Origin of the sequence: Streptomyces sp. MH60 (assembly GCF_002939385.1) — a bacterium.
Taxonomy (GTDB): Bacteria; Actinomycetota; Actinomycetes; order Streptomycetales; family Streptomycetaceae; genus Streptomyces.
The window spans coordinates 57672-107123 of the sequence record NZ_MULI01000019.1; the positions used below are offsets into that span (position 1 = coordinate 57672).

The following is a 49452-nucleotide window of genomic DNA, read 5'->3' on the forward strand; positions in this document are numbered from 1 at the left end:
TGAAGATCTTTTGGCCGCGCAGGACGGGGAGCAACCCGTCGCGGACGCGGGCGTAGGCGTCGGGATCGGTTGCCGACTGCCTGACCCATGTGGTGAGACGGTTGATGGCGTCCGGCGCCGTGGCGATGTCTCCCAACAGGTCCTGCAGTGCCCGCTTCACGTCTACTTCGGAAGGGACTTCATCGGACAGCAGCCATGGGGTGGTGCCCGGTACGGACATCAGGGCCAGGAAGGCCGCGGTGCCGGCCCCGCGGGACCGACCTGACTGCTGCCATGTGCGTACTTCGGTGATGAGCCGCGCCATCCCGGCGGGGTGCTGAGCCTGCTCGGCGAAGGCTTTGAGGGCCTCAGACCAGGCTGATTCCTGCCCGCTGTTGGCGGCTCGCCGTAGGCGGACCATGGCCATCCTGGCCTGAGAAGAGGTGACATCTGGGGTGCTCAAGACCTGTCGGCAGGTGGCCACCACGGTGGTCGCGCGTTCCTTGACCGATGCCCAGCCATACAGAATGCTCCACACCTGGCGGCCGACGTGCTCGTCCTGGACGGCCTGGACTAGGAGTGCGCTGAGGAGTTCCTTCTTCACCGGGTAGGTCGGGGATCCGAGTTGGACGAGATGGCCGATGTTCCCGTGCCGCAGGGTCAGAGCGGCGATGGCATCCACGACGTGCTCATTCGCCTCGCTGCCGCCCCCGGACGTGAGCCACTTCAGCAAGGGCTCGCGCATGACCTCGTAGTTGTCCCAGACATAGGTCAGGACGGCCCTACCGTAGCCGGGTTGGTCGAAGACGACTTCGTCGTGGCTGCCAACTCCGGCGCCGGCATCGACGACACGGCGGCGCAACCCACGGCCGGCGAATGCTGCACTTGCCGTCGAGGCGAAGCCGCTCCCGCCGACGGCGTCGACGCTGATGATTTGCTGCAGGTCCCGGGCGGCCTTGGACACTTCGGGCATCGGAGCGGATTGGCGCACGGCGAGGGCCAGGAGAAGGCAGCGGTCCTCCAGTGGCAGCGACGTGTCCTTGCCTCCATGCACGGAGACCGTCTCCCCGAACAGGATGTCGAGTTTGTCCCGCCAGTCGGACAGGGCGGACGTGATCCGTTCGGCCAGTCCGGCATCGAGCGCGGACCACGATGACGGGACGTCCATGGGGAGCGACGTGTCAGTCAGCCGTTCGTGCTCCCGCCACGCCAACATGATCGAGTCCGCCGTGCGGGCCGCTTCCACGGCGTCGAGACGGTTTAGCGAAGCCTTGGTCTTGTCGACGGAGTGAAGGTATGCAACCAGGCCGGGGGCCTTGCGAGCCCTCAGCCGGGCCTCCACGACACTCTGGGCCGGAGGCGGCTCGTTGAGGTGGACGACGTGAATGCCCGACTGGACCGGGACGTAGTGGTCAGTCCAGAGGTCCTTGGCCACATTCAGGACGAGGTAGGAGCCCAGCTTTTCCAGAACTCCGGCATGCTCTTCCAGCATGGTGAGGAAATCGGCCGCGATCCGGTCGTGCTCAGGGTCCTTGAGGTCGACCTGGTAGGCGTGGCGCTCCTCGGCGGGAAGCCAGCCCACTTTGGGTGTCTTCCAGTCCGCGTCCAATTTCACGATGTCGGTCTCCTCGCCCGTGTGCTCGGCGAGGAGGTGCAGGGCCAGGGTGGTCGATCCGTACGACCGCGGGGCGACGATGATCAGTACGTGCTTCCGCGGGTGTAACCCCGCCGGATCCAGAGCCTGCTGCCACGTCTCTGCCCATTGGCCCTCGCGGGCGATCGGCTCCTGCTTGATCCGGTGACGAGAAAGCGTCGAGCCTTCGAGGATGCCCGGTTTGCGGGTCTCGTTGATGATCTTGTCGGCATGGTTGACGAAAAACTCCGGACGGTTCACCGTGATCGGTGCCGGCCCAGTGTCCGGTACGGGGGGCACGACGAACGCTGCCGGGGCGGCCCGGCCGGCGCTAACGGTCCCCGTGCCTTCAGGGGCGCTACTGCTTGGGTCCGGTGGACGCGGAGCCATGCCATCCGCTCCCGTCGACGGAGACTCGAGCTCGTCGGAAGAGTGGCGTGGAAAAGGGGAACGGTCATCGGACATGCGCTCTCTGGTTCCTTTCGATGCGGCTCGGCGCGAGGGCACGGGCACGGTCAGATTCGGCGCCGGTCGATGTGCATCGTTCCGACCGTGTTGATCACGGTGGTGTCGGTCATTTCGCCGGTGAACTGGAAGACGGCGCCAGCCGGGCTGTTCGAGCCGGCTGGCGACGGCGGCGCAACTGTTCCGCCCCCGCCTCCGAGGGACCCCGGGCTGATGAGCGGTGCGAGGGCTTGCGGTGTCATCTGGGGTACGAACAGCCAGCACGGCTCCTCGAATGTCTTGCCGTGCACCCGCGCCGTGGCGCGGAGGAAGTGTTCCTCGTCGAGGTCCGGCGTGCGTCCCGCGCGGACGGTCCGCCGGAACGCCGCCTCTGAGACGACGGCGGCCAGAAAGCCGCCTTGGTGTTCCCGGGCCACGGTGAGGCCCGCGCGCACGACCTGGCTGTCGAGCAGTCGGCACACCTCGTTGATGGCATCGCCACGATGGTCGGGCAGGGCGAGCGGGCCGACGTGCACAGCGGCACGCAGTCGGATCGCTGGTGCGTTGGCGAGCCGTTCACGGTCGTACCGGACGAGCGCTATGTGCAGGTGTTCCAGCAGCGGGTCGACCAGCCGTGCGATGTCCTTGGCCGGCATGACGAAGATGGCTCCATCTCCGGTGTCCTTGAATGCACCGGGCCGGTCTCGTGGATCCTGCAGTCCAACGTGGGCCAGCACATTGGTGAGGACGTCATCCAGATCCGAACGGACGGGCGCCATCTTCGCTTCCGGAATCTGGCTGTAGCCCTGCATATCCACGGCCAGGAGTGCCTGCTCCGGTGGCACGTCGACGGACGAAGGTGAGGCAAGGGGCACGCTGTCACCGACCTTTCGGTCACGACGGAGGAATCGAGTGCCCCATGCTGATCGGCCCGGGCACGCTCTGGTGCCCACTACTGGGCACCGCCCGGGTGCGCCCGGTCACAGCGTGCTGCGGGCGTGGGCCGTGATCGATGTGATGTCGTAGATCAGCAGTCCGCCGCCCGGATCCGTCTCCAGCCAGCCCTCTTCCCGCCACGGCTTGATCGCCGTACCGACGGCGTTGCGGGACGCACCGATCATCTGGGAGAGCTCTTCCTGAGTCAGTCGGACACTGACCGCTGGCTGATTCGTCGCAGCTGCATCCACGAGCCGGCGAAGGGCACCGGCCAGGCGTACGGGAACACACGCGGTGGCGAGTTCGAGCCTGACGGCTTCGGACTCCCTGACCCGCGCGATCGCATGGCGTAGCAACGGGTTGAGTAGGTCGTTGCTCTCGACAAATGAAAGGAAATCGGGGGCCGGAATGAGGTGCACGTGGCAGGATTCCGCGGCGATCACAGAAGCCGAACGGGGCTGCGCATCCAGGACGGCCAGCTCGCCGAGCAGCTCACCAGGGCCGCGTATCGCGAGCAAGGCCCGTTCCCCGTTCGGCCCCGTCAACGTCACGAGGGTCGACCCCGAAGCCAGCAAGACCACATGGGTACCGGGATCCCCCTGCCGCAGGAGGACGCTGCGGGCCGGGCGCACCCGCATGGGGGCGAGGGCACGCAACTGCGACCACAGACTCTCGCCGATCACTGCCATGTGCGACTGATACATATCCCCCCCAAACGTAGGGACCAACCCATAGAGGGTGAGATTTTCAGGAGGCGAGGAAGGTGAGCAACAGGACCAATCCGGCCACACTGATTGCGGCCACGGTGAGATCGACAGCCACCTTGACCGCCCGGAACTTTCGGCGCGCGAGGGTGGTCAGGGCGGCCTCACGTTCCGGTAACTCGGTGCAGTTCACCGGACGTGGCGGTAGGGCTGCCGACGAGTGCCTGCTTCCGCTGCCTCCGCCGACGAACTCCTCACGCCAAACGAGCCCGTCGTCCTTCGGGAAGATGGGGCGCAGGGCCATCAGTGCCGATACCAGGGCTGCCCCGATCAGTGCGCCCACCAGCGCCACAGCCACGCTGAGCATGCGCGACGAGTTCACCGGTGAGGACAGCGCCATCCCTGCCGTGATCGCAAGTAGGGCACCGGTTACTCCACTCAGTGCTGTTGCTTTCGTATCCGCGCGCTGCACCTCGACGAACATCCTGTTGTCATCACTCGCAGGTGCGCCGGTTGTTGTCGAGACGTGCAACGGGACGTTCTGCGACTCGGGTTCTTCCACTGCCTTCTCCTTGTCGTTGCCTTGCGGCTTGGAGTAGCAGTCTGGGCAGGCGGCCGGAACGCAGCTGCCCACCAGGTGGTAGCGATCGCGATCGATCGGTCACAGTCGGGAGCCTGGTTTGGTTTGACCACGAGGCTGCCCGGATCGAGTGCTCCATAGGCGACGGTGGGGCAGCCAGTGGCGGGTCCACTCGACCGCCTAATGCTTTGAGGCCGGATGAAGCCCCAGGCTGCCGGGTTCGTTGAACGACCCAGGTCGATGCAGAGGATGGCTCCGTGCTCAACGAAGTGCTTACCTGGCGCATCGTCAGGTAAGTCAGCATCTGGTCAGCATGAGTCCTCGCATACTCCGAGGCAGGTGCTCGAGCGAGTCCTTGGACGGCGATGGCACAACAGCCGGATTCTACGCGGAAGTGCAGGTGGGGAACCTTCTTGCCCAAGAGGGATCGATGTTCCTGAGCATCTTCGAGTGTGAGGAGTGTCGGTGTACAGTGAACAACGCCCCTGACCTGCAGAAAGCTGGCGGGGAGCTGTCTTCTAGGAGTCCAAAGTGCTGCGAACTTTGATCAAGTCCAAGATCCACCGCGCCACCGTCACCCAGGCCGACCTGCACTACGTCGGTTCGGTGACCATCGACGTCGATCTGCTGGACGCCGCCGATCTGCTGCCCGGTGAGCTCGTGCACATCGTGGACATCACCAACGGGGCCCGGCTCGAGACCTACGTCATCGAGGGCGAGCGGGGGTCCGGGGTGATCGGGATCAACGGGGCCGCGGCGCACCTCGTGCACCCCGGTGACCTGGTGATCCTCATCAGCTACGCCCAGGTCACCGACGCCGAGGCGCGGTCGCTGCGGCCCCGGGTCGTGCACGTGGACGGCGACAACCGTATCGTCGCCCTGGGTGCCGACGCGTCCGAGCCGGTACCGGGCTCGGACCAGGAACGCAGCCCGCAGGCCGTGTCGGCCTGACCTACCGATCCCGCGGGGACGAGGAGCGTGGCCGTGAGTGACATCGAGATCCGTGACGACCGGGACGCCGGACGGCTGGAGGCGGTCGCGGCCGGAGAGGTCGTCGGGCGTATCGAGTACTTCGTCCTCGACGCTCCCGAGCGGGCCGTCGTCCCCGTCCACACGATCGTCGAACCGGCCCACGAGGGCCAGGGCATCGCCGGTTCCCTGGCGCGTGAGCTGTACGGGCTCGCGCGCCGGGAGGGCGTCCCGGTCGCCCCGCTGTGCCCGTACGTCGTGAAGTGGGCGGAGCGTCACCCGGACGAGGCACCCGCCGCCGATCCGGAGCTGCTGCGCGCCGCGAAGGAGTGGCTCGTGGCGCATCCCGAGCGGTTCTGACCGTGCTGGCGCTCCTGCACACCTCGCCCGTGCACGTGCCGGTCTTCGACGCGCTGCGTGACGCGGCGCACCCCGGGCTGGAACTGCGGCACCACGTCGACGCCGGACTGCTGGAGCGGGCGCGGCGGGACGGGCCCGAGGCGGTCGCCGCGTCCGTCGCGGCGGCCCTGACGCGGGCCGTGGCGGACGGGGCGCGCGCCGTGCTGTGCACCTGCTCGACCATCGGGGGTGTCGCCGAGGCGGCGGCCGCCGGGGTCGGCGTACCGGTGCTGCGCGTGGACCGGCCCATGGCCGCCGCGGCGGTGGCCGTGGGTCCGCGGGTCCTCGTCCTCGCCGCCCTCGAGAGCACGCTCGCTCCGACGGCGGCCCTGATCGAGGAGGAGGCGCGGCGCGCGGACCGTCCCGTGGAGGTGCGGACCCGGCTGGTGGAGGGTGCCTGGTCGCGGTTCGAGGCCGGTGACGGCGAGGGTTACCTGCGCCGGGTCGCCGAGGCGGCCGACTCCGTGTCCGGCGCCGACGTGATCGTCCTGGCCCAGGCGTCCATGGCACCGGCCAGGGAGTCGACCAGCGTCCGTGTCCCCGTGCTGGCCAGCCCGGCGCCGGGACTGGCGGCCGGGGCGGCGGCCGCACGGCTGGGCCACTCGGGGCCGGCGGTTCATACGGCTGGGTGAGTGGGGAGGCGGCGGTCGGGTAGGCGGGGGACAAGTCCAGAGCCGACGTCGACCGATTGGCCGGAGGACAGCGCCATGACGAACCCGTTTCCGGATCCCGTCCCGCCCGGGCCCACCCCGGGACCCACCCCCGGACCGGACCCGGAGCCACCGCATCCGCACCCGGACCCGGTCTCACCACCGGCCCCGGGCCCGGGTCCGGAGCCGACCCCTCCGCCTCCGCCCCCGGGCCCCGGCCCGGAACCCACACCTCAGCCGCCGGGCCCCGGCCCGCAGCCGACGCCCCAGCCTCCGGAGCCTCCCGCTCCGCCCGGGCCCGCGCCGTCGCCGATCCCGCCGGGACCCGAGCCCGTGCCCAACCCCGAGCCGGGGCCACCGCTCACCTGAGCGAACGGACGACACGGGGCGCGGGCGGCCCTGGGACACGCGCTACGCGGTGACCTCCGACCGGTCCCCGCCCCACAGCGTGTGGAACGCGCCGTCCCGGTCCGTCCTGCGGTAGGTGTGCGCCCCGAAGAAGTCCCGCTGCCCCTGGGTCAGCGCGGCGGGCAGCCGCTCGGCGCGCAGGGCGTCGTAGTAGGCGAGGGCGGCGGCGAACCCCGGCGTCGGCACGCCCTGCCGGGTCGCCGCCACCAGGACCTCGCGCCAGTCGTCCTGCGCGGCGGCGATCTCCCGCGCGAAGGTCTCGTCCGACAGCAGACTCGGCAGGTCGGGCCGGGCGTCGTAGGCCGCCCGGATCCGGTCCAGGAAGGCCGCCCGGATGATGCAGCCGCCGCGCCAGATCGCGGAGACCGCGCCGAGGTCGATGTCCCAGCCGTACTCCTCGCTGCCCGCCGCGATCTCGTGGAAGCCCTGTGTGTACGACACGATCTTCGACGCGTACAGCGCCTGCTCGACACGGTCGGCGAAGGCGGCCGCCTCCGACTCGCCGAGCGGCGACGCCTTCGGGCCCGCCAGGCCGCGCGACGCCTCGCGCAGAGCCGCGTGCCCGGAGAGGGAGCGGGCGAAGACCGCCTCCGCGATGCCGGACACCGGCACCCCCAGGTCCAGAGCGATCTGCACGGTCCAGCGGCCCGTCCCCTTCTGTTCCGCCTGGTCGACCACGACGTCCACGAACGGCTTGCCCGTCGCCGCGTCCACGTGCGACAGCACCTCCGCCGTGATCTCGATCAGGTACGAGTCCAGGCGGCCGGTGTTCCAGGTGCGGAAGATCTCCGCGATCTGCGCGGGGGAGTACCCGGCGACGTCCCGCAGCAGCTGGTACGCCTCGCCGATCAGCTGCATGTCGGCGTACTCGATGCCGTTGTGCACCATCTTCACGAAGTGCCCGGCGCCGTCGGGACCGACGTGCGTCACGCAGGGCGCCCCGTCCGCGGCCTTCGCCGAGATCTTCTCCAGCATCGGGCCCAGTGACGCGTACGACTCCTTCGAGCCGCCCGGCATGATGCTCGGCCCGTGCAGCGCGCCCTCCTCACCGCCGGAGATGCCGGTGCCCACGAAGTGGATGCCCTGCTCGCGCAGTTCGCGCTCCCGGCGACGGGTGTCGGCGAAGTGCGCGTTGCCGCCGTCGATGATCATGTCCCCGGGTTCGAGGAGCGGGGCGAACTCCCGGATCACCGCGTCGGTCGGGTCACCGGCCTTCACCATGATCACCAGGCGCCGCGGCCGCTCAAGGGCGGCCACGAACTCCTTGGCGGTCTCGGTCGCGACGAAGTCGCCCTCACTGCCGAACTCCTCGACCAGCGCGTGCGTGCGCGACGCGGTCCGGTTGTGCACGGCGACCGTATAGCCGTTGCGCGCGAAGTTGCGGGCGAGGTTACGGCCCATGACCGCGAGACCCGTGACGCCGATCTGCGCTGTAGTGCTCATTGCGTTGGCTCCTAATGACCTTGGTGTCTAGTGGTGCCCGTGTCCGCCAGTATCGCGAATTCGGCCGCTCGGCCATGCTGACGTGCCGGTACGCCGGCCGCACTTCGTGCTTCCAGGGCTCCAGTACGGCGGGGAGGGGCCCAGTGCCTCAGCGGGCGGACGCCTCAACCGGCCAACGGCCGCCCGGTCCCGGCCACTCGGGCTGACCAACCGGCCGGTTGCCGTCTTGTCATGGCCTGTTCGTGGCGCTTACTTTTGCCCCTCCTGACGCAATGTCGAGGGGGACCTCCATGGCCGTACGCGGCCGGCACCGCCGGTATCAGCCGAACAGGATCAACCGCGCCTCGCTGACCGTCACCGCCGGGGGTGCCGGACTGGCCCTCCCCCTCGTCGGTACCGGCACGGCCCACGCGGCCGACGTGGAGACCTGGGACCAGGTCGCCGCCTGCGAGTCCACCGCCGACTGGGACATCAACACCGGCAACGGCTACTACGGCGGGTTGCAGTTCACCCAGTCCACCTGGGAGGCCTTCGGCGGCACGCGGTACGCCCCGCGCGCCGACCTGGCCACCAAGGCAGAGCAGATCGCCGTCGCCGAGAAGGTGCTCGACGCCCAGGGCCCCGGCGCCTGGCCGGTGTGCTCCGAGCGGGCCGGACTGACCCGGGGCGGCGACACGCCCGACATCCGGCCGGCCGGGGGAGCGGTGCCCGCGAAGCAGGCGGGTTCGACGAAGGACGTCCAGCCGCAGACCACCCCGCAGTCCCGGGCGGGCAAGGCCCGGATGTACACGGTGGTCACCGGCGACACCCTCTCCGGCATCGCCGACACCCACGAGGTCCGGGGCGGCTGGCAGCGCCTGTACGAGGCCAACCGCGGCGCCATCGGCTCCGACCCCGACCTGATCCTGCCCGGCCAGCGCCTGTCCCTGCGCGGCGAGGGGGCCACCGCGGCGCCCTCCGGCGCCGAGACGAGAAAACAGGACAAGCAGCAGAAGACCCAGAAACAGCAGAAGACGCAGCAGCCGACGCGGCAGAAGACGGAGCCGAAGTCCGAGCCGAAGGAACAGAAGCGGCAGGAACAGAAGCGGCAGGAACAGCGGAAGGCGCCGCAGAAGTCCTCCTCCGACAGCGGCAAGGCCAAGGCCGGCAAGGCCACCACCCACCGCGCCGTCGTGGCCCCCGTCGACGCCGCCACCGGCACGCCCTACCACCAGGCGGGTTCCTCCTGGTCCAAGGGCTACCACACCGGCGTCGACTTCCCCGTCCCCACCGGAACCTCCGTCAAGTCGGTCGCGGCGGGCCGGGTGGTCAGCGCGGGGTGGGGCGGTTCGTACGGCTACCAGGTGGTGGTCCGGCACGCCGACGGCCGCTACTCCCAGTACGCGCACCTCTCGGCGATCTCCGTGAAGAACGGTCAGTCGGTGGGCGTCGGCCAGCGGCTGGGACGTTCCGGCTCCACGGGCAACGTCACGGGCCCGCATCTGCACTTCGAGGTGCGGACGGGGCCCGGTTTCGGTTCGGACGTCGACCCGCTGGCGTACCTGCGGGCCGGCGGCGTCAGGATCTGATCCGGACCCGTCGGCGGCCGAGCACAGGCGGCGGGACGAACGGACCGCCGTAGAAGGGGCCGTAGGAGAGCGTGTCGTCGCTCTCCACCGGTGCCCGGGTTCCGTACGCCTCCTCGGCGGGGGCGGTGTCGGGGACCGGCGGCGCCGGCGGGGACGGCACGACGACCTTGTCGGAGAGCCGAGCCACCGGAGCGACGGGAACCGCCGCGGCCACCGGCTCACGGACCGGGGGCTCCGGGACCGGCACGGCCACCGGCACCGCTACGGCCACCGGCACCGGTCCGGGCGCCGCCCCGGCCTCCGGAAGCGCCACGGTGTCCTCGGCCGGGGTCAGGGCCGCCTCACCCGTGTCGGCGCCCTCCCGCGCGATCCGCTCCGTCGTCAGCATGATCAGCCCACCGGCCGCCACCACGCCGCAGCCCAGGGCCAGCACGGTGCCGGCCGTGCCGTGCCGGAACGTCTCGCCGAACATCGTGATCCCGACGACGGCGGCCACCACCGGGTTCACGACCGTCAGCGTGGCCAGCGGGGCCGCGAGACCGGCGCCCCGGTAGGACGCCTGGGACAGCACCATGCCGGCCGTGGCGAGTACGCCGATCACGGCCAGGGACGGCAGGTCGCCGGCGGTCACCCCGCCGGTCCAGTCGACCGCGACCGTCTTGGTGAAGACCGAGGACATCCCGAAGGCTATGCCGGAGGCGGTCGCCAGCAGGATGCTGCGGACCGCCGGGTGCCGGTGCGCGGCCCGGCCCGCGATCATCAGCGCCACGACCGCGCCACCGGTGACCAGGGCCGCCCCGACCCGCTGCGCCGTGTCCAGCGACTGCGCGTCGGAGGCGCCGACCAGGGACAGCAGACCGGCGAGACCCACCGTGGCCATCAGCGCGCCCCGCCAGGCCGTCGCACCGGCCCTGCGACCCACGAAGAGCGCCGCCATGGGCAGCGCGAACACGATGGTGAGCGCTCCCAGCGGCTGCACCAGACTCAGCGGACCGAGCGCGAGGGCGACCACGTGCAGCAGACCGCCCAGGCCGTTGAGCGACACCGCCGCCCACCAGGCGGGCCGGCGCAAGGGGGCGTACTGGGCATCCGGGGACGACGCCGCGACCTGCTCCTGCACGATCGCTCCGCCCGCGTACGCCACGGCGGAGACGAGCGACAGCAGCACGGACAACGCGAGGGCGCTCATCGGCTGCTCCTCTGCGTGAGGCGGGGGCGCTGGGCCCACCGCGGCGATCGGTCGTCATCCATGGACAACACGATGCCGTCTCAGGGTCTTCCCGTCGTCGTCCCTGAGCATTCTTTGGGTCCTACTACCGATGGAGTACGACGGCGCCGCCGTCCTCCCCAGGGTGGGCGATCTCCGGCCCGGACCCCTGGCCCAGCCCCCTAAGGGCCCTGATATTACTGCTCTCCGTGGACCTCGACCCCGCCCTCTCCGCCCTCCGCCCGCTCGGCGGGTTCTCCGTCCTGCACGCCGCGCGTCCGGTGCCGTCGCGGCGGACCGCCACCGTCGCGCCCCTCACGGACGCCTACGCACCGGGACATGTGAACACCGACCCGCTGGCCCGCCGGGTCGGCAAGGTCGCCGTCGCGCTCGGCACCCCCGAGACGCGGGTCGCCGCCTCCGTGGCCCAGCAGGGGCTCGCGGCCCGCCTGTGGTCGGTGGCCCTGGCCTGCGCCGTCCTGTACGGACACGTCCCGGACCTCGATCCGCGCCTGCTGCACTGGGACCCCGAGGCCACCGCCCCCGACGACCTGTGGCTCACCGAGGTGCACTCCCTGCCGGGGGACGCCGCCACCGTCGCGGACGTCGTCCTCACCACCCACCTCACGCCCCTCACCGAGACCGTGCACGCCCGCTACGGCGTCGCGAGGGGACTGCTGCGCGGGAACGCGGCCTCCGCCCTGACCGGCGCCGGACGCGAACTGGACCGCTGGGCCCGCCGCCACCACCGTACGGACGCCGCCGCCCGCGCCCGGTCGCTCACCGCCGGCCTGCTGGCCCACCCCCTGCTCGCCGGCACCGGGACGCTGACCGGTACCTCCTTCCGGCGCCGCAGCTGCTGCCTGTACTACCGGGTGCCGGGCGGGGGCGTCTGCGGCGACTGCTGCTTCCCGAGTCCGCCGGGGCCCGCCCGTTCCCCGCGCCCGCCGGACAGCGCCCGCCCTCCGCGCTCTTCCCCAGGCGCCCGCTCTGGGTGACCATGAGGGAACCAGTCGCCGAGGCGGGAGGTTCCGGGTGCGCGTGGGACTGCTGAGCCGTGAGTTCCCGCCGGACGTGTACGGCGGTGCCGGAGTCCACGTCGAGTTCCTCGCCCGGGAGCTGGCCCGCCTGGTCGACCTGGACGTGCACAGCTGGGGCGAGGGCCGCAGCGACGGCGTAGTGCGCCACCGCCCCTGGTCCGCGCTCGACGGCGCCAACGACGCGTTGCGCACCTTCTCGGTGGACCTCGCCATGACCGCCGCCCTCGAAGGGCGCGAACTGGTGCACTCCCACACCTGGTACGCCAACCTCGGCGGCCACCTCGCCAAGCTCCTGCACGGCGTCCCGCACGTGATGACCGCCCATTCCCTGGAGCCCCTGCGCCCCTGGAAGGCCGAGCAGCTCGGCGGCGGTTACACCCTGTCCGGCTGGGCCGAGCGCACCGCGATCGAGGCGGCCGACGCGGTGATCGCCGTCTCCGGAGCGATGCGCGAGGACATCCTCGGCTGCTACCCGGCCCTGGACCCCGCCACGGTCCACGTCGTGCACAACGGCATCGACACCCGGCTCTACCGGCCCGACCACGGCACCGACGTGCTGGACCGGATCGGTCTGGACCGCTCCCGCCCCTACGTCCTGTTCGTCGGCCGCATCACCCGTCAGAAGGGCGTGCCCCACCTGCTGCGCGCGGTACGGGACATCGACCCGGCCGCACAGGTCGTCCTGTGCGCGGGCGCCCCGGACACCCCCGAGATCGACCAGGAGTTCCGCGACCTCTTCGCCGGGCTGAGCCGCGCCCGTGAGGGCGTGCAGTGGATCCCGCGCATGCTGCCGCGCCCCGAGGTGATCCAGCTCCTGACCCACGCCGCCGTCTTCGTCTGCCCCTCCGTGTACGAGCCCCTCGGCATCGTCAACCTGGAGGCGATGGCCTGCGCCACCCCCGTGGTCGCCTCCCGGGTGGGCGGGATCCCCGAGGTCGTGGCCGACGGCGAAACGGGGGTACTCGTGACCAAGGAGAGTGACGGGGACGCGGCGGCGGACGAGGACTTCGAGGCGGGTCTCGCGCGCGCACTGGACTCCGTCCTCGGCGATCCGGCGGGCGCCCGCCGGATGGGCGAGGCGGGACGGGCGCGCGCGGTGGAGGAGTTCGGCTGGGACGCGGTCGCGCGCCGCACGGTCCGGCTGTACGAGGAGATCCTCAAGCAGGCTTAGGCCGCCCCGCCCGGGGCAGCCGGGGGAACGAGGGTGAGGGGAGCGGCCATGCGTCGTGGAGGTCCTTCGGTGCTCGGCATCGTGCTGGCGGGCGGAGAGGGCAAACGCCTGATGCCCCTGACCGCGGACCGCGCCAAACCCGCGGTCACCTTCGGCGGCACCTACCGGCTCGTCGACTTCGTCCTGTCCAACCTGGTCAACGGCGACATCCTGCGGATCTGCGTCCTCACCCAGTACAAGTCGCACTCCCTGGACCGGCACATCACCACCACCTGGCGGATGTCCAGCCTGCTCGGCAACTACGTCACCCCGGTACCCGCCCAGCAGCGCCTCGGCCCCCGCTGGTTCCTCGGCAGCGCCGACGCGATCCTGCAGTCCCTGAACCTGGTGTACGACGAACAGCCCGAGTACGTGGCGGTGTTCGGCGCCGACCACGTGTACCGGATGGACCCGCGCCAGATGCTCGCCGAGCACATCGAGTCCGGCGCGGGCGTCACCGTCGCCGGGATACGGGTCCCGCGCGCCGAGTCGCCGTCCTTCGGCGTGATCACGCCGGGCTCCGACGGGCAGACCGTCACCGGTTTCCTGGAGAAGCCGGCCGACCCGCCCGGTCTCGCCGACGACCCCGGGTGCGTCTTCGCCTCGATGGGCAACTACGTCTTCACCACCAAGGCCCTCGTCGAGGCCCTCCAGCGGGACGCCGAGGACGAGAACTCCGTGCACGACATGGGCGGTTCGATCCTGCCCCAGCTCACCGACCGGGGCGAGGCCGCGCTGTACGACTTCAGCGCCAACCACGTCCCGGGGGAGACCTCGCGGGACCAGGGGTACTGGCGGGACGTGGGCACGCTGGACGCCTACTACGACGCCCACATGGACCTGATCGCCGAGCGGCCCGCGTTCAACCTCTACAACCGGGACTGGCCGGTCTACACCCACTCGACCCAGCTCTCGCCCGCCCGCTTCAACGCCGGCGGCATCGCCAGCGAGTCGATCATCAGCGCGGGATGCCTGATCCGGGGGCAGGTCACCCGGTCCGTGCTGTCCCCGGGCGTGGTGGTCGACCCGGGGGCGGTCGTGCAGGGCTCGGTGCTGCACGACAACGTGCACATCGGCCGGGGCGCGGTGGTGCGCGGGGCGGTGCTGGACAAGAACGTTCAGGTGCCGCCGGGCGCGACGATCGGCGTCAACCCGCAGCGGGACGGCGAGTTGTACACCGTCTCCAAGGGCGGCGTGATCGCGCTGGGCAAGGGGCAGCGGGTGCCGTGACGCACCGGCGGCCGGACGGGCGACGGCTCCGGGCGCGCGCGATACGCGCGTTGACTCCGGGACCGTTGTCATGTCCCTGGACGTCAAGCGGAATCCATGTTGTCATGCCTCTGCACCGCTGCCGTTACATCGATGTATGACATCGATGTCCTGAGCCATCAGCCACCACCCGTTCTCGAGGAGAGGGTCCGTGCGCACCAAACGACTCAGAGACAAACTCGCCCTGTTGCTGGCCGCCGCGCTCGGCGTCGCCGGACTCGCCGCCGTACCGGCCGCCAACGCGGCCGACGACTCCGCCGCGGAGGTCCACGGCCTGAAGGGCGAGTACTACACCCAGTCCGCCCCCGGCGCCTTCGACTTCCACGAGCTGAAGGCCACCGGCTTCGACCCGCAGGTCGACTTCAACACCCTGGAGCCGCGACTCGCCTTCGCCACCGGGCAGTCGGACGACGTGAACGTCCGCTGGACCGGCAAGCTCGTCCCGGAGAAGACCGGCGCCCACACCTTCTCGATCATCGGCGACAACGGCTTCCGCCTCTGGGTCGGCGGACAGCTCGCCATCGACCACTGGGTCGACGACTGGGACCGCGAACAGACCGCCCAGCCCATCGAGCTGACGGCCGGCCAGTCCTACGACATCAAGCTGGAGTACTTCGAGCACTACGGCGGCTCCAACCTCCACCTGCGCTGGACCGAGCCCGGCGGCAGCAAGGAGGCGATCCCGCAGTCGGCGTTCCGCCTGCCCGACGGCTTCGACTACAACGGTGCGACGGCGACCACCGTCCAGTCCACGGGCCGCACCCTCAAGCTCGACTTCGCGAGCCCGCTCGCCGCGCCCCCGGCCGGTCTCACCGACCACCTCGAAGCGGTGATCGGCGGCGCCACCTGGCCGCTCGGCGAGACGAAGCTGGACCCCGCCGACCCGAGCGCCCTGCTCGTCGCCCTCGACCAGCCCGTCGTCGGCAACAAGAACGGCGACGCCCCCGGCACCGCCGACGTCCGCTACGACGGCGAAGGCGGGCTCACCGACGCCGAAGGCAACGTTGTCAACGCCTTCTGGAGCAGCGGCGGCAACCAGTCCACCTATGAGCTGCGCACCGACTGGGCCGACGAGGTCGGGCCGGACAACGCCCTCCCGGAGTACCCGCGCCCGCAGCTGACGCGCGACGAGTGGCAGAACCTCAACGGCCGCTGGCAGTTCGCCGCCGCCGAGGCGGGCGAGCAGCCGCCGGTCGGCAAGAACCTGAAGGAGCGCATCCTCGTCCCGTACCCGGTGGAGTCGCAGCTCTCCGGCGTCCAGCGGCACGAGGACCGCATGTGGTACCGCCGCACCTTCACCGTGCCCCGCGACTGGCACATCGGCTCCGCCCAGCGGCTGAAGCTGAACTTCGGCGCCGTCGACTGGCAGTCCGAGGTGTACGTCAACGGCACCAAGGTCGCCGACCACAAGGGCGGCTACGACAAGTTCAGCGCCGACGTCACCGACGCCCTCAAGCCCGGCCGCACCCAGGAGCTGATCGTCGGCGTCTACGACCCGACCGACGCGGCGAACGGCGAGAACCCGCCGCTCGGCAAGCAGCGCCTGGACCCGAGCGGCATCTGGTACACGCCCAGCTCCGGCATCTGGCAGACCGTCTGGATGGAGCCGGTCGCCCGGGACCACGTGGACTCCCTGGAGCTCACCCCGCACGTCGACGGCGCGGCGAGCACCCTCACCGTCGAGCCCAAGGGCGTGCGCGACGGCGTACGCGTCAGGGCCACGGCGTACGCCGGGCACCGCAAGGTCGCCACGGTCAGCGGCCGCACCGGCGAGCCGCTGACCCTGAAGATCCGCGACCCGCGGCTGTGGTCGCCCGACGACCCGTTCCTGTACGACCTGAAGGTCACCGTCGGACGCGACCACGTCGAGAGCTACTTCGGGATGCGCTCCATCGCCGTCGAGAAGGTCAACGGCGTTCCGCGCACCATGCTCAACGGGAAGCCCACCTTCCTGATGGCCACCCTCGACCAGGGCTTCTGGCCGGACGGCCTGCACACGGCGCCCACCGACGAGGCCCTCGCGTACGACCTCAAGCTGCACAAGCAGCTCGGCTTCAACTCGGTGCGCAAGCACATCAAGGTCGAGCCCGACCGCTGGTTCTACTGGGCCGACAGGCTGGGCCTGATGGTGTGGCAGGACATGCCCGCGATGACCGCCGGGAAGAACCCGTCCACGGCCGCCCGCGCCGAGTACGAGCGGGAGATGAAGGAGATGATCGACGAGCACGTCAGCCACCCGTCGATCATCATGTGGGTCACCTTCAACGAGGGCTGGGGCCAGTACGACATCGGCCGCGTCGCCGCGCAGGCCAAGTCCTGGGACCCGACCCGGCTCGTCAACAACCAGTCGGGCCTGAACCTCGGGGCCGACGGCGGCGCCGGCGACATCATGGACGAGCACGGCTATCCGAGCCCGGCCCTGCCGCCGTCCCCGGACGGCGAACGCGCCCTGGTCACCGGCGAGTACGGCGGCCTCGGCCTGGCGGTGCCCGGTCACGCCTGGTCCGTGCAGCAGTCGTACGTCGACGTCGACCCGCAGACGTACACGGACGACTACCTCACCAAGCTCGACGAGGTGCGCGCCCTGGTCTGCCGGGGCAGCAACGGCGCCGTGTACACCCAGATCTCGGACGTCGAGGGCGAGCTGAACGGCCTGACGACGTACGACCGCAAGGTGCTCAAGCCGGACGTCGAGCGGGTGAAGGCCGCCCAGGAGGCACTCATCCACGACGCGTCCCAGCCCACCCCGGCGGGCTGCACCGCCTGACCACCCTCGCCCGAACGAGAACCGCACGACAGAGCAGACCTTCCGGAGGTCACCGCACATGAGAGGCACCCGGCGTCTGCGGCTGTGCGTGGCCGGGGTGGTGGCAGCGTCCGCGCTGCTCACCGCCCCGGCGGCGCAGGCCGCCCCGATGGCCGCCCCGCACCTGACCGACCTCGTGAACCCCTTCATCGGGACCGAGAACGAGGGCAACACCTACCCCGGCGCCGCCGTGCCCTTCGGCATGGTGCAGTTCTCGCCGGACACCGGCCACAACACCGGCTACGACCACTCCGACACCCACATCCGCGGCTTCTCCCTGGTCCACCTCTCCGGCGTCGGCTGCGGACTCGGCGGCGACCTGCCGGTGCTGCCGACCACCGGTGACGTCACCGAGACGGACTACGCGAAGTACGCCGCCTCCTTCAGCCACGACGACGAGGAGGCCAGCCCCGGCTACTACCGGGTCGGCCTCGACTCCGGCGTCGACGCGGAGCTGACCGCCACCGAGCGCACCGGAGTGCAGCGCTACACCTTCCCGGCCACCGACAAGGCCAACGTGCTGCTCAACGCCGGCCAGTCGCTGCACAAGAACGTCAGCACCGAGGTCGAGGTCCTGGACAGCCGCACCGTGCGCACCGCGATCACCGGCAGCGGCTTCTGCCAGGACACGAAGCCGTACACCGTCTACACGATCACCCGCTTCGACCGCCCCTTCGCCTCCTACGGCACCTGGGACGACGGCGCGGTGACCGCGGGTGCGAAGAGCGGCGGGGACGGCGCCTACGTCCGCTTCGACACCACGAAGGACCGCACCGTCGAGGCCACCACCGCCCTGTCCTACGTGGACGCGCGCGGCGCCGCGCTCAACCTGCGCGCCGAGGGCGGGCACTCCTTCGACTCCGTGCGCCGCGGTGCCGAGCGCACCTGGGAGAAGCGGCTGGACGACGTCCGGGTCCGGGGCGGCGACGACACCCTGCGCCGCACCTTCTACTCGTCCCTGTACCGGTCCTTCCTGGCGCCCAACGTCGGCAGCGACGTCGACGGCCGCTACACCGGCTGGGACCAGGAGATCCACCGCGCCAAGGGCTTCACGTACTACCAGAACTGGTCCCTGTGGGACACCTACCGCACCCAGTCCCAGCTCCTCGCCCTGCTCGCGCCCCGCGAGGCGCGCGACATGGCGATCTCCGTCATCAAGATCGACGAGGAGAGCGGCTGGCTGCCCAAGTGGGGCTACGGCACCGTCGAGACCAACATCATGACGGGTGACCCGGTGACCCCCTTCCTCACCAACGCCTACCAGCAGGGCCTGCTGCACGGCTGGGAGGAGAAGGCCTACCGGGCGCTGAGGAAGAACGCCGACGGCGTTCCGCCCACCGACTCGCCGGCCGTCGGCCGGGAGGCCAACCGCGAGTACCTCGCCGACGGCTTCGCCCCCTACGTCAAGGGCCGCCCGCACGCCAAGCCCGGCGACTCCGACTACGACCACGGCGCCTCCGCCACCCTGGAGTACGCCCTGTCCGACGCCATGCTCTCCCGCATGGCCCGCGACCTGGGCCACGACGCCGACGCGAAGCGGTACGCCGAGCGTGCCCAGAGCTACCGGAACGTCTTCGACCCCTCGACCGGCTTCTTCCGCGCCCGTGACGCCGAGGGCGCCTTCACCGGCCCGGCCGACCCGGCGCAGAGCGAGGGCTTCCACGAGGGCACGTCCTGGCAGTACCAGTGGCTGGTGCCGCAGGACCTGCCCGGCATGATCGACCTCATCGGCGGCACGGAGGCGGCGAACCAGCGGCTCGACTCCTTCTTCGCCTACGACCAGCTCCTGAAGGACCCGGCGAAGACCGCCCGCGAGGTGTGGGTCAACGGGCCGTACGACTACTACAACGCCGACAAGTACAACCCGCAGAACGAGCCCGACCTCATCGCCCCGTACACCTACCTGTCGACCGGGCAGCCCTGGAAGACGACCGACGTGGTGCACGCGGCGCTCACCCTGTTCACGGACACGCCGACCGGCATGACCGGAAACGACGACCTCGGGACCATGTCCGCGTGGAACGTGCTGTCCTCGATCGGGATCTTCCCGATCCAGCCCGGCTACGACACCTGGGGCCTGTCCACCCCGGTCTTCGACCGCGTCGACCTCACCCTCGACCGCCGCTACTACCCGCGCGGCGCCCTGACGATCACCGCGCCCGGCACCTCGGACACCGACCGGTACGTCCAGTCGGCCCGCACCGACGGCTCGGCCTACGCCCGCACCTGGCTGACGACCGACGCCCTGCGCTCCGTCCGGTCGCTCGCGTTCACGGTCGGCCCGCAGCCGTCCGGGTGGGGAACCTCGGCGGAGGCGGTGCCGCCGCCGCTGACGTGAGCTGAGGTCAGCGCAGACGTCCCATGAGTCACAGCAGTCCCGCCCCTGCCGAAAGGGGCGGGACTTTAATCTTCTGTTAACTGTGCGTAGCTTGATCGTACTTGACCGTAATCGGCGGAGAGCGATTGACTGCTTGTCCACCCGTTGTCCATTCGCCGCCCCTGCGTCGGCCTTGCGAGGCAAGCCCTTGACTCCCGATCCGCTCGCTCCCCTCGACCTGGCGTTCTGGAACATCGAGTCCGCCGAGCACCCCATGCACCTGGGCGCACTCGGCGTCTTCGAGGCCGACTCGCCCACCGCGGGCGCCCACGCGGCGGACCTGCTCGCGGCCCGCGCCCCCGCGGTGCCCGGACTGCGGATGAGGATCAGGGACACCTGGCAGCCGCCCCTGGCCCTGCGCCGTCCGTTCGCGTTCGGCGGCGCGACCCGCGAGTCCGACCCCCGCTTCGACCCGCTCGACCACGTGCGGCTGCACGCCCCCACCACCGACTTCCACGCGCGGGCCGGACGCCTCATGGAACGCCCCCTGGAGCGCGGGCGGCCGCCGTGGGAGGCGCATGTGCTGCCGGGCGCGGACGGCGGCCCCTTCGCCGTGCTGTTCAAGTTCCACCACGCCCTGGCCGACGGTCTGCGCGCCCTGACCCTCGCCGCAGGCGTCCTCGACCCGATGGACCTGCCGGCCCCCCGGCCCCGCCCCGAGCAGCCGCCGCGCGGACTCCTGCCGGACGTGCGCGCCCTGCCGGACCGGCTGCGCGGCGCCCTGTCGGACGCGGGGCGCGCCCTGGACATCGGTGCCGCCGCGGCGCTGTCCACCCTCGACGTCCGTTCCTCGCCCGCGCTCGCCGCGGCGTCCTCCGGCACCCGCCGGACCGCGGGCGTGGCCGTCGACCTCGACGACGTGCACCACGTCCGCAAGACCACCGGCGGCACCGTCAACGACGTACTGATCGCGGTCGTCGCGGGCGCCCTGCGGCGCTGGCTGGACGAGCGCGGCGACGGCAGCGAGGGCGTCGCGCCCCGGGCCCTGATCCCCGTCTCCAAGCGCCGCCCGCGCAGCGCCCACCCCCAGGGCAACCGGCTCTCCGGGTACCTGATGAGGCTCCCGGTCGGCGACCCCGACCCGCTCTCCCGCCTGGCCACGGTCCGCACCGCCATGGACCGCAACAAGGACGCCGGGCCCGGCCGCGGCGCCGGAGCCGTCGCCCTGCTCGCCGACCACGTGCCGGCGCTCGGCCACCGGCTCGGCGGGCCGCTGGTCTCGGGGGCCGCGCGGCTCTGGTTCGACATCCTGGTCACCAGCGTGCCCCTGCCCAGCCTCGGGCTGCGGCTCGGCGGCCACCCGCTCACCGAGGTCTATCCGCTGGCGCCGCTGGCCCGCGGCCACTCCCTGGCGGTGGCCGTCTCGACGTACCGCGGACGGGTCCACTTCGGCCTGGTCGCCGACGCGAAGGCGGTGCCGGACCTCGACCGGTTCGCCCGGGCGGTGGCCGAGGAGGTGGAGACGTTGCTCACGGCGTGCGGTCCCTGACCCCGGCGGGTTTGGATCCGGGCCGCGCGCTGAATAAAATCCGCTGTTCGACAGCGGTCGCCTCCCGGAGCGCCGCAACGGTGACCAGGAAACGGCAGCGGCGATGACGGTGACACAGGACGGCTCGGCGACCAGGGACGAGGCGCCCGCGGCCCAGGCGCCCGCACAGGAGGCGGCCGCCGATGAGGCGAACGCCCCCGGGTACGGCCCCGGCATCGACCCCGAGCGGCTGGCCCTCTGCCTGAGCGTGCTGGAGGAACTGGACACCCTCGACGTCGACCACCCGGACGCGATCCGGGTCCGCCGGGCCACCTCGCACATCTACCGCATGGTCAAGCAGCGCCGCCGCCAGGAGCGCCGCGCCGCCAAGACCGCCCACGACAAGGCGGTCACCGAGGCCACCGCCACCGGCTCCGCCGAGCGCATCGACGACGAGACCGAGGGCCTGCTGCCCTCCTCGCGCACCGAGCAGGGTGCGATCGCGGGGATACTCCAGCGCCCCCGCTCCTGCTACATCTGCAAGCAGCGCTACGTCGAGGTCGACTACTTCTACCACCAGCTCTGCCAGGACTGCGCCGCCGAGAACCGGACCCGCCGCGACGCCCGCGCCGACCTCACCGGCAAGCGCGCGCTGCTCACCGGCGGCCGGGCCAAGATCGGCATGTACATCGCGCTGCGCCTGCTGCGCGACGGAGCGCACACCACGATCACCACCCGCTTCCCCAAGGACGCCATCCGCCGCTTCAAGGCGATGGACGACTCCGCCGACTGGCTGCACCGCCTGGAGGTCGTCGGCATCGACCTGCGCGACCCCGCCCAGACCGTGGCCCTCGCCGAGCAGGTCACCGAGCAGGGCCCGCTCGACATCCTGATCAACAACGCCACCCAGACGGTGCGGCGCCTGCCCTCCGCGTACGCCGCGCTGGTCGAGGGCGAGAGCGCCCCGCTGCCCGCCGGGGAGCTGCCCGCCCACCACGTCATCGGCGCCTTCAACTCCGGTGCGGTGGACGGCCTGGCCGCGCTGCCGCTGGGCACCTCGGGGCTGGACGCACAGAAGGTGGCCGACCTGGCCCTGGTCGCCGGCAACGCCAGCGTGGTCCGGCACCGCGAGGGGACCGCCATCGACGCGGGCGGCCTGGTCCCGGACGTCGTCGACTCCAACACCTGGGTGCAGACCATCGAGCAGATCTCGCCGGTGGAACTGCTGGAGACCCAGCTGTGCAACTACACGTCGCCGTTCATCCTCATCAGCGCGCTGCGCGCGTCGATGGCCGAGGCCGCCCGCAAGGCGCCGTCGGGACGCGCCTACGTCGTCAACGTCTCCGCGATGGAGGGCGTGTTCGCCCGCGGCTACAAGGGCGCGGGCCACCCGAACACCAACGCGGCCAAGGCCGCCATGAACATGGTGACCCGGACCAGCGCCCAGGAGATGTTCGACACCGACCGGATCCTGATGACCTCCGTCGACACCGGCTGGATCACCGACGAGCGTCCCCACTTCGACAAGCTGCGCCTCGCGGAGGAGGGCTTCCACGCCCCGCTCGACCTGATCGACGGCGCCGCCCGCGTCTACGACCCCGTCGTGCGCGGCGAGGCGGGCGAGGACCTGTACGGCGTCTTCCTCAAGGACTACGCACCCGGCAAGTGGTGACGGGGTCTCAGTCCACGAGGCCCAGCCGTGAGTTCCGTGCCGCCGTCAGCTCCAGCACCGTGCGCCAGTCCTCCAGGACCCCGGCGTCGAAGTCGGCGGTGCGGGCCTCCTCGTCGGCCTGGCACAGGCTGGCCAGGTCGTCGTCGTGGGCCCAGGCCTCCGGGTCGGTCCGACGGCGCACCAGGCGGGCGACGCGCGCGCCGAGCAGCGGCCGTACCGCCTCGGCGGTCCTGGCGGCCGGACTGCCGGGCCACAGCAGCCGGCCCACCGGCGCCACCAGCCCCGCGACCTGGAGCTCCTTGTCGGCGGGGCGGCGCCGGCGCAGCAGCGCGGCCGTGCGCAGCGCGTGGCTGTACGGATCCCCGGGCCCGCGGCCGGGTCCGGCCGCGGGCCGCTCGCCCCGGCAGGCGTACAGCAGATCCATCAGCTCCTCGACGCTGCGCAGTTCCATGCCTCGGTCCTCCCACGAGACAGCCGTTGCCGACGAGCAGCACACCATGGCGAGCTTGCGGCGCAGCCAACGGCAACTGAACTGCGTGGCCGTCACCGCCGACATTCGAAGGTGTGGACGCCGGTGTAGGCCGAACGGGTGAGTTGCGCACGGTGCGAAAGCGGCGGAACCGGGGCAGACTTGGGCCAACTGCGCACGGAGTGAAGGGCAATGGTTGTCCCATCTTTTGAGCCCCATAGAGCGCACCCCCGCTCATTTGGTTAGTCTGGATCGGACGGACGGCGGCACAGGGCACTACCCACACCCGGGGTCCGTCATCGGGCGAGCCGGTTCACAGCGGTTCGCCTCCGCACGAGTTACCGGCGCCACCGCGTCCGAACTGCTTCGACTCACACCCGGGCGGGCGCCGGGCGCCGGACAGGAGACCGGCGCCGACAGGCCCCGAGGGTGACCCGACACATAAGGAGTGCGCGGTGACACCGGAAACGACGACCAAGCCAGAACAACGCACCGAGGAACGCGGCGGGCGCGCCCGCCGCCGGCCCGGCGAGATCGGCAGCCTCGACGTGTGGGCGCGCTCCGCCCCCATCCGCCTCGCGGGCTACGAGGAGGACCTCGCCGAACCGCACATCCTGCCGAGCGTGGACTGACCCGCCCACCGGGGTCGCCGAGCGCAGGGGCGTGCCACACTCACGCCCATGCTGATCAGGGAAGCCACGGCCGGTGACTGGCCGCACATCTGGCCCTTCTGGCACCGCATCGTCGCCGCCGGTGAGACCTACGCCTGGGACCCGGGCACCTCCGAGGAGGACGCCCGGGCCCTGTGGATGCACCCCGCCAAACGCGTCTACGTCGCCGAGGACGGCACCGGCACGGTCGTCGCCTCGGCCTACGTCACCCCCAACTACGGCGGCCCCGCCGCCCGCATCGCCAACGCCGGCTTCATGGTCGACCCCGGCCGGGCCGGACGCGGCACCGGCCGGGCCCTCGCCGAGTACGTGCTGGACGCGGCCAAGGCCGACGGATACCGGGGCATGGTCTTCAACGCCGTCGTCGAGACCAACCCCGCCGTGCGGCTGTGGACCTCCCTCGGCTTCACGATCCTGGGCACGGTGCCGGACGCCTTCGACCACCCGCGGCACGGGCGGGTCGGCCTGCACATCATGCACCGCGCCCTGTAGCCCGCTCAGCCGAGCGGCGCCGGCCGCCCGCAGCCGGGCCACGGTGACATGGTCGGCGTCCGCGGGGTGTGCGGCGTGGCGGCCGAGCCGAGGCGTGGACTCCCCGCGCACCGCGAGGTCGTCCTTGACCGCCACCGGCACGCCGGCCAGCGGCAGTTCCCCCAGGTCGCCCGGGCGCCCACACCTCCTCCGCCTCGGCGAGCGCGGCCCCGGCGCGGGGTGCGGGAACGGGGATGCGGATTACTGGCGAGTACGCGGGACGGCACTCTGCCCGCCCCGGGCGCGCACGTCGAGAGCGCGGGCCCGTCGGAAGGGGCGCCGGGCCGGCCGCCCACCGGTGAACCGCGGCCGCCCGTGCCCACCGCGCGGGGCGTGCGCGGTGGCGATGGCCGACCCGGACGGGCATGCCGCTTGTGCGGTCGGAGGTCCCGCAGGCGCCCTTCGGTGCCGGAGCGGCACCGCGGGCGATGCCGGGCCCTGTCGGCCGGGGTCCGGCGCCGTCCCGCCCCGGCCTTCAGACCGAGGGCCGCACCACTCCCGTGCTGTCCCGCTCGATCAGCCGCGGCACCGGTACCCGCACCGTGCGGGCCGGGCCGCCGTCGAGCAGGGCGGTCAGCTCCGTCGCCGCCGTGCGGCCGAACTCCACGCTGTCCCGGGACAGGGCGGACAGCCACGGCTTGACCATGCGGCACAGCGCCGAGTCCTCCCAGGCCACCACGGACACGTCCGCCGGTACCGAGAAGCCGAGTTCGGCGGCGGCGGCGACCCCGGCGACGGCCATCACGTCGTTGTCGTAGATCAGCGCGGTCGGGGGAGCGGGTGCCTCCAGGACGCGGCGGGTGACGGCCGCGCCCTCGGCGTCCGAGTAGTCGGTGGTCACCGACTCGACCTCGCCGAGACCGCGCCGCCCGGCCTCGACGCGCAGGGCGCGGACACGGCGCTCGGTGTGGGCGAGGTCGGGCAGCCCGGCGATGTGCACGATCCGCCGGTGCCCGAGCGCGTGCAGCCCGTCCACCAGCGCGGCCATCGCCCCCGCGTCGTCCGCCCACACCGTCGACAGTCCCGGGTGGCGCTCGTCCGGCGCCCCGCCGATCACCACGCCGGGCAGGCCCAGCTCGTCGAGCAGGTCCGGGCGCGGATCGTCGGTGCGCGGGTCCACCACCAGGACGCCGTCCACGCGGTGTTCGGCCCACCAGCGCCGGTAGACCGCGCACTCGTCCTCGACGTCCCGCGCCACCTGGAACAGCAGCCCCAGGTGCCGCCCCGCCAGCACCTCCTGGATGCCCGAGACCAGTTGCAGGAAGAAGGAGTCGACGCCGAGGGTGTGCGCGGGCCGCGCCAGCACGAACCCGACCGTCGCCGCGCCCTCCCCGGACAGCGCGCGCGCCGCCGTACTGGGCCGCCAGCCGAGCTGCTCGGCCACCCGGCGCACCCGGTCCCGGGTGATCTCGGAGACCCCCGGCCGGTCGTTCAGCGCGAACGACACCGCGCTCTCGGAGACCCCGGCCCGGCGCGCGATGTCCTTCATCGTCGGCCGGCGCGCGGCGGGCCGCTTGGCCGGCATGCGCGCTCCTTTCCTCAGTGCGGGCGGTGAGAGCTAAAGCGCTTGAGTGCAAAGATCCTAAAGCGCATTAGTGATTCCTGGCAAGTGCTCTGTCGTAGCGGTGTGACCTGCACTAATGCCGTGCCGACGACTTTAGTTGGCGTGAATCCATTGACTTTCCGCGGATTCGCCGTGCATGGTCGCTGGCATCCCACCGCCGACGTCCTTCAGGGAGACGTGTCACCGTGCCCACCTCGCGCAGAACATTCGCCGCCGCAGCCGTCGCCGCCCTCGTCCTGCCGCTCAGCGCCTGCGGTTCCGGGGGCGACGGCGGTGGCTCGACCGACGCCTCCGGCAAGGTCGAGGGCGACATCACCTTCCAGACCTGGAACCTGCGGGCCAACTTCAAGGACTACTTCGAGGGCCTGATCGCCGACTTCGAGAAGAAGTACCCCGACACCCACGTCAAGTGGGTCGACCAGCCCGGCGAGGGCTACGCCGACAAGATCAGCGCCGACGCCGCCGGCGGCACCCTGCCCGACGTCGTCAACGTCTCCCCGGACCTCGTCGCCCCGCTCGCCAAGGCGGGCCTCGCCCTCGACCTGGACAAGGCCGCCGGCCAGTACGAGAAGGAGTACCTGGCAGGGGCCTGGGCCAGCCACCGGATACCGGGCATGGACGGCACGTACGCCTTCCCCTGGTACCTCAACACCGGCCCGCTCTTCTACAACAAGTCCCTCTTCGAGAAGGCCGGACTCGACCCCGAGCAGCCGCCGAAGACGTACGACGAGGTCTTCGACGCCGCCCTGAAGATCGCCGACAAGACCGACGGCGAGGTCGCGACGCTCGCCAACGTGCCCACCATCGAGGACTTCGGCCGCTACGGCGTACCGCTCATGGACAAGGAGGGGACCGCCTTCGCGTTCAACGACGCCAAGGGCGTCCAGCTCCTCACCCGCTACAAGGAGCTGTACGACGCCAAGGCCCTCGACCCGCAGGCGCTGACCGCCACCCCCGAGTCCTCCGGGAAGAAGTTCCTCACCGGTGCCGTCGCGATGAACCCGGGCAGCGCGCTCGACCTCGCCAACTTCAAGAAGCAGGCGCCGAACCTGTACAAGAACATCGGCATCACCGACCAGATCACCAGCACCGGCCACGTCAACATGTACGTGATGGGCCTGATGGTCAACGCGCAGAGCCAGCGCAAGCCCGCCGCGGTCGCCTTCGCGCACTACGTCACCGACGCGGCCCACCAGATGTCCTTCGCCAAGCAGGTCGCCATCTTCCCGAGCACCGCCGGTTCGCTGGACGACCCGTACTTCACCAAGGAGGACGGCACCGATGAGACCCGGGTGCGGATCGCCGCCGCCAAGTCGCTGAAGACGGCCGTCAACTACACGCCCGTGCTGTTCAGCGAGCAGATGAAGACCGAGCTGCGCAACGAGGTCGCCAAGGCGCTCCAGGGCAAGCAGAGCCCGAAGGAAGCCCTCGACAACGCTGTCAAGGCGTGCGACCGGCTCCTTCAGCAGCAGGGCTGAGACGTCATGGCGAGTCCCACCCTCACCACCGGCACACCGGACGCCCGCACGGGCGGCGTCCGGCGCGTGCGGCGCCAACTGCCCGCCAGCCCCTGGCTGTTCGCCGCACCCGGTCTGCTGATCACCGGCGCGTTCATCCTGTACCCGTTCGTCTCCACCCTCGTCAACTCCTTCACCGACCGCCGCACGCTGGTGCCGGGCGAGTTCGTCGGCCTCGCCAACTTCCGCGAGCTGCTCCACGACGACATGTTCTGGATCGGCCTGCGCAACAGCTCCCTGTACGTCCTCGGGGTCGTCCCCGCGCTGGTCCTGCTGCCGCTGCTGCTCGCGCTGCTGGTGCAGAAGAACATCCCCGGCATCACCTTCTTCCGCTCGGCCTTCTACACCCCGGTCGTCGCCTCGATCGTCGTCGTCGGACTGATCTGGGTCTGGCTCCTCGACGAGCGCGGCCTGGTCAACTCCCTGCTGGAGACGCTCGGCGCCAGTCCGGTCGGCTTCCTGAGCGACCAGTGGCTGATCCTGCTCAGCGCGATGGGCGTGACGGTCTGGAAGGGCCTCGGCTACTACATGATCATTTATCTGGCGGCGCTGGCCAACGTGCCCCGCGAGCTGCACGAGGCCGCCGCCGTGGACGGCGCGGGCGCGGTCCGCCGCTTCCTCACCGTCACGGTGCCCGCGGTCCGCTCCACCATGGTCCTGGTCGCGGCGCTCTCCTCGGTCGCCGCCTTCAAGGTCTTCTCCGAGGTGTACCTGATGGCAGGCCCCAGCGGCGGCCCGGCCGGCGAGGACACCACCCTGGTGATGCTGGTCCAGCGCACCGGCACCGGCCTGACCGGCCGGGTCGGCTACGCCTCCGCCATCTCCGTCGTCGTCTTCGTCGTCACCGTCGTCCTGATGCTGCTCGTCCTGCGCGCCGACCGGAAGGAGGAGTCGTGAGCGTCGCCGAGAAGACCCGGCCCGCCGGCAAGCCCCGGGCCGCCTCCGGGACCCGGGAACGCGAACCCCGGATCACCGACGAGCACGGCCGCCGGGTACGCGGGTGGGAACTGGTCCTGCGCTACCTGCTGCTGCTCGGCGTCCTGGCCCTGACCATCGGCCCGTTCCTGTGGCAGCTGTCGACCTCGCTCAAGGGCCCCACGGAGGACATCTTCAGCTCCCCGCCGAAGTTCCTGCCCTCCGATCCCACCCTGCACAACTACGAGCGGGTCGCCGACACCATCCCGGTGTGGGACTACGCCCTGAACTCGCTGAAGGTCGCCGCGGCCAACGTCGTCACCAACTGCGTCGGCGCCGCCCTCGCCGGGTACGCCCTGGCCCGGCTGCGCTACCGGGGCCGGCGCGTCGCCACGCTGGTGTTCATCCTGGCCATGCTGGTGCCGGTGGAGGGCATCATCATCGCCCAGTTCACCACCATGCGGGAGCTGGGCCTCAACAACACCCTGGTCGGCGTGGTGCTGCCGGGCTGCGTCAGCGCCCTGAACGTGCTGCTGATGCGCAACGCCTTCCTCAACCTCCCCTACGAGATCGAGGAGGCCGCCTTCGTCGACGGCGCCAACGTCTGGCAGCGGTTCTCCCGGATCGCGCTGCCCGCGGTGAAGGGCACCCTCGCCGTCGTCGCGATCTTCGCCTTCATGGGCGCCTGGGACGACTTCCTGTGGCCCCTGATCGTGCTGAGCGACCCGTCCAAGTTCACCCTGACCATCGGCCTGAACTACCTGCACGGCACCTTCGCCAACGACGAACGCCTGGTCGCCGCGGGCACGATCATCGCCGTGGCGCCGCTCATCGTCCTCTTCGCCTGCCTCCAGCGGTACTTCTTCCGCGGCGTGGGCGAGGGCGCCGTCAAGGGCTGAACCCCCCGCTTTCCCCCTCCCAAGGACACCGCATGCCTTCTGCCGTGCGCTTCGGCGTCAACTACACCCCGAGCGAGGGGTGGTTCCACCACTGGCTTGACTTCGACCTCGACTCCGTACGCGCCGACCTGGATTCCATCGCCGCCCTGGACGTGGACCACGTCCGCGTCTTCCCGCTCTGGCCCTACTTCCAGCCCAACCGCGCCCTGATCCGCGGGCGCGCGGTCGAGGACCTGGTGGCGCTGGTCGACGCGGCCGGCGAACGCGGCCTCGACGTCAACGTGGACGGTCTCCAGGGCCATCTGAGCAGCTTCGACTACGTGCCGGCCTGGACCCGCACCTGGCACCGGCGCAACCTGTTCACCGACCCCGACGTCGTCGAGGGCCAGGCCGCCTATCTGCGCACCCTCGCCGCGGCGCTGGCCGGACGGTCCAACTTCCTCGGCATGACCCTCGGCAACGAGGTCAACCAGTTCTCCGCCGGGCCCCACCCCGACCCGGACCGCGCCACCAGCGACCAGATCGACGCCTGGCTGGAGCGGATGCTGTCCGCCTGCGAGGAGGGCGCCCCGGGCCGCACGCACCTGCACGCCGAGTACGACGCCACCTGGTACCAGGACGACCAGCCGTTCACCCCGGCCCAGGCCGCCCGGCGGGGCGCCGTCACCGCGGTGCACTCCTGGGTCTTCAACGGCACCGCCCAGCGCCACGGCCGCGCCTCCGTGCCCAGCGAGCACCACGCCGCCTACCTGATCGAGCTGAGCAAGGCCTGGGCCGACGACCCGAGCCGCCCGGTCTGGCTCCAGGAGGTCGGCGCCCCCGCACCCCTGGTCCCCGCCGAGCACGCCGCCGCCTTCACCGAGGCGACCGTCGAGAACGCCCTGGACTGCCCGGACCTGTGGGGCGTCACCTGGTGGTGCTCCCACGACGTGTCCCGGGCGCTGGCCGACTTCCCGGAGCTGGAGTACGGGCTCGGGCTCCTCACCAACGACCGGCGCCCCAAGGACACGGCGCGGGTCCTGGCGAGCGCGGCGCGCGCGGTCCGCGCGGGGTCCCGCCCCACCCCGGCCCCGCGCACCACGGCCCTCGCCGTGCCGGCCGACCCGGCCGCGCGCTCGGCCTGCGCACCCGGCGGTGCCGTCTTCGACGCCTTCTTCCGGCTGGTCGCCGACGGTGCCCGCCCCACCACCGTCCTCGACACGCGCGCCGCCGACAGCGGGCACCTCGCGGCCCGCGGCATCACCGAGGTCGTCGTCCCCGACCAGGTGCCCGTCCGGTGACCCCGGCCGCGCCCGGCACAACGAGCGCGCCGCACGATTCGAAGCGCGTGCCGCTGGGGAGCTGTACCTGACGTCGGCCCCCGCCCTCGCGACCCACCCTGGCAACCACTCGCCCCCGACCCCGGAGCACCCGCATGCATGACGACCGCAACCTGGTCGAAGCCCGCCTCAAGCGCGTCCTCGACGAGCGTGTCCGCCCCGCCCTCTACCCCGAGTCCGTACCGCTGGACGTCGCGGTCTGGAACGCGCCCGGCGAGCCCGTCCCGGTCGAGGAGGGACTCGCCGCCGAACCGCGTCCCATCGAGGTCGGCGCCCGCTGGGGCGCGCCCTGGGGCACCAGCTGGTTCCGCGTCACCGGCACCGTGCCCGAGGAGTGGGCCGGCAGGACCGTCGAGGCGATCCTCGACCTCGGCTTCGACGAGAACATGCCCGGCTTCCAGTGCGAGGGCCTGGTCTACCGCCCCGACGGCACCCCCGTGAAGGGCCTCAACCCGCGCAACCAGTGGGTGCGGATCGGCGCCCCCGTCGAGGGCGGCGAGGAGGTCCGCCTGCACGTCGAGGCGGCCTCCAACCCCGTCATCCTCGACTACCACCCCTTCGTGCCGACCCAGCTGGGCGACAAGGACACCGCGGGCAGTGAGCCGCAGTACACCCTGGCCCGCATGGACCTCGCCGTCCTGGACGAGACGGTGTGGAACCTGGTGCTCGACCTGGAGGTGCTCGGCGAGCTGATGGCCGAGCTGCCCGTGGAGTCGCCGCGCCGCTGGGAGATCCTGCGCGCCGTCGACAAGGCACTGGACGCCATCGACCTCCAGGACGTGGGCGGCACGGCGGAGCAGGCGCGTTCCCGCCTGACCGAGGTGCTGTCGGCCCCCGCCGTGCCCTCCGCGCACCGCATCAGCGCCGTCGGGCACGCGCACATCGACTCGGCCTGGCTGTGGCCGCTGCGCGAGACCGTGCGCAAGGTGGCCCGCACCACCTCCAACATGACCGCCCTGCTGGAGGACGAGCCGGACTTCGTCTTCGCCATGTCCCAGGCCCAGCAGTGGGCGTGGGTGCGCGACCACCGGCCCGAGGTGTGGGCGCGGGTCAAGAAGGCCGTGGCCGACGGGCGCTTCGTGCCGGCCGGCGGCATGTGGGTGGAGTCGGACACCAACATGCCCGGCTCGGAGGCCATGGCCCGGCAGTTCGTGCACGGCAAGCGCTTCTTCCTCGACGAGTTCGGCGTCGAGAACGACGAGGCGTGGCTGCCGGACACCTTCGGCTTCGCGGCGGGCCTCCCGCAGATCATCAAGGCGGCCGGCGCCAAGTACCTGCTGACGCAGAAGATCTCCTGGTCCCAGACGAACAAGTTCCCGCACCACACCTTCCGCTGGGAGGGCATCGACGGCACCCGGATCTTCACCCACTTCCCGCCCGTCGACACCTACAACTGCTCCATGAAGGGCAGCGAGATCGCCCACGCGGCGAAGAACTTCAAGGACAAGGGCGTCGCCCGGCACTCCCTCGCCCCCACCGGCTGGGGCGACGGAGGCGGCGGCGCCACCCGCGAGATGGTCGCCAAGGCGGCCAGGCTGCGGAACCTCGAAGGCTCGGCGACGGTCGAGTGGGAGACCCCGCACGCCTTCTTCGAGAAGGCCGAGGCCGAGAACCCCGCGCCGCCCGTCTGGGTCGGCGAGCTGTACCTCGAACTGCACCGCGCCACCCTCACCAGCCAGGCCAGGACCAAGCAGGGCAACCGCCGCAGCGAACACCTGCTGCGCGAGGCCGAGCTGTGGGCGGCCACGGCGGCCGTGCGCGCCGGGTTCCCCTACCCGTACGACGACCTGGACCGCATCTGGAAGACGGTCCTGCTGCACCAGTTCCACGACATCCTGCCCGGCTCCTCCATCGCCTGGGTGCACCGCGAGGCCCGCGCCACCTACGACCGGGTCGCCGCCGAACTGAACGGCATCATCGACGCCGCCCAGCGCGCCCTGGCCGGTGAGGGCGACACCCCGCTGGTCTTCAACTCCGCCCCGCACGCGCGGGCCGGGGTCCCGGCGGGCGCCGCCGCGTCCCCCGCCGCCGAGGGCCGGACCGGCCTGACCCCCCGCCCCGGCGGCGGCCACGTCCTGGACAACGGACTGCTGCGCGTCGGGATCGACGACCGGGGACTGGTCGTGTCGGCCTACGACCTCGCCGCCGACCGCGAGACCATCGCGCCGGGCGGGGCGGGCAACCTGCTCCAGCTCCACCCGGACTTCCCGAACATGTGGGACGCCTGGGACGTCGACGAGTTCTACCGCAACACCGTCACCGACCTCACCGACGCCGACGAGGTCGCCCCCGGCGACGACGGCGCCTCGGTGCGGATCGTCCGCTCCTTCGGCTCCTCCCGCGTGACCCAGGTGCTGACCCTTGCGCCGGGGGAACGGCGGCTGGAGGTGGACACCGAGGTCGACTGGCACGAGACGGAGAAGTTCCTCAAGCTCGCCTTCCCGCTCGACGTGCACGCCGAACGGTACGCGTCGGAGACCCAGTTCGGGCACTTCCACCGGCCCACCCACACCAACACCAGCTGGGAGGCCGCCAAGTTCGAGGCCTGCAACCACCGCTTCGTGCACCTGGAGGAGCCCGGCTGGGGCGTCGCCGTCGTCAACGACTCGACGTACGGCCACGACGTCACCCGCACCGTCCGCACCGACGGCGACGCCGGTACGACCACCACCGTGCGGGTCTCCCTCCTGCGCGCCCCGCGCTTCCCCGACCCCGAGACCGACCAGGGCGTGCACCGCTTCCGGCACGCACTGGTGCCCGGCGCGGGCATCGGCGACGCGGTGCGCGAGGGCTGGCGGATCAACCTGCCCGAGCGGCACCTCGCGGGCGGCGCCGGGGAGGTCGCGCCGCTCGTCGCGGTGGACCGGGACGCGGTCGTCGTCACGGCCGTCAAGCTCGCCGACGACGGCAGCGGCGACGTCGTGGTCCGCTTCCACGAGGCCCACGGCGGCCGGGCCCGCGCCACCCTCACCACGGGGTTCGCGGTCACCGACGTGCAGGTGACCGACCTGCTGGAACGCCCGCTGACGGACGCGGAGGCCCCCCGGGCGGACGGCGACCGGATCACCGTGGGGCTGCGTCCGTTCCAGCTGATGACCCTGCGGCTCAAGCGCGCCTAGCGCCTCCGCCTCCGACGGGCCCGGCTCACCGGGAAGAGGTGAGCCGGGTCGGCGGCAGGTACTCCCGCACATACGTCCGCTCCCAGCACGCGCCCGTCTCCCGCAGCTCCCGCCAGGTCGTGTACCGGTACCGGAACAGCCGGGCGCGCACGAAGCGCGGCGGCGCGTCGGGCGGGAACGGGGAGCTGCGCAGCAGCCGCAGCGTGGCGCGGTCGTTCTCCAGCAGCCGTTCCACGAAGGTGCCGAACCACGATCCGGCGTAGGAGGGCGACAGCGCGGCGAACCACATCAGCCAGTCCAGTCGCAGGTGGTACGGCGCGAACTGGCGCGGCCAGCGGTGCGGATCACCCGGCTTGCCCTTGAACTCGTACGCGCGCCAGTCGCCGTCCTTCCTGGCCACCTCGTCGGCGGTGCCCTCGACCACCACCTCGTACCGGACCCGGCCGACCGAGCCGAAGGCGCCGTAGGTGTTGACCAGGTGCAGCGAGTCGAAGGAGCGGTTCATCACCTGGCGGCGGGAGATCATGTTGCGCACCGGCCGGTGGCTCAGGAACACCAGCAGCGCCGCCACCGCCAGGACCACGACCTCGTACCAGAGCGGGGCGGCGGCGGTGGACGGCGGACCGGCCGGGAAGCGGATCACCGAGAGGGCCAGCACGATGGTGATCCAGTTGAGCCAGGAGAAGTTGCCCGAGAGCACCAGCCACAGCTGGGTCGCGATCATCAGCGCGGCGGCGGCCGTCGACACGGGGTGCGGGGCGAACAGGAGGAACGGCACCACCAGCTGCGTGACATGGTTCGCGGCGACCTCGACGCGGTGCAGCGGCCGGGGGAGGTGGTGGAAGAACCAGCTCAGCGGGCCGGGCATGGGCTGGGTCTCGTGGTGGTGGTCCAGACAGGTCAGCTTCCGCCAGCACTCGTCGCCGCGCATCTTGATCAGACCCGCCCCGAACTCCACCCGGAACAGCAGCCAGCGCAGCAGGAACAGCACCACCACCGGCGGTGCCACCTCGTCATTGCCCAGGAACACGGCGACGAAGCCGGTCTCCAGGAGCAGCGACTCCCAGCCGAACGAGTACCAGGTCTGTCCGACGTTGACGATCGAGAGGTACAGCGCCCATGGCACCAGCCACAGCAGCATCGCCCCCCACAGCGGCAGCAGCGAGTCCAGCCCGGCCACCAGCGCCGCCGACACCGCGCAGCCCGCCCAGGCGCAGCCCGCGAAGAGCCGGTCCGAGTAGCGCCACTGGAACAGGCTGGGCGCCCGCCGGAACGGCACCCGCTCGACGAAGCGGGGCACGGGCGTCAGACCGCGCTCGCCCAGCAGCGCCCGGAACTGCAGGGCCGCCGTCAGGAACGCGACCAGGTACACGACGGCCAGGGCCCGCTGGAAGACCAGCCGGGCCAGCCAGTAGTCGGGTGCGGTGAACCACTCCAAGGCCGGCTCCTCTCGTACCCGCTCCGTGTACCCCGCCCGGTCACCGGGCCCCCCCACCGGAGCCCCTCCGGCACCGCCCGGTGAACCAGGAGTCGAAGATTCCGACAAATCCTGGCAAGGTGGGGTCCATGTCTGATCGGGGAGCGAGCGCCCCGTCACTCCCGGACGACTGGCCCGCCCACCCGGACCCGATCCTGGCGCTCAACCGCATGGGCAGCTTCGACTGGGACCTGGACGCCGGACTGTTCCACATGGACGCCCAGGCCCACGAGGTGTTCGACCTGCGCCCGGAGGAGTACGACGGGCGCCCCGAGTCGCTGGCGCTGCGCGTGCCCACGGCGGAGAGCCGCCGCATGGACACCATCGTCGCCCGGGCCATGAAGGACGGCAGCGAGAACTACGGCACCTACTTCCGGCTGCGCCGCCGCGACGGCACCCTGCGCTGGACCCACACCCAGGGCTACATCCGCCGGGACGAGACCGGCCGCCCCCGCCGGATCATCGGCATCGTCCGCGACGCCACCCAGGAGGTGGCCGACATCGCGGCCAACCGGGAGCAGGCCGCGCAGGACGAGGCACGCCGCCGGCTCACCAACGTCGTTCAGCTCGCCACGGCGGCCCTCGCGCACGCCCGCACGGTGGACGACGTCATCGACGTGCTGCGCGACACCCACGGACTCACCCGGCTGGGCGCCACCAGCCTGGTGATGGGCCTGGTCGAGGCCGGCCGCATCCGGCTGGTCGCCGACGGGCCCGAGAACAGCTTCATCCCCGGGACCCGGGTCACCCGGATCGACGAGCCGTACCCGATGAGCGAGGCGGTGCGGACCCTCAGCCCCCGCTTCATCGAGTCGCCGGAGGAGTTCGCGGAGCGCTACCCCCGGCTGTGGCAGGACATCACCCACCTCGGCATCACCGCGGCCGCCTACCTGCCCCTGATCGCCCAGGCCCGGCCCATCGGCGCCATCGGGCTGCTCTACAGCGACCGGCACGGCTTCTCCCCGGAGGACCGCAACGTCCTGGTCGCGCTCGGCAGCGGTATCGCGCAGAGCCTCCAGCGGGCCATGCTCTACGAGCAGGAGATGGACCTCGCCGAGGGCCTCCAGCAGGCCATGCTGCCGCGCACCATCCCCAGCGTGCCCGGCTGCGACGTCGCCGTCCGCTACCGCGCGGCCTCCATCGGGGGCGCCCTGGGCCGGGACATCGGCGGTGACTGGTACGACCTGATCCCGCTGCCCGGCGGGCGCGTCGGCGCCGTCATCGGCGACGTCCAGGGCCACGACACGCACGCCGCCGCCGTCATGGGCCAGCTGCGCATCGTGCTGCGCGCCTACGCCGCCGAGGGCCACCCCCCGGCCACGGTGATGGCACGGGCCTCCGTCTTCCTGCACGAGCTGGACACCGACCGCTTCGCGACCTGCCTGTACGCCGAGGCCGACCTGGGCACCGGAGTGGTCCAGGTGGTCCGCGCCGGACACATCGACCCGCTGCTGCGCTTCGGCGACGGCACCTGCCGCCTGGTACGCGTCGAGGGCGGGCTGCCGCTCGGCCTGTCCGCCGAGTTCGGGCGCCTCGCCTACCCGGTCGCCACCCTGGAGCTGGACCCGGGCAACACCCTGCTGCTGTGCACCGACGGCCTGGTCGAGCAGCCCGGCGCCGACCTCGACGAGGGCATGGACGTCCTCACGGCGCTGATCACCTCCGGGCCGCAGGACGTGCGGGACCTGGCCGACCGGCTGATCGACGTGGTCGACGAACGGCGCGGCGACGACGACGTCGCGCTGCTGGTGCTGCGCCGCCACGGCCTGGGCGCCCCCCGGACCTTCGGCCGGGTCCAGCAGCACGTCTCCCCGGGCGACCCCGAGGGCCTCACCGAGGCCCGGCACATGATCCGCACCGCCGTCCGCTCCTGGGGCGCCAAGGCCCAGAGCGACGAGATCGAACTGGTCGCCGACGAGCTGATGACCAACGCCCTCATGCACACCGAGGGCTCCGCGATCGTCACCCTGCGGCTGCTCACCGGAACCGAGCGGCGGCTGCGGGTCGAGGTCGAGGACTCCTCCAGCGCCCTGCCGCGCCGTCGGGAGGCCGGGGACGACGGGGTGTCCGGGCGGGGCCTGCTCCTGGTCGACACGCTCGCCGACGAGTGGGGCGTGGAGGCACGCGGCGGCGGCAAGGTCGTGTGGGCCCAGTTCGAGGTGGCGCACGGCGCGGGCTGAACCCACTGGCACGGTCGGTCGCCGGTGGCACTCTGGACGTATGCCAGAACTGCCCGAGGTCGAGGCGCTCCGCGATTTCCTGACCGAGCACCTCACCGGCCGCGAGATCGTCCGGGTCCTGCCCGTGGCGATCAGCGTCCTGAAGACGTACGACCCCCCGCTCACGGCGTTGGAGGGCCACGAGGTGGCGGCCGTGCACCGCCACGGCAAGTTCCTCGACGTCGAGACGGCCGACGGCCCGCACCTGGTGACCCACCTGGCCCGGGCGGGCTGGCTGCACTGGAGGGACAGCCTCCCCAGCGGCATGCCCAGACCCGGCAAGGGCCCGCTCGCGCTGCGGGTCGCCCTGGAGACCGGCGCGGGCTTCGACCTGACGGAGGCGGGCACGCAGAAGCGGCTCGCGGTGTACGTCGTGGCCGACCCGCGGCAGGTGCCGGGCGTGGCCCGGCTCGGACCGGACCCGCTCGCCGACGACTTCGACCAGGCACGCTTCGCCGCCCTCCTCGACGGTGAGCGGCGGCAGCTCAAGGGCGCCCTGCGCGACCAGAGCCTGATCGCGGGCGTGGGGAACGCGTACAGCGACGAGATCCTGCACGCCGCCAGGATGTCCCCGTTCAAACTGGCCGCCTCCCTCACCGACGAGGAGACCGCCCGGCTGTACGCGGCGCTGCGCGACACGCTCACCGAGGCAGTGGAACGCTCCCGGGGCATCGCCGCCGGACGCCTCAAGGCCGAGAAGAAGAGCGGACTGCGGGTCCACGGCCGCACCGGGGAGCCCTGCCCGGTGTGCGGCGACACCGTCCGCGAGGTCTCCTTCAGCGACTCCTCGCTCCAGTACTGCCCGACCTGCCAGACCGGCGGCAAACCGCTGGCGGACCGCAGGATGTCCCGGCTGCTGAAGTGACGGCGCCGAGGCGGTGAGCGGCGGCCGCCGGGGCGGCGGTCAGCCGGCCGGCAGCGTCACCAGGTGCTCGCCGTCCGCCGTGCGCACCTCGTAGCGGTCGATCTGGCCGGGATGCAACGCGGCCCCGCCGCGCATGGTGTGCGGCCGGGCGTCGTGCCGGGGGACCATCCAGCTGGTGACCGTCTGTTCGGACCCGTCCCGGCCGACGGCGACGAGCCGGCACGAACGCGGGCCGGCCCCGTCCTTGACCTCGAGTCGCACGTCCGTGCCCCAGATCTCGTCCTCGGCCGTGATCCGCGCCCACACCCCGGACCGGGCGTCCGTCGCGGTGACCGGTGCCGCCGGGTCGCCCTGGCTCGCGTACAGCACGGCGCCGGGCCCGGCCACGGCGCACACGACGGCGGCGGCCACGGCGTACAGCACCCGCCTGCGGCCGGCCCGCCGGCGCGTGGCCACCGCGGACAGCAGCCGGTCGAGCAGCCGGGGTCCCGGCCTGGTCAGCGGGTGGACGATACGGGGCGTCGCCTCCCGGTAGAGCATCAACTGGCGGGTGGCGGGGCCGAATTCGGTCACCTGGGCCGAGCACCGGGGGCATTCCATGAGGTGGTCCTCGAAACGGAAGGCCTCCGCCTCGTCCAGCACGCCGAGCGCGTAGGCGCCGACGTCACGATGCCTTTCCAGGGACCTCATGCCGAATCCTCGTACCGTCGGGTGCGGGTGGGGTGACTCCTTGCTCCCACCCGTACGCACCGGACAGCCGAATCACTCAAGCCACGGCGGAATCGCGACCGAGGTGTTCGGAGCGGTCCGGGGCGTGGATTGGTCCCTCCTTCGGGAAAGTTCGCGAGGCCGTCCGGGGCGGCTAGAACAGGTGGATGGCGAGGTGCCCCAGCGGCAGCCCGAGCTGCCAGGCGGGCGTCCACACCTTCGGCCCCTCGTCCTCCCCGGTCACCGCCGCCCCGCCGGGGACCGCGTTCAGGTCCGGGGCGAGCAGTTCGGTGTCCTGGAGCCAGCGCCAGGCGGCCCGGGCCAGCTCCAGGTCCGGCGAGTGGCGTCCGGCGGCCACCGCGTCGGCCGTGACCTCGGCCAGCCGCCCGTGCACCCACTCGTGCCAGGGCTGGTCGTAGGCGGTCAGGGACAGCCAGGTCTCCAGGTGGGTGACGACCCGGATGCCGCTCAGCTCGTTCTCCGTGTCGGACAGGAAGACGGTGAGCGCCAGCGCGTCGCGGCCGGCGCGGAACTCGAAGGACGTCGGCGGCATCAGGTCGCCGGTCCGCAGCAGTTCGTCGGCGATGTACTCGGCGTACAACCACGCCATGGGAACGCTCAGTTCGCCCCCACCGGTGCCGTCCGTGCTCTCTTGACCTCTGTGCAGCATCCCTTCCTGCCTTCCTCCGGTGCGTGCGCGTCGCCCGACCCGGGTCATGGGCCCCCGTCCGGAACACGGATGAGGACAGCCGATTACTCAACCGGGGTCCTGGGCAAGGCGCTTTACGGAGGTTTGACCATAGGGCCGGTTTCACCGCAGGTCGGCGGCGTATCCCGGTAGCACCCTGCGCATGGCGCGCAGCGCGTAGTATGCGCGGGACTTCACGGTACCGGGTGGGATGCCGAGGGCGGCCGCGGCTTCCGCCACACTCGCCCCCTGGAAATACACCAGCACCAGGACTTCACGGTGCTCCGGAGTGAGTGTCTTCACAGCCTCGCGCACATCGAGGGCCGCGGCGGCCCGTTCGGCGTGGTCGGAGCAGACGCGGGCGTTCTCCAGTACGGCGTCGCCGACCTCCGGGGGGCGCGCCTGGCGGGCGCGGCGCGCGTCGATCGCGAGCCGCCGGGCCACGGTGAGCAGCCACGGCCGTACGGAGTCGAAGGCGTCGGCGCGCAGGGCCTCGGGGTGCTGCCAGGCGCGGACCAGAGTCTCCTGCACCAGGTCCTCAGCACGCTGCCGGTCGCCGTCGCTGAGCCGCAGCAGCAGCGCGAAGAGCGGCCGGCCGTGCTCGCGTTGCAGTGCGGCGAGCTCGTGCTCGGCGGTCGTCCCGTTCGCTGTGTCCGTCAGGGTGATTCCGGCCGTCATGGCCGTATGGCACCGCAGGGGGCCGCGCGGGGACAGGGCGTGCGCACGGGTGTGCGGCGGGCGGTCGATCGCGTCGACGAACGGTTCGACGAACGGTCGGCGTGCGGCCGGCGTGCGGCGGGCGGGTGGTCCGGGCACCCCGTTCGCGCACGCCGGACGGGCTAATGGGCGTGTCGGAACCGCCGGTGACAAGCCGTGGCTCTTTATCTGTTTGTAAGTAAATGTGACTTTCCATCGGTGTGTGCGACCCAGCGGAGTGAACGGATGATCACACGCAGTCGGCAGGTGGCCCTGGCCCTGACCGCCCTCCTCACCGCGGGCGCGGCCTGCCAGGCCGGCGACCACGAACCGCCGAAACCGCCGGCGCCGGCCCCGTCCGCCGCGGACACCGGCGGGTTCACCCTGGTCGCCTCCGGGGACGTGCTCCCGCACGACTCGATCATCGAGCGGGCGCGCTTCGACGCGGGCGGCACCGGCTACGACTTCCGCCCCATGCTCGCCGGCGCCCGGCCCGTCGTCGCGCGGGCCGACATCGCCCTGTGCCACATGGAGACCATCTACGGCGCGAGGGGCGACTACAGCGGCTACCCGCTCTTCAAGTCCCCGCCCGAGGTGGCGAAGGCCCTGGCCGCCACCGGCTACGACGGCTGCTCCACCGCCTCCAACCACAGCGTCGACGACGGCGCGGACGGCATCCGCCGCACTCTGGACGCCCTCGACCGCGCGGGCGTACGGCACGCCGGGACGGCGCGCACCGAGGCCGAGGCGGACCTCGCGACGGTACTGCGCGCGGGCCGGGCCCAGGTGGCCCACCTCGCCTACACCCTCCACACCAACGGCCACCCGCTGCCCGCGGACCAGCCCTGGGCGGTCGGCCTGATCGACGAGGCAAGCATCGTCGAGGACGCGCGGGCCGCCCGGAAGGCCGGCGCCGACGTCGTCGTCGTGTCGCTGCACTGGGGCACCGAGTGGCAGGACGAGCCCGACCAGGACCAGGTGGCCCTGGCCCGCAGCCTGACCGCCGCACGCACCGGCGACCGCCCCGACATCGACCTGATCCTCGGCACCCACGCCCATGTCCCGCAGGCCTACGAGAAGGTCAACGGCACCTGGGTGGTCTACGGCATGGGAGACCAGATCGCGGGTGAGATGGTCAACAGCGAGGGCGTCCGCGATCCGCGCGGCAACCAGTCGGCCATCGGCCGCTTCACCTTCGCCCCGCCCGAACGGGCCGGTGAGCGCTGGAAGGTGACGAAGGCCGAGTTCGTACCGCAACTGTTCGACGTCGACGCCGGCCGGGTGGTGAACCTCAACCGGGCGATCGGCGAGGGCGCCGACCTGGGCGCCGTGCGCGACCGCATCCGCGACGTGGTGCTCGGCCGGGGCGCCGCCGAGGACGGGCTGGTGATGGGCGAGTAGGTCACGGTCACGCGTCCGCCACGTGGTCCAGGGCCGTCAGCATGGCCCCGAGCACGCGCAGACAGGTGGTGACGTCGGCGTCCGTGAGGTCCGAGCCGACCTCGCGCAGCAGGCGGTGCTCCCGGTCGAGGACGCCGTCGATCGCGGCCCGGCCCCGGTCGGTCAGCCGGATCAGCGACGACCGGCGGTGCGCCGGGTTCGGGATGCTCTCAACCAGGTCCAGGGCCGCGGCCTCGTTGACCATCCGCTGGACGAACTGACGGCTGATCGCCTGGGCCCGGCCCATCTGCGGCACGGTCATCGGGCCGCCGCGCCGCAGCATCGTCAGCACGGCGCGGACGCCCACGGACAGACCGTCGGCGGCCAGCCCCTGCTCGACGCCGCGCTGAGCGCGCCGGTAGAGGGGGCCGACCAGGTCGTAGACCTCGGTGAGGCGCCGGGCGAGCACGTCCGGGGGGAGGGGTGCGTCGATGTCGTTCACCCCACCATCATGACACCCAGGTTGCCAAAGTGAGAGCCGACATGACACCCTGGTTGTCATGAATTTCGCTTCGGACCTCCGTCTCTTCGCCTCCGACGACGGCGATCTCGCCTACCGCGACACCGGCGCGGGCGACCCGGTCGTCCTGCTGCACTCCGGCTTCACCGACCACCGCGTGTTCGACACCCAGATCCCCGCCCTGTCCCGCGAGTACCGCGTGATCGCTCCCGACGTCCGCGGCCACGGCGCCTCCGCCAACGCGACGAGGCCGTTCCGCTGGGCGGACGACCTCGCCGCCCTGCTCCGCCACCTCGACACCGGACCCGCGGTGCTCGTCGGCGTGTCCATGGGCGGGGCCATCGCCACCGACACGGTCCTCGAGTACCCGGAACTGGTCCGTGCGGTGGTGGCCTGCGGGGCGTCCACCAGCGAGTTCGAGTACACCGACCCCTGGGTGCGACAGGTGCAGGCGGAGCAGGCCGCCGCACTGGGCGCCGGGGACGTCGAGGGCTGGCTCACGGCGTTCCTGCGCTTCGTGCCGGGGGAGTACCGCACCCTCGACGACGTCGACCCCGACGTGCTGCGCCGCGTGCGCGAGATGGCCCTCGGCACCCTCGCCAAGCACACCCCGGACGAGGAGAACCACCACGTGCCCCTGACCGGCACCTGGGCCCGCGTCCCGAAGATCGACGTCCCGGTCCTCACCGTCAACGGCGCCCTGGAGGCGCCCGACCTGATCGCCGACGCGGAACGGCTCGCCCGCACGGTGCGCGACGGCCGTTCCGCCGTCGTCGAAGGCGTCGCGCACTACCCGAACATGGAACGGCCCGGGGCCTTCACGGACATCGTCGCCGGATTCCTCGGCACCCTCTAACGCGGTGCCAGTTCCGACTTCCGGTACGAGTACGCGAAGTAGATCACCAGGCCCACCACGAACCACACGGCGAACCGCACCCAGGTCTGCCACTGCAGGAACGTGATCAGCCAGATCGAGAAGACGATGCCCAGCGCCGGCACGAACGGCATCCACGGCGTACGGAAGGTGCGCGGCAGGTCCGGCTGCCGGTAGCGCAGCACGATCACCGCCGCGCACACCACCACGAACGCCAGCAGGATGCCGATGTTGGTCAGCTCCGCCGCCTCGCCGATCGGCAGGAACCCGGCGATCACGGCCGACGCGACCCCGACGATCCAGGTGACCCGCGTCGGCACGTGCCGCGTCGGGTGCGTCTTGGCGAACCACTTGGGCAGCAGTCCGTCGCGCGACATCGAGAACCACACACGGGTGACGCCCAGCATGAACGTGAACATCACCGTGAGGATGCCGATGATGGCGCCCACCGCGATGATGTCGGCCAGCGAGCTGAGCCCCACCGACTTGAACGCCGTCGAGAAGCCGCTCTCCGGGTCGATCTCCTTGTAGTTCTGCATGCCGGTCAGCACCAGGCAGGCCGCCACGTACAGCACCATCGAGATGATCAGCGAGTAGATGATCGCCTTCGGCATGTGCCGCTGGGCGTCCTTCGACTCCTCGGCCGCCGTCGACATGGCGTCGTAGCCGAAGACCGCGAAGAACACCGTCGCCGCACCGGTGAACGCCCCGCCGACCCCGAACGGGAAGAACGGGTGGTAGTTCGAGCTGTTGATGTGGAAGACGCCGACCCCGATCACCAGCAGCACCACCAGCACCTTCAGCACGACCACGACCATCTCGAAGCGGGCCGCGTTCCTGATGCCCAGCGTCAGCAGGTACGCGATCAGCAGGCACAGTACGGCCGCGAACAGGTCGACCTTGTGCCCGTCCCCGGTGCCGGGCGCCCCCAGCATCCAGTTCGGCAGGTCCGCGCCCATCTCGCCGACCAGGAAGCTGAAGTAGCCCGAGATGCCGATCGCGACCACCGCCACGATCGCCGTGTACTCCAGGAGCAGGTCCCACCCGATGAACCAGCCCACCAGCTCGCCCAGGACCGCGTACCCGTAGGTGTAGGCGGAGCCCGCCTTCGGGATCAGCCCGGCGAACTCGGCGTACGACAGGGCGGCCGCCGCGCTCGCGACACCGGCGATGAGGAAGGAGACCAGGACCGCCGGACCCGCCGTGCCGTTGGCGACCGTGCCGGCCAGCGTGAAGATCCCGGCGCCGATGATGCCGCCGACGCCGATCGCGGTCAGCTGCCACAGCCCCAGCGAGCGCACCAGGCCCCCGCCGCTCTCCGCCTCCTCGATGTGTTCGATGGGTTTGCGGCGGAGAACACCCTCACCCATGCGGATCCGGGCCATGCGCCTCACCTCTTCGTGAACGGCAAACGGCTGACGGTGGATCATGATGACGCACACGCGTCCGTGACGGAAGTCACGACGCACGCAGGACCCAAGACACCCGCACCGGCCCGGCCGGTGCTACGGCACCACCGTCACCGGCCAGCGTCCCGCCTTCACCAGCCGCACCGCGACCGAGCCGACGAACCGGTGACCGGCCTGCTCGGAGGCGCCCACCACCACCGCGTCCGCCTTCAGTTCGTCGGCCGTCTGCACCAGACCGCTGTACGGGTCGCCGCGGAACGTGTGGAACTCCCAGCGGATGTCGAATATCCCCTTCACCCGCTCCGTCGCATCCCGGATCTGGGCCACCAGCTCCTCGGCGATCTCGTCGGTCGTCTCCGCCACCGACGCCCCGAGCGCCGCGCCTCCCGCCAGCACCGGCTGCACGTACACCACGGCGAGCAGGGCACCCTGCCGCCTGGCCAGCCCCCCGGCGTAGGCGGCGGCCCGCAACGAGGAGTCGGAGCCGTCGACACCGGCGACGATGACCTTAGGGCCGTCCGTGCCGCGTTCGAACTGATGGGAGTGCTGTTCCGTCACGCGGCGAGATTATCGGAGACCCGGCGATCTTGAGCCGGGCGGGTGGAATCATGCCGCCGCCCCGGTGTTGCTCGGGTGCGGCGCACCGTGACCGGGCGAGGGATGAGTCATGAAGAAGGACCAGTTGCTCACCCGCCGGACCCTGCTCACCGGCGTCGCGGCCCTGGGCGCGGCCGGCGCCGGCGGCGCGCTCGCGGCGGGCCTGGGAAACGGCCCGGCGAAGCCGTCCGCCCCCGTCCCCGCCCCCGGGCCCCCGCAGCGCAGCCCGCTCAAGCCCTCCGCCTACCGCCTCCAGCCGCTGACCGGGTACGGCGCCCCACGGGCCGCGCCCGGCCGGCCCCCGGTGCGCAGCGAGCCGATCCTGCGCATGACGGGCCGGGGCCGGACCATGATGCTCACCTTCGACGACGGACCCCACCCCGAGTACACCCCGCGGATCCTGGACACCCTCGCGAAGTACGAGGTGCGCGCGACGTTCTTCGTCTGCGGGGAGATGGCGGACTACAACCGGGACCTGCTGACCCGGATGGCCGACGAGGGGCATGTGGTCGGCAACCACACCTGGTCCCACCCGCTGCTGACGAAACTCTCCCGGCGCCGCATCCGCTCCGAGATGGAGCGCACCAGCGAGGTGGTCGAGCAGGCCTACGGCGAGGCGCCCCGCTGGTTCCGGGCCCCGTACGGCGCGTGGAACCGCGCCGCCTTCCAGCTCGGCGCGGAACTCGGCATGGAGCCGCTCGCCTGGACCGTGGACACCCTGGACTGGACCACACCCGGCACCGGCACCATCGTCGACCGGGTCGAGGAAGGCGCGGCCCCCGGCGTCGTGGTGCTCTCGCACGACGCCGGGGGCGACCGCTCCCAGAGTGTCCGCGCCCTGCGGCGCTACCTGCCCGAACTGCTCGACTCCGGCTACCACCTCACCGTTCCCCGGCGGCGCCTGATCTGACCGCCGCCGCCGCGCCCGCCGGGCCGGGGCACGCTCAGCGGACCTCGGTCAGGCGGGCGAAGGCGACGACGTTCCCGTCGTAGCCGTTCTGCTTGGTGAAACCGCCGCCGCAGGTGATGACCCGCAGTTCCGGGCCGCCCTTGGAGCCGTAGACCCGGTCGCCGGGGAAATTGTCCTTCTCGAAGACCTCGATGCCGTAGATCTCGAAGACCGCCGTCTTGCCGTCCTGGCGGTGCACTTCCACCTTGTTTCCCTTTTTCAGGGCGCCGAGCCCGTAGAAGACGGCGGGGCCCTGCTGGTTGTCCACATGGCCGACCACGACCGCGGTGCCCCTTTCCCCCGGGGACACCGCGCCGGTGAACCAGCCGGCCAGGTTCGGGTCCTCGGGCGGCGGCGCGTCGACCCAGCCGTCCGCGTCGAGACCGACCCCCATGACCGGCGCGTCCACCTGGATGGCGGGGATGGAGACCCGGTCCGGCACCGAGTACGGCAGCGGTGTGACGCCGGCGGCGGCGCCGTCACCGGCGGCCGCACGGGTGTCCGAGGCGGCGGCCGACGCGGGCTGCGGGGGGCCCACGTCGAATTCCCCGGAGCCGTTGCGGATGAGCGCGAGACCGGTCAGCAGAACAAGCGCTATCACGCCCCAGGGAGCGCGCTTCCTCCGCCGCTCCTCCTCTTCGGCCAACTCGGAGTCGTACATTCGCCTTCCCCTCTCGACCCGGCCGTCGCCGGATCATCCGCGCATACGAGCACGCTAAGCGCCGTGCGGGGGACCGGCGACGGGGCAGCGGCGAACGGGTGGTGCGCGCGTCCCTCCGTGCGCCATCCGGGAGGTGACCGGCGGAGATTTTCTGACGGGGCGTGACCTGCGGCGATATCCACTCGCGCGGTTTCGGCCCGGCAACCCGCTCACCAGGACGGACCATTCCCGAAATGCGGCTGGGGGCAGGGCAACTGAGGGTCTTTCTGGGAGGCGCTTTCTCGCCGATCGACCGGGGACGGGACCCGGGGCGTCTTCCGCGGAGGATCACATGCTCACCACTCGTGCCCTCGCGGCAGCCGGCGCCGCCGTCGCTGTCCTCGGACTGGCCGCCCCCGCGGCCACCGCCGGAGGTGACCACAACCAGCCGAGCAACATCGTCGCGCTGCCCAGCGTGATCGCCCGCGGCGGTCAGATGACCGTCACGGTCGACGGCTGCCCCCAGGGCGGCACCATGACCTCGGACGCCTTCCGGACCACCCACCTGACCCCGGTCAGGGGAGCCAACGAGACGTCGAAGGGCACCGCCACCATCAGGCAGGACGCCAGGCCGGGCTCGTACGACATCACCGTCAACTGCTCGGGCCGGCGGCTGACCCGGCCGGCGGCCTTCACCGTCATCGGCGGTGTCCGCGGCGGTCTCGGCGGCAGCAGCTCCGACGGGGCGACCTCGACCGACATCGCGATCGGCGGCGGGCTCGTCGCCGCGGCCGTCGCCGGTGGCGGACTGTTCTGGATGCGCCGCCGGTCCGAGCGGCGTATCTGAGCGCCCGCGACCGGAGCACGACCGCAGAGCTTCGCCCCGGACCCTCGTCGGATCCGGGGCGAAGTCCTGCGCTCGGTGGGGCGGGATCAGGCGCCGTCCGCGCCGGAACGGCGGCGCGAGAGGTGGTACGCCGTGCCCACCGCTCCCGCGACGAGCGCCGCCCCGAGCCCGAGCTGCTTCATGTCGAACCCGGCGACGCTGCCGCCCTCCCCGGCGTGTACGCCCTTGGAGTGCCAGGGCTCGTCGGACGGGTGGTGCGAGCCGCCGCCCGCGATGGTCAGGTCCACCGTGCCGGTCTTGTCCCGGCAGGCGAACGTCACCCGGTAGACCGCCCCGCGCCGGGCGTCGCGGGCGACCCGCGCCGTCGCCGCCGACTCGTCCCGGGGGATGGTGACCGTGTCGAACACCGGCGAGGTCACCGTGACCCGCCCGTGGCAGCCCGCGGCGGTACGGCCCACCCCCAGCGTGACCTCGCCGCCGGGCGCCACGGTGGCGGGGCTGACGGTGAAGCCGAACGTGTTCGAGCCCACGGCCCCGGCCGGTACGCAGGCGGAGAGGGCGGCCCCGCCCAGCAGTGCGACCGAGGCGACGGGTATCGCGCGCATGGTGAATCCCTCCGGGTCCCCGAGGAGCAGCGGCGGACCTGTTCCGCTCGCGCCAGGAATGCACCTCGATGCCCGAAACGCTAGGAAGCCGTGCACGTCGCCGCGATCGCAGTCGTGCGAATGGGGCAAGCGTGTGGGCCGCTCAGGCGACGGTGACGGCGTGTCGGCCGCCACCGTCCCCGCTGTCGTGTCAGTCCCCGGCGCCGGGGAAGAGGCTCAGGAACGGGTCGGTCGACGCCGCGACGCCCCGGCTGAAGGGTGCGTCGAAGTCCCAGATCAGGAAGAGCAGGAAGGCGATCAGCGCGGAGAACAGTCCCGCGAGGATCAGTTCGCGGGTCGTGCGCCGGATCTGCAGGGCGAAGACCATCCCGATGGTGACGACGGCCCCGGCGATCAGCCCGAACCACACCACCCCCGGCATGGTCGCCCCGGTCGACTGGGTGCGGGAGGTCCGGGCCTGGTCCGCGAGGGCCACCTGGTCGACGAGGGGCTGGTACGCCTGCGCCTCGAAGTCCGACCTCGGCTCGTAGTCGGTGACGTCCGCGCGGACGCGGTCGAGCAGTTCGGTGCCGCGGTCGGTCACCTCGCCGTGGTCGGCCATGGCCTTCCACTCGGTGGTGACGACGTGTCCGACATAGGCGTTGACATCCGCCCGGATGCGGTCACGGACGTCGGGCGGGTAGACCCGGACCCGTTCCGAGATCTCGTGCAGCGCGACGGCCTCCGTCTGCACGTCGGCCTGGGCCGCGCTGCGCGCCTCCCAGACACCGGCGATGGCCAGGCCCAGGACGATGGCGTACACCACGCCGATCCACATCGTCATGTACTCGATGACGTCCGGGGTCTCGGTGATGTCCTCGTCGTCGGACGCGGTGCGGTGCCGTAGGAGGGTGACGATGACGACCACGACACAGGCGGCCAGCATCGCGAGGGTGAGAACAAGCCATTCCGGCAAGAGAGGCCTCCAGGGATCAGCGCGCACGGAGCGCGGCGACGGCGACCACCGCGGGCACCGTGATGAGCAGGACGAAGACGAGCGGCGACGTGGTCCCGCGGGAGGACCGCTGCGGCGCCCGGGCGGCGCGGTGGCGCGGATAGTGCACCGGGCTGAGCGACGGACGGGGTGTGGGCTCGGGCGTGGCCGGGGGAGCGGGCGCGGGCGCCGCGGGACGGACCGGCGGCGGGGCGGGGCGGGGCGTCGGGGACGGGGTC

The 49452-nt window shown here is 71.8% G+C and carries 42 protein-coding genes and 1 pseudogene (1 of these 43 cut by a window edge); 24 read left to right on the forward strand and 19 right to left on the reverse strand.

The annotated features are described in order from the left end of the window. From BZZ08_RS15015 to BZZ08_RS15030, 4 genes are all read right to left on the reverse strand, one after another. Positions 1–1873 carry the 5' portion of a hypothetical protein gene (locus BZZ08_RS15015; RefSeq protein ID WP_104632706.1) on the reverse strand. 137 nt of this gene lie to the left of the window's left edge, so the window shows 1873 of its 2010 coding nt (coding positions 1–1873); it begins with the start codon at positions 1871–1873; its stop codon lies off the left edge, out of view. Positions 1874–2127: 254 nt separating this feature from the next. After that, entirely contained in the window at positions 2128–2868 is a 741-nt protein-coding gene (locus BZZ08_RS15020; protein WP_241965483.1) for a hypothetical protein, read from the reverse strand. 168 nt (positions 2869–3036) lie between these two features. Next, a complete protein-coding gene (locus BZZ08_RS15025) occupies positions 3037–3681 on the reverse strand; it encodes a Crp/Fnr family transcriptional regulator (RefSeq protein WP_241965481.1) in 645 nt (214 codons plus the stop codon). A 58-nt stretch (positions 3682–3739) separates the two neighbouring features. Beyond that, positions 3740–4258 carry a hypothetical protein gene (locus BZZ08_RS15030; RefSeq protein ID WP_133169199.1) on the reverse strand — a complete coding sequence of 173 codons (519 nt, stop codon included), beginning with the start codon at positions 4256–4258 and terminating at the stop codon, positions 3740–3742. 549 nt (positions 4259–4807) lie between these two features. Between BZZ08_RS15030 and panD the strand changes: the two genes are divergently transcribed. From panD to BZZ08_RS15045, 3 genes are read left to right on the forward strand one after another with little or no spacing between them, the layout of a single operon-like run. Beyond that, the gene (gene panD / locus BZZ08_RS15035; protein WP_104632710.1) at positions 4808–5227 is read left to right on the forward strand and encodes an aspartate 1-decarboxylase; all 420 of its coding nucleotides are present in this window, start codon (positions 4808–4810) and stop codon (positions 5225–5227) included. A gap of 33 nt (positions 5228–5260) precedes the next feature. Beyond that, the gene (locus BZZ08_RS15040; protein WP_198601485.1) at positions 5261–5605 is read left to right on the forward strand and encodes a GNAT family N-acetyltransferase; all 345 of its coding nucleotides are present in this window, start codon (positions 5261–5263) and stop codon (positions 5603–5605) included. Positions 5606–5607: 2 nt separating this feature from the next. Then, positions 5608–6276, forward strand: a complete 669-nt coding sequence (locus tag BZZ08_RS15045) for an aspartate/glutamate racemase family protein (protein ID WP_104632712.1) — start codon at positions 5608–5610, stop codon at positions 6274–6276. Positions 6277–6705: 429 nt separating this feature from the next. Here BZZ08_RS15045 and gndA read toward each other — a convergent pair whose 3' ends face one another. Further along, on the reverse strand, positions 6706–8145 hold the full coding sequence (gene gndA / locus BZZ08_RS15055) for an NADP-dependent phosphogluconate dehydrogenase (RefSeq protein WP_104632714.1): 1440 nt from the start codon (positions 8143–8145) through the stop codon (positions 6706–6708). A gap of 290 nt (positions 8146–8435) precedes the next feature. Here gndA and BZZ08_RS15060 point away from each other — a divergent pair, with 290 nt between their 5' ends. Beyond that, a complete protein-coding gene (locus BZZ08_RS15060; protein ID WP_104632715.1) occupies positions 8436–9713 on the forward strand; it encodes a transglycosylase family protein in 1278 nt (425 codons plus the stop codon). Here the strand turns inward: BZZ08_RS15060 and BZZ08_RS15065 are convergent. Continuing rightward, the gene (locus BZZ08_RS15065) at positions 9703–10902 is read right to left on the reverse strand and encodes a DMT family transporter (protein WP_104632716.1); all 1200 of its coding nucleotides are present in this window, start codon (positions 10900–10902) and stop codon (positions 9703–9705) included. The genes BZZ08_RS15060 and BZZ08_RS15065 overlap by 11 nt on opposite strands. A 227-nt stretch (positions 10903–11129) precedes the next feature. Here BZZ08_RS15065 and BZZ08_RS15075 point away from each other — a divergent pair, with 227 nt between their 5' ends. The 7 genes from BZZ08_RS15075 (at position 11130) to BZZ08_RS15105 (ending at position 22762) form a co-directional block, all read left to right on the forward strand. Then, positions 11130–11918 (forward strand): (2Fe-2S)-binding protein, encoded by a 789-nt coding sequence (locus tag BZZ08_RS15075; RefSeq protein WP_104632718.1) that lies wholly within the window; start codon positions 11130–11132, stop codon positions 11916–11918. A 37-nt stretch (positions 11919–11955) separates the two neighbouring features. After that, positions 11956–13131 carry a glycogen synthase gene (glgA, locus tag BZZ08_RS15080; protein ID WP_104632719.1) on the forward strand — a complete coding sequence of 392 codons (1176 nt, stop codon included), beginning with the start codon at positions 11956–11958 and terminating at the stop codon, positions 13129–13131. Between the two features lie 48 nt (positions 13132–13179). Next, positions 13180–14400, forward strand: a complete 1221-nt coding sequence (glgC, locus tag BZZ08_RS15085) for a glucose-1-phosphate adenylyltransferase (protein WP_104632720.1) — start codon at positions 13180–13182, stop codon at positions 14398–14400. Positions 14401–14590: 190 nt separating this feature from the next. Further along, positions 14591–17206 carry a PA14 domain-containing protein gene (locus BZZ08_RS15090; protein WP_104632721.1) on the forward strand — a complete coding sequence of 872 codons (2616 nt, stop codon included), beginning with the start codon at positions 14591–14593 and terminating at the stop codon, positions 17204–17206. 58 nt (positions 17207–17264) lie between these two features. Beyond that, complete coding sequence (locus tag BZZ08_RS15095) at positions 17265–19583, forward strand: GH92 family glycosyl hydrolase (protein ID WP_104632722.1); 2319 nt, start codon at positions 17265–17267, stop codon at positions 19581–19583. Between the two features lie 187 nt (positions 19584–19770). Then, a complete protein-coding gene (locus BZZ08_RS15100; protein ID WP_104632723.1) occupies positions 19771–21111 on the forward strand; it encodes a wax ester/triacylglycerol synthase family O-acyltransferase in 1341 nt (446 codons plus the stop codon). A gap of 103 nt (positions 21112–21214) precedes the next feature. Beyond that, complete coding sequence (locus BZZ08_RS15105; RefSeq protein WP_104632724.1) at positions 21215–22762, forward strand: SDR family NAD(P)-dependent oxidoreductase; 1548 nt, start codon at positions 21215–21217, stop codon at positions 22760–22762. Between the two features lie 7 nt (positions 22763–22769). Here the strand turns inward: BZZ08_RS15105 and BZZ08_RS15110 are convergent, their stop codons facing one another. Further along, a complete protein-coding gene (locus tag BZZ08_RS15110) occupies positions 22770–23213 on the reverse strand; it encodes a hypothetical protein (RefSeq protein WP_104632725.1) in 444 nt (147 codons plus the stop codon). 473 nt (positions 23214–23686) lie between these two features. Here BZZ08_RS15110 and BZZ08_RS15115 point away from each other — a divergent pair, with 473 nt between their 5' ends. Continuing rightward, positions 23687–23863: a hypothetical protein gene (locus BZZ08_RS15115; RefSeq protein WP_104632726.1), complete on the forward strand. Its 177-nt coding sequence runs from the start codon at positions 23687–23689 to the stop codon at positions 23861–23863. A gap of 48 nt (positions 23864–23911) precedes the next feature. Beyond that, positions 23912–24394: a GNAT family N-acetyltransferase gene (locus BZZ08_RS15120; RefSeq protein WP_104632727.1), complete on the forward strand. Its 483-nt coding sequence runs from the start codon at positions 23912–23914 to the stop codon at positions 24392–24394. Positions 24395–24908: 514 nt separating this feature from the next. Here BZZ08_RS15120 and BZZ08_RS15130 read toward each other — a convergent pair. Further along, complete coding sequence (locus BZZ08_RS15130) at positions 24909–25958, reverse strand: LacI family DNA-binding transcriptional regulator (protein ID WP_104632728.1); 1050 nt, start codon at positions 25956–25958, stop codon at positions 24909–24911. Between the two features lie 224 nt (positions 25959–26182). Here BZZ08_RS15130 and BZZ08_RS15135 point away from each other — a divergent pair, with 224 nt between their 5' ends. The 5 genes from BZZ08_RS15135 (at position 26183) to BZZ08_RS15155 (ending at position 33766) form a co-directional block, all read left to right on the forward strand. Beyond that, on the forward strand, positions 26183–27475 hold the full coding sequence (locus BZZ08_RS15135; protein WP_104632729.1) for an ABC transporter substrate-binding protein: 1293 nt from the start codon (positions 26183–26185) through the stop codon (positions 27473–27475). A gap of 6 nt (positions 27476–27481) precedes the next feature. Next, entirely contained in the window at positions 27482–28411 is a 930-nt protein-coding gene (locus BZZ08_RS15140; RefSeq protein WP_104632730.1) for a carbohydrate ABC transporter permease, read from the forward strand. Then, on the forward strand, positions 28408–29328 hold the full coding sequence (locus BZZ08_RS15145) for a carbohydrate ABC transporter permease (RefSeq protein WP_104632731.1): 921 nt from the start codon (positions 28408–28410) through the stop codon (positions 29326–29328). Before BZZ08_RS15140 ends, BZZ08_RS15145 begins: the two co-directional genes overlap by 4 nt. A gap of 32 nt (positions 29329–29360) precedes the next feature. Next, positions 29361–30608: a glycoside hydrolase 5 family protein gene (locus BZZ08_RS15150; protein WP_104632732.1), complete on the forward strand. Its 1248-nt coding sequence runs from the start codon at positions 29361–29363 to the stop codon at positions 30606–30608. A gap of 134 nt (positions 30609–30742) precedes the next feature. Further along, complete coding sequence (locus BZZ08_RS15155; RefSeq protein ID WP_104632733.1) at positions 30743–33766, forward strand: alpha-mannosidase; 3024 nt, start codon at positions 30743–30745, stop codon at positions 33764–33766. A gap of 25 nt (positions 33767–33791) precedes the next feature. Here BZZ08_RS15155 and BZZ08_RS15160 read toward each other — a convergent pair whose 3' ends face one another. Then, on the reverse strand, positions 33792–35204 hold the full coding sequence (locus tag BZZ08_RS15160) for a lipase maturation factor family protein (protein ID WP_104632734.1): 1413 nt from the start codon (positions 35202–35204) through the stop codon (positions 33792–33794). A gap of 128 nt (positions 35205–35332) precedes the next feature. Here BZZ08_RS15160 and BZZ08_RS15165 point away from each other — a divergent pair, with 128 nt between their 5' ends. Both BZZ08_RS15165 and BZZ08_RS15170 read left to right on the forward strand, forming a co-directional pair. Beyond that, the gene (locus BZZ08_RS15165) at positions 35333–37423 is read left to right on the forward strand and encodes a SpoIIE family protein phosphatase (protein ID WP_104632735.1); all 2091 of its coding nucleotides are present in this window, start codon (positions 35333–35335) and stop codon (positions 37421–37423) included. 40 nt (positions 37424–37463) lie between these two features. Further along, positions 37464–38327, forward strand: a complete 864-nt coding sequence (locus tag BZZ08_RS15170) for an Fpg/Nei family DNA glycosylase (RefSeq protein ID WP_104632736.1) — start codon at positions 37464–37466, stop codon at positions 38325–38327. Positions 38328–38366: 39 nt separating this feature from the next. On the opposite strand, the gene BZZ08_RS15175 is transcribed toward BZZ08_RS15170, so the two are convergent. The 3 genes from BZZ08_RS15175 to BZZ08_RS15185 all read right to left on the reverse strand — a co-directional run bounded on the left by BZZ08_RS15175 (position 38367) and on the right by BZZ08_RS15185 (position 40401). Next, a complete protein-coding gene (locus tag BZZ08_RS15175; protein WP_104632737.1) occupies positions 38367–39017 on the reverse strand; it encodes a zf-HC2 domain-containing protein in 651 nt (216 codons plus the stop codon). 172 nt (positions 39018–39189) lie between these two features. Further along, complete coding sequence (locus tag BZZ08_RS15180) at positions 39190–39705, reverse strand: hypothetical protein (RefSeq protein WP_104632738.1); 516 nt, start codon at positions 39703–39705, stop codon at positions 39190–39192. 141 nt (positions 39706–39846) lie between these two features. Next, on the reverse strand, positions 39847–40401 hold the full coding sequence (locus tag BZZ08_RS15185) for a sigma-70 family RNA polymerase sigma factor (protein ID WP_104632754.1): 555 nt from the start codon (positions 40399–40401) through the stop codon (positions 39847–39849). 264 nt (positions 40402–40665) lie between these two features. Between BZZ08_RS15185 and BZZ08_RS15190 the strand changes: the two genes are divergently transcribed. Beyond that, positions 40666–41820, forward strand: coding sequence for a CapA family protein (locus BZZ08_RS15190; protein WP_104632739.1), 1155 nt, complete (start codon positions 40666–40668; stop codon positions 41818–41820). A 7-nt stretch (positions 41821–41827) separates the two neighbouring features. Here BZZ08_RS15190 and BZZ08_RS15195 read toward each other — a convergent pair whose 3' ends face one another. Beyond that, positions 41828–42301 carry a MarR family winged helix-turn-helix transcriptional regulator gene (locus tag BZZ08_RS15195; protein ID WP_104632740.1) on the reverse strand — a complete coding sequence of 158 codons (474 nt, stop codon included), beginning with the start codon at positions 42299–42301 and terminating at the stop codon, positions 41828–41830. A gap of 58 nt (positions 42302–42359) precedes the next feature. On the opposite strand from BZZ08_RS15195, the gene BZZ08_RS15200 reads away from it, so the two are divergent. Then, entirely contained in the window at positions 42360–43175 is an 816-nt protein-coding gene (locus BZZ08_RS15200; RefSeq protein WP_104632741.1) for an alpha/beta fold hydrolase, read from the forward strand. On the opposite strand, the gene BZZ08_RS15205 is transcribed toward BZZ08_RS15200, so the two are convergent. Together BZZ08_RS15205 and BZZ08_RS15210 are read right to left on the reverse strand one after the other, a co-directional pair. Next, entirely contained in the window at positions 43172–44578 is a 1407-nt protein-coding gene (locus BZZ08_RS15205; RefSeq protein WP_104632742.1) for an amino acid permease, read from the reverse strand. The genes BZZ08_RS15200 and BZZ08_RS15205 overlap by 4 nt on opposite strands. Positions 44579–44698: 120 nt before the next feature. Beyond that, the gene (locus BZZ08_RS15210; protein ID WP_104632743.1) at positions 44699–45160 is read right to left on the reverse strand and encodes a universal stress protein; all 462 of its coding nucleotides are present in this window, start codon (positions 45158–45160) and stop codon (positions 44699–44701) included. A 109-nt stretch (positions 45161–45269) separates the two neighbouring features. On the opposite strand from BZZ08_RS15210, the gene BZZ08_RS15215 reads away from it, so the two are divergent. Next, positions 45270–46109, forward strand: coding sequence for a polysaccharide deacetylase family protein (locus BZZ08_RS15215; protein WP_104632744.1), 840 nt, complete (start codon positions 45270–45272; stop codon positions 46107–46109). 34 nt (positions 46110–46143) lie between these two features. Here the strand turns inward: BZZ08_RS15215 and BZZ08_RS15220 are convergent, their stop codons facing one another. Next, entirely contained in the window at positions 46144–46809 is a 666-nt protein-coding gene (locus tag BZZ08_RS15220) for a class F sortase (RefSeq protein WP_104632745.1), read from the reverse strand. 331 nt (positions 46810–47140) lie between these two features. On the opposite strand from BZZ08_RS15220, the gene BZZ08_RS15225 reads away from it, so the two are divergent. After that, the gene (locus tag BZZ08_RS15225; RefSeq protein ID WP_198601486.1) at positions 47141–47635 is read left to right on the forward strand and encodes a hypothetical protein; all 495 of its coding nucleotides are present in this window, start codon (positions 47141–47143) and stop codon (positions 47633–47635) included. A gap of 86 nt (positions 47636–47721) precedes the next feature. Here the strand turns inward: BZZ08_RS15225 and BZZ08_RS15230 are convergent, their stop codons facing one another. The 3 genes and pseudogenes from BZZ08_RS15230 to BZZ08_RS39175 all read right to left on the reverse strand — a co-directional run. Then, a complete protein-coding gene (locus BZZ08_RS15230) occupies positions 47722–48240 on the reverse strand; it encodes a hypothetical protein (RefSeq protein WP_104632746.1) in 519 nt (172 codons plus the stop codon). A gap of 190 nt (positions 48241–48430) precedes the next feature. After that, positions 48431–49195 (reverse strand): bestrophin-like domain, encoded by a 765-nt coding sequence (locus BZZ08_RS15235; RefSeq protein ID WP_104632747.1) that lies wholly within the window; start codon positions 49193–49195, stop codon positions 48431–48433. Between the two features lie 16 nt (positions 49196–49211). Next, positions 49212–49452 (reverse strand): annotated as a pseudogene (locus tag BZZ08_RS39175) (hypothetical protein); the annotation flags it as partial.

Excerpts from the sequence above, each read along its gene's own strand:
- BZZ08_RS15020 (WP_241965483.1), bottom strand. The coding sequence starts at position 2,868 with ATGCAGGGCTACAGCCAGATTCCGGAAGCGAAGATGGCGCCCGTCCGT.
- BZZ08_RS15025 (WP_241965481.1), bottom strand. The coding sequence starts at position 3,681 with ATGGCAGTGATCGGCGAGAGTCTGTGGTCGCAGTTGCGTGCCCTCGCC.
- gndA (WP_104632714.1), bottom strand. The coding sequence starts at position 8,145 with ATGAGCACTACAGCGCAGATCGGCGTCACGGGTCTCGCGGTCATGGGC.
- BZZ08_RS15060 (WP_104632715.1), top strand. The coding sequence starts at position 8,436 with ATGGCCGTACGCGGCCGGCACCGCCGGTATCAGCCGAACAGGATCAAC.
- BZZ08_RS15065 (WP_104632716.1), bottom strand. The coding sequence starts at position 10,902 with ATGAGCGCCCTCGCGTTGTCCGTGCTGCTGTCGCTCGTCTCCGCCGTG.
- glgC (WP_104632720.1), top strand. The coding sequence starts at position 13,180 with ATGCGTCGTGGAGGTCCTTCGGTGCTCGGCATCGTGCTGGCGGGCGGA.
- BZZ08_RS15095 (WP_104632722.1), top strand. The coding sequence starts at position 17,265 with ATGAGAGGCACCCGGCGTCTGCGGCTGTGCGTGGCCGGGGTGGTGGCA.
- BZZ08_RS15105 (WP_104632724.1), top strand. The coding sequence starts at position 21,215 with ATGACGGTGACACAGGACGGCTCGGCGACCAGGGACGAGGCGCCCGCG.
- BZZ08_RS15110 (WP_104632725.1), bottom strand. The coding sequence starts at position 23,213 with ATGGAACTGCGCAGCGTCGAGGAGCTGATGGATCTGCTGTACGCCTGC.
- BZZ08_RS15120 (WP_104632727.1), top strand. The coding sequence starts at position 23,912 with ATGCTGATCAGGGAAGCCACGGCCGGTGACTGGCCGCACATCTGGCCC.
- BZZ08_RS15130 (WP_104632728.1), bottom strand. The coding sequence starts at position 25,958 with ATGCCGGCCAAGCGGCCCGCCGCGCGCCGGCCGACGATGAAGGACATC.
- BZZ08_RS15140 (WP_104632730.1), top strand. The coding sequence starts at position 27,482 with ATGGCGAGTCCCACCCTCACCACCGGCACACCGGACGCCCGCACGGGC.
- BZZ08_RS15150 (WP_104632732.1), top strand. The coding sequence starts at position 29,361 with ATGCCTTCTGCCGTGCGCTTCGGCGTCAACTACACCCCGAGCGAGGGG.
- BZZ08_RS15155 (WP_104632733.1), top strand. The coding sequence starts at position 30,743 with ATGCATGACGACCGCAACCTGGTCGAAGCCCGCCTCAAGCGCGTCCTC.
- BZZ08_RS15165 (WP_104632735.1), top strand. The coding sequence starts at position 35,333 with ATGTCTGATCGGGGAGCGAGCGCCCCGTCACTCCCGGACGACTGGCCC.
- BZZ08_RS15170 (WP_104632736.1), top strand. The coding sequence starts at position 37,464 with ATGCCAGAACTGCCCGAGGTCGAGGCGCTCCGCGATTTCCTGACCGAG.
- BZZ08_RS15175 (WP_104632737.1), bottom strand. The coding sequence starts at position 39,017 with ATGAGGTCCCTGGAAAGGCATCGTGACGTCGGCGCCTACGCGCTCGGC.
- BZZ08_RS15180 (WP_104632738.1), bottom strand. The coding sequence starts at position 39,705 with ATGCTGCACAGAGGTCAAGAGAGCACGGACGGCACCGGTGGGGGCGAA.
- BZZ08_RS15185 (WP_104632754.1), bottom strand. The coding sequence starts at position 40,401 with ATGACGGCCGGAATCACCCTGACGGACACAGCGAACGGGACGACCGCC.
- BZZ08_RS15190 (WP_104632739.1), top strand. The coding sequence starts at position 40,666 with ATGATCACACGCAGTCGGCAGGTGGCCCTGGCCCTGACCGCCCTCCTC.
- BZZ08_RS15200 (WP_104632741.1), top strand. The coding sequence starts at position 42,360 with ATGAATTTCGCTTCGGACCTCCGTCTCTTCGCCTCCGACGACGGCGAT.
- BZZ08_RS15205 (WP_104632742.1), bottom strand. The coding sequence starts at position 44,578 with ATGGCCCGGATCCGCATGGGTGAGGGTGTTCTCCGCCGCAAACCCATC.
- BZZ08_RS15215 (WP_104632744.1), top strand. The coding sequence starts at position 45,270 with ATGAAGAAGGACCAGTTGCTCACCCGCCGGACCCTGCTCACCGGCGTC.
- BZZ08_RS15220 (WP_104632745.1), bottom strand. The coding sequence starts at position 46,809 with ATGTACGACTCCGAGTTGGCCGAAGAGGAGGAGCGGCGGAGGAAGCGC.
- BZZ08_RS15225 (WP_198601486.1), top strand. The coding sequence starts at position 47,141 with ATGCTCACCACTCGTGCCCTCGCGGCAGCCGGCGCCGCCGTCGCTGTC.
- BZZ08_RS15230 (WP_104632746.1), bottom strand. The coding sequence starts at position 48,240 with ATGCGCGCGATACCCGTCGCCTCGGTCGCACTGCTGGGCGGGGCCGCC.